This window comes from Serratia sp. H402Y (genome assembly GCF_051172415.1).
GTDB classification, from domain to species: Bacteria; Pseudomonadota; Gammaproteobacteria; order Enterobacterales; family Enterobacteriaceae; genus Serratia; species Serratia ureilytica.
Genome location: NZ_JBPIYZ010000001.1, coordinates 2,075,079 through 2,129,895 on the forward strand (window position 1 = coordinate 2,075,079; position 54,817 = coordinate 2,129,895).

Here is a 54,817-nt window from a genome sequence, read left to right on the forward strand (position 1 = left end):
CACCGAAGGCGTGCTGCCGGGCCCGCTGCGCGTGCCGCGCCGTGCCTCCGCGCTGCGCCGCATGCTGGTGGCGTCGGACAAGCTGTCCAACGATCCGATGAACGTGATCGACTGGGTCAACATGTTCGCGCTGGCGGTTAACGAAGAAAACGCCGCCGGCGGCCGCGTCGTCACCGCGCCGACCAACGGCGCCTGCGGCATCGTGCCTGCCGTGCTGGCTTACTACGATCACTTCATCGAGTCCGTCAGCCCGGACATCTATATCCGCTACTTTATGGCGGCGGGCGCCATCGGCGCGCTGTACAAGATGAACGCCTCCATTTCCGGCGCCGAAGTCGGCTGTCAGGGTGAAGTCGGCGTTGCCTGCTCCATGGCGGCGGCCGGCCTGGCCGAACTGCTGGGCGGCAGCCCTGAGCAGGTATGCGTGGCAGCGGAAATCGGCATGGAACACAACCTGGGTCTGACCTGCGATCCGGTCGCCGGCCAGGTGCAGGTGCCGTGCATCGAGCGCAACGCCATCGCCTCGGTCAAGGCGATCAATGCCGCCCGCATGGCTCTGCGCCGCACCAGCGAACCGCGCGTTTCGCTGGATAAGGTGATCGAGACCATGTATGAAACCGGCAAAGACATGAACGCCAAGTATCGAGAAACATCACGCGGCGGCCTGGCTATCAAGGTGCAATGCGACTGACCGACAACCCCGCCACCCGGCGGGGTTTTTTATGGGTAATCAATTCATTGAGCGTTTTTGTGACAATGTCACCAGAAAAAATCCTGCATTTTTCTCATCGATCCGGCGGTTAGCCTGCAAATTGACCTTCTGTTTTGCCAAATCGAAATAATTTACTGAGTTACCATCAATCTTGTATAACCTCAGGCTAGAATTAGCCGAGCGCAACTTAAGGATCTATGGCCTGACCGTGACTCGGAGCTGGATTACCGAACAAGGATTTACCGGATGTTGATGACCCACCTCGCCGCGTCCCAATATCGTTACTACCGTTGGCTGCTGGCCGGAGCGGTGGGCGCGGCTATTCTGTTGGTATCGCTGTATACCCGTTACTATCAAGAGGTCAAAAGCATCGAGCAGAGCCAGCAAACGTTGGCCACCCGCACCGTCGGCAAGATTGACCAGCTGCTGTCCCCCGCGCAGCTGCAGGCGGAACGCAGTATGGACATGCTGGAACAACCCTGCGAGAACGTCTCATCGACCCTGCGCTTTCGCGCCGCGCAAAATCAGGCGCTGCGCGCCATGCTGCTGGTAAAAAATGGCGTCATCTACTGCTCCAGCCTGTTTGGCGCCCGTCATTATCAGTTGGCCGCCGTGCTGCCGATTTTCGTCAACAGCAACGTCAAGCTGGCGCTGCGCCCTTCGTTGGCGGTGAGCAAAGGACTGCCCACGTTGGTGATGTGGACACCCTCCCCCGGCGATAGAACCAGCGGCGTGCTGCACGTCTTCAATATCGAGCTGTTATCGAACTTTTTACTCGAACCGCAGGAGCCTTATGTTCAGCGAATGGTGCTGAACGTAGCCGACAGCAGCCTGGAATACGGACGCCGTGAAATCCTGCGCCGCGACACTCTGACCAACGATCTGCGTTACACCGCCGGTTCCGAGCGGTACCCGTTCTCGATTTCGCTGTTCGGCCCGCAGGTCGGCATGCTGGCGTTTTCCGCACTGCCGCGCCATATTCCTCTGGCGCTGTTGATCAGCCTGCTGGCGGCCTACGTGGTCTACCTGCTCACCGCTAACCGTATGAGCCTGTCTTATCACATCGGTCATGCCATTACCCACCGGGAGTTCCGCGTTTACTGCCAACCGATCATTCACAGCGATACCGGCCGCTGCGCCGGCGTCGAGATGCTGCTGCGTTGGAAAAAGAAACGGCAGGGGTGGATCTCGCCCGACGTGTTTATCCCGCTGGCCGAGCAGCATGAGCTGATCATTCCGCTGACCCGCTATCTGATGAACACCGTGACGGAAAATCTGCAGCTGTTCCCGCCGCGGCCGTCGTTCTACATCAGCATCAACGTCGCGGCCGAGCATTTTAAAACGCTCAACATCATCGACGATATCCGCCAGATTTGGCTGCCGGCGCACCCAATGCCGTCACTGATGCTGGAGCTGACCGAGCGCACCGCGCTGTCGGCCATCCAGCATGACCAGATCCGGACGCTGAAAGACATGGGTATCATGCTGGCCATCGACGATTTCGGTACCGGCCACAGTTCGCTGAGCTACCTGAAAAACCTCAGCCCGGACGTGTTGAAGATTGACCGCGGGTTTACCGCGGCCATCGGCACCGACGCGGTAAACGCCACGGTGACCGACACCATCATTACGCTGGCGCAGCGGCTGAAGCTGAAGTTGGTGGCTGAAGGGGTAGAAACGGCGGAACAGGCTGACTACCTGCGCTCACGCGAGGTCAATGCCCTGCAGGGGTATTATTTCGCCAAACCGATGCCGATCCACGTTTTCCCGCTGTGGTTGCAGCAGTACGAATCGCGCGTCAGGCATGCGCAAGAGGATCCGCCGGAGGCCTGAGCCTCCGGCGAACGGGTTACGACTGCGTCGGCTCGTCAAAGACGACGCGGGTGACACGCACCAGTTCGATGCGGTATTCGGAGACGTCGACGATATCGAAACGCAGGTGGTTCAGCTCGATAGTATCCCCCACCACCGGCATCTGGCCGTAGTGGGCCAACAGCAGCCCCGCCAGGGTGGCGTAGTCCGCGGTTGGGCTCACCAGGTCATCGCAGGCCAGCGCCTGTTCCAGCGAGTGCAGGTCGGTCCCGCCCTTCACCAGCCAGCCGTCGCCTTCCGCCACAATGTCCGGGGTTTCATCTTCGTCCGGGAATTCACCGGCAATCGCTTCCAGCACGTCCAGCGGCGTCACCAGCCCTTGCACGACGCCGAACTCGTTGGTGACCACCACCAGACGCCCTTTGGCGCGACGCAGCACCGCCAACAGCTTGATGACGTCCATGGTTTCCGGCACCACGATCGGCGGCGTGCGGGCGGCGAACTCGGCGATATCTTCACCCTGCTCCAGCGCCACCAGCAGATCCTTGGCGCGCACCACGCCAACAATCTCATCCACCGAATCGCGGCACACCGGGAACAGGCTGTGCGGCGTGTCCAGCAGCTGTTCGCGCACCTCTTCGCGGGAGCGCTCGCAATCGACCCAGGAAATCTCGGTGCGCGGCGTCATCACGCTGCGCAATGAGCGCGAGGCCAGCGTCAGCACGCCGCTGATCATATAACGCTCTTCCTCCGCAAAGGTTTCATCCCGCGGCAAGGCGACCGCATCGTCCGTCTGCTGCGCGCGCTGCTGCCCCATCAGGCGCATGATCGCTTCCGCAGTGCGCTCGCGCATCGGGCGACGCGCCTGATGCTTGATGAAGTTGCGACGCGCGATCTGGTTGAACAATTCAATCAGGATCGAGAAGCCGATCGCGGCGTACAGATAACCTTTAGGAATATGCAAGCCGAAGCCTTCGGCGATCAGGCTCAGGCCGATCATCAACAGGAAGCTCAGGCACAGCACCACAATGGTCGGGTGCGCGTTAACGAAGTTAGTCAACGGTTTGGACGCCAACAGCATCACCGCCATCGCGATCACCACCGCCGCCATCATCACCGGCAGATCGTTCACCATGCCCACGGCGGTAATCACCGCATCGAGCGAGAACACCGCGTCGAGGATGACGATCTGCACCACCACCGCCCAGAACTTGGCGTAACCGCGGTTGGCGCCGTCCTGGTGCGTCTGCCCTTCCAGCCGTTCATGCAGCTCCATGGTGGCTTTGAACAACAGGAACACCCCGCCGAACAGCAGGATAAGATCGCGGCCCGAGAAGCTGAAATCGCCGACGCTGAACAGCGGCGTGGTCAGCGTCACCATCCAGGAGATCACCGACAACAGGCCCAAACGCATCAGCAGTGCCAGCGACAGGCCGATGATGCGTGCTTTATCACGCTGCTTCGGCGGCAGCTTGTCGGCCAAAATGGCAATGAACACCAGGTTGTCGATGCCCAGCACGATTTCCAGCACCACCAGCGTAAGCAACCCCGCCCAAATAGAGGGGTCCATTAAAAATTCCATATCAGACTCCAGAGAAAAGTGGGAATGAGCGCAGGAGGCTCAGACGTGACGATGCCGCCGCTGCATGGGCGCAGTCGACAATAGCAAGGTGACGGGATGGGATTACCGGGTGGTGGCCGAGCGGCCGAACAGCATATGTAACGCCAGCAGGTGGCGGGTGAAACCTGGAAAAACAGTAACTTCGGTGACAGTCCATAGGGAGGGCTGAGGCCCTTCACTCCTTAGTGATGAAAGAGGAAATTACTGTATCAGGATTTTTCTGGCGGACAAAGCGGCTTTTTCAACGGCGGTTTAAGGTTGCGCCCTGTCATCTCGCCCACGACCGCTAAGATTTATCCGAGCATTCAATAGCGGAGCAACGTCACAAAAAATATTTTTTCACTCACTAAAATAAATGACGCGTTCGTGAAGTATCGCGCACAGGCATTTGAAACTGCGTGAGAAATGTTAGGCGTGCGTTTCTTTTTTTCTACCATAATGTATCTGAACCGCGGAAGTGACTGCCAAGACGGCACGGAAGAACGATATACACCGTGCCTGGAGTTCAACGAGGAGGTAGCGAGTGGCAATAGCTATTATCATCGGCACACACGGGGCTGCAGCGGAACAACTGCTGAAAACGGCGGAGATGCTATTGGGCGAGCAGGACAACGTCGCCTTTATAGACTTCGTTCCCGGTGAGAATGCCGAAACGTTAATCGTCAAGTACAACGAAAAAATCAGTGGATTGGATACCAGCGGCGGCGTGCTGTTCCTGGTGGATACCTGGGGCGGTAGCCCGTTCAACGCCGCCAGCCGCATTGCGGTCGATAAAGACAACTATGAGGTCGTCACCGGGGTCAACATTCCGATGCTGGTGGAAACCTTCATGGCGCGGGACGATAACCCCGCTTTCGATGAACTGGTGGCGCTGGCATTGGAAACCGGCCGTGAAGGCGTGAAAGCGCTGAAAAAACCGCAGGAAGAACCCGCAAAACCCGCAGCACCCGCCCCGAAAGCCGCTGCTCCTCAGGCGCCGTTGGGGCCGAACGATCACATGAAAATCGGCCTGGCGCGTATCGACGATCGCTTAATCCACGGCCAGGTCGCCACCCGCTGGACCAAAGAGACCAACGTCAGCCGCATCATCGTCGTCAGCGATGAGGTCGCCGCCGACCATGTGCGCAAGACCTTGTTGACCCAGGTTGCCCCGCCGGGCGTCACCGCCCACGTGGTGGACGTGGCGAAGGCCATCCGCGTCTGGAACAACCCGAAATACGCCAACGATCGCGTGATGCTGTTATTCACCAACCCGACCGACGTTTGGCGTCTGGTGGAAGGCGGCGTGGAGATTACATCCGTCAATATCGGCGGCATGGCGTTCCGTCAGGGGAAAACCCAGGTGAACAACGCCGTTTCCGTCGATGAAAAAGATATCGAAGCGTTTAAGAAGCTGAACGACCGCGGTATCGAGCTGGAGGTGCGTAAGGTCTCGTCCGACAGCCGGCTAAAAATGATGGACCTGATTAACAAACTCAATTAGTGGCGCCAGCCGCTGATTATTTTACTCAGAGCTTTTTTGGTCATAGGAGAAGTGCAATGGAGATCACCACTCTTCAGATTGTGCTGATATTTATCGTTGCCTGTATCGCCGGGATGGGTTCCGTCCTCGACGAGTTCCAGTTCCACCGCCCGCTGGTCGCCTGTACCCTGATCGGCTTCATCCTCGGCGACATGAAAACCGGCATCATCATCGGCGGTACGCTGGAAATGATCGCCCTCGGCTGGATGAACATCGGTGCGGCGGTCGCGCCGGATGCCGCCCTGGCGTCCATCATCTCGACCATTCTGGTCATCGCCGGTGGGCAGAGCGTCGGCGCCGGTATCGCGCTGGCCATTCCGCTGGCGGCGGCCGGCCAGGTGCTGACCATCATCGTGCGTACCCTCACCGTGGCCTTCCAGCACGCGGCGGACAGCGCGGCGGAGCGCGGCAGCCTGCGCGCCATCACCTGGATCCATATCGGCGCCCTGCTGCTGCAGGCGATGCGTATCGCCATCCCTGCGGTCATCGTCGCCATTTCGGTCGGCACCGCCGGGGTACACGCCCTGCTCAACTCGATCCCGGAAGTGGTCACCAGCGGCCTGAACATCGCCGGCGGCATGATCGTCGTGGTCGGTTACGCAATGGTGATTAACATGATGCGCGCCGGCTACCTGATGCCGTTCTTCTATCTCGGTTTCGTTACCGCCGCCTTCACCAACTTCAACCTGGTGGCGCTCGGCGTCATCGGCGTGGTGATGGCCGTGCTGTATATCCAGCTCAGCCCGAAATACAACAAATCTCAGGTTGTCCAGGCCGGCCCGGCTAACGCGAACGATCTCGATAACGAACTCGACTAGGAATAGGTGAGAGAAATGGTTGATACAACTGCTCAAAAGAAACTCACGCCGGCCGACATTCGCGGCGTATTCCTGCGCTCTAACCTGTTCCAGGGGTCATGGAACTTCGAACGCATGCAGGCGCTGGGTTTTTGCTTCTCGATGGTGCCGGTGATCCGTCGCCTGTATCCGGAAAACAATGACGATCGCAAACAGGCGATCAAACGCCACCTCGAGTTCTTCAACACGCACCCTTACGTGGCGGCGCCGGTGCTCGGCGTGACCATGGCGATGGAAGAGCAACGCGCCAACGGCGCGCCGATCGACGACGGCGCGATCAACGGCATCAAGGTCGGTTTGATGGGGCCGTTGGCAGGCGTCGGTGACCCGATCTTCTGGGGCACCGTGCGGCCGGTGTTCGCCGCGCTCGGCGCCGGCATCGCCATGAGCGGCAGCCTGCTCGGACCGATCCTGTTCTTCGTGCTGTTCAACCTGGTGCGCCTGCTGACCCGCTACTACGGCGTGGCCTACGGTTACCGTAAAGGGGTGGATATCGTCAACGACATGGGCGGCGGTTTCCTGCAAAAACTGACGGAAGGAGCGTCCATTCTCGGCCTGTTTGTGATGGGGGCGCTGGTCAACAAGTGGACGCACGTGAATATCCCGCTGGTGGTGTCCAAGATAACCGACCAGACCGGGCATACCAACGTCACCACGGTGCAGACTATCCTCGACCAGCTGATGCCGGGCCTGGTGCCGTTGCTGCTGACCTTCGCCTGCATGTGGCTGCTGCGCAAGAAAGTCAACGCGCTGTGGATCATCATCGGCTTCTTCGTCATCGGTATCTTTGGCTATTGGATTGGCCTGCTGGGCCTGTAATCGTTCGAAACGGCCGGGGGGCAACCCCCGGCTTTTTTATGTGTGGAGCAAGAGATGTCACTGACCGACGCCGTACTGATGCTGTTCATCGCCCTGCTGTTGCTGTATTCGCTGTACGACGAATTCGGCATGGATCTGCTGAAAGGCAAAACGCGGCTCAAAGTGCCGCTCAAACGCCGCAACCGGCTCGACAGCCTGATTTTCGTCGGCCTGATCGCCATTCTGATTTACCGCAACGTCACCACCAACGGCGCGGCATTAACCACTTACCTGCTTATTTCTTTGGCGCTGCTCGCCATCTATATCGCTTATATTCGCTCGCCCAAGATGGTGTTTAAAGCGCACGGTTTTTTCTTCGCCAATGTGTTTGTCGAATATAACCGCATTAAAGCCATGAATTTATCGGAGGATGGCATTCTGGCCATCGACCTGGAACAGCGCCGGCTGTTGGTTCAGGTAACTCACCTGGACGACCTGGAGAAGATTTATCACTTTTTCGTTGATAATCAATAAATAAAAATAAATCCATTCCGTTATCGCCCAAACCCCGCGCTGCTTGTGGACAATTAATCGGCAGCGCCATTTCTTTTCTGACTATTATTTCCGCAACATTGTTACCCCCGGCTACATTATATTCCCCCATGAACTCAGATTAATGAAAACGAGTCTCAATTAATAGCCAATATTGCCAAAGAATAAGGTTGTCGATGGCTGAAATAATATGGTATGGTTGCGCCGTCATTGGGGAGTAGCCGGTTTCTGGAGAATAAAAACCAGAAACGCCCGTATCAACATACTCGTTTCGCCGTATGAAACGTGGTGCGGGCAGCCAGGTAAGGTTGGCGAGACCATAGACACGTAACTCCGTCGTTTGGTTGGGGGTGGGTTACGTGTATATGGAGCCACCCGGCCGAGGCTATTTCACATGAACCTTTCAGCAACGCTTATTCTCGCTTTCGGCATGTCCATGGATGCTTTCGCCGCTTCAATTGGCAAAGGCGCCAGCCTGCATCAACCCCGTTTTCGCGAAGCGATCCGCACCGGCCTGATCTTCGGCGTAGTGGAAGCGATCACCCCGCTCATCGGTTGGGCCATCGGCCTGTTCGCCAGCCAATACATCATGGAATGGGACCACTGGGTCGCCTTCTCGCTGCTGTTCATTCTCGGCATGCGCATGATCGTCGAAGGGGTGCGCAACAGGCCCGACGAAGAAGAGAAGGTCAAACGCCATGGTTTCTGGTTATTGGTCGCCACCGCCATCGCCACCAGCCTCGACGCCATGGCGATCGGCGTCGGCCTGGCCTTCCTGCAGGTGAATATCGTGCACACCGCGATGGCCATCGGCTGCGCCACCATGATCATGGCGACGCTGGGCATGATGATCGGCCGCTTTATCGGCCCGCTGCTCGGCAAACGCGCCGAGATCCTCGGCGGCGTGGTGCTGATAGGTATCGGCGTCAACATCCTGCTGGAACACCTCGGCTACCTGGCCTGAGGCGACCGAACTGCAAAAAAAACCTGCCGCGGCAGGTTTTTTTGTTTCTGGACGCGCGCCTTTTAAGCGCGACGTCGGTACAGCGCCAGGACGAAATCCGTCTCGCACACAAACTCCCCGCCCTCGGCCAACCGCTGTTGCACCTCCGGCGTGGCGCGCCAGGCGAACGGCGTCATCTGCAGCAGGTTGGCGGCCTGCGCGCCCGGCAAGGTCATCGTATAGGCCAGCGCCTCTTTGCGCTCGCAGTCGAACCCATCGAACTGTTCGTCCTGTTCGGCATGCAGCTGCACCTGCTGGTACACCCGCTCTTTCAGCTGGTACAGATGACGCGGGCCCGGCGAAACCGTCACTACCACGCCGCCCGGCTTCACCACCCGCGCCAGCTCCTGCGCCTTGCAAGGGGCGTAGATGCGCAAGACCGCATCCAGCGCCCCGTCGGCGAACGGCAAACGGTGGCTGGAGGCGACGCAGAACGAGACCGCCGGATAACGTTTGGCGGCATAGCGGATCGCCACCTTCGCGACGTCCAGCCCGTAGACCGCCATATTGCGCCCCTGGGCCATCCGTGAGGCCACGGCGGCGGTGTAATACCCTTCCCCACAGCCTATGTCCAATAACGCGCCAGCATCGGCCGCCAGCGCCACATCCAGCCACTCGGCCACCTGCGCTTGCAGCGGCTGATAATACCCACCGTCGAGAAACGCGCGCCGCGCCTGCATCATTTCCGCGCTGTCTCCCGGCTGTTTCGATCGCTTGTGCTGTACCGGCAGCAGATTGACGTAGCCCTCTTTGGCCTGATCGAACTGATGATTGCTGTCGCAACGCCATTGTTGAGACGAAAAATGCAGCGGCTGATGACACAGGGGACATTGATAAGACATGAATGGGCTTCCAGAGAGACAGGGCGCGGCTAGTCTAAAGAAGGCGCCGGTTTGATGCAAGGCGCATCCCCGCTCGCTTTCATCGCCAACAACACCTGGCCAAGCGGGGAAAAAGCTGGCTACACTGAGAGTCTGTTTTCTCACGCAGGTGAAAATAATTTATGAGCGATCGTTCCGCGCTGCTCGATGCGGTGCCCCACATTCAGCACGGCTTCGGCAGCAAACTCGCGCTGCTGCCGGGGCATCTGCTGCCCTACAGCGCCACATTGCCGGAAAAGAAGCAGGTGCATGGCACCCGCATCGTCGATGTGCTGCAACCGGCGCAGACGTGCGGTGAGGCCGATGGCTTCTACACGCGCCAGCCCGGCATTCTGCTCAGCGTGCTGACGGCGGATTGCCTGCCGGTGCTGTTCAGCCGTCGTGACGGCGGCGCCATCGCGGCGGTGCACGCCGGCTGGCGCGGGTTGCTGGACGGTATTCTGGAACAGATGGCGGCCCGCATTCGCCAGGACGGCGACACCGCCGATTGGGTGGCCTCCATCGGTCCCGCCGCCGGCCCGTGCTGTTACGAAGTTGACGAAGCGCTGGTGGAAAACTTTAAACAGCGTCTGCCGCTGCCCGCTACGCTGATCAGCCCGCACTATCGGCATCTGGATCTGGCCGCGATCGCCGAATACAAGCTGACGGCACTCGGCTTCGCCGCCGTTGACCGCTCAGGCAGTTGCACTATCTGCACGCCGGACGTCGATCCGCAGCGGCCGCAGCGCTTCAAATACACCAGCTATCGCCGCAACAGCCATCGGCGCGCGCAGGATCCGACGCATCCGGGCATTAAAGGCCGCAACCAGTACGCCGGCATCGTCATCGTCGCCGAATGACGGAAACGAAAAAGCCCGCGCGAAGGCGGGCTTTTTGTACAGCTGACGCTGATTAGATAGCAGTAACGTTTACTGCAGATGGGCCTTTCTGGCCATCTTGGATTTCGAACTCAACGTTCTGGCCTTCAGCCAGGGTTTTGAAGCCGTTACCCTGGATTGCAGAGAAGTGTACGAACACGTCTTTGCTGCCGTCAGCCGGGGTGATGAAACCGAAACCTTTAGACTCGTTGAACCACTTAACTTGACCTTTGATCTTTGCCATCTTGAGTATTTCCTTTGGATTGTTTAAACCGCCCGTAGGCGTTACATAGACAAACTAGAGTCGTTACTGCTTGAGGCACTAAGATAAGGATCGGCAGAGAAGCGGTATTCAACGCTAACGTCTTTACTCAGAACTTCTTTACTGAAAATGCCACACATATACAGAACTGTACCTCGTTTTACCCAGATGCGTTATCACATACTCTGTATGCGATGGCAAGCCATTTTTAATCACTGAACGACATGTCGCACATATTTGAAACGGTCGAGAGCCACATTTGCTTAAATAGGCCAAAAGATGTTGAAGCATCGGCTATTTTCTGCTTGCCAAAATCACTGCGCCAGACCCCGCATTCTGCTGGCGTTTTAACAAAACTTTCATCGTATTGACGCCTATCTGTCTCATCATTTCCGCTTTTTTGCCGCTTATAGCGTTAAAAAATTTGAATCTTTATGGAATTTGATATGCAACATTTGAATATCGATGAACGGGGGCCAATTTATTCATCGCTCCTCCGACCATTTACCGCCGGAAAGCCCATTCATCATCGGCTTTCAGCCCTGCCGCCAAACGGCGCGGGCGAGCACGGCGCACGGGCCAGCGGTGACGCATCCGCCCTGCACAACGGATGCATAAACATGCAAAGCGCCGACACCTCTCCCGCTTGCCGGTGGGTTCATCATAAATAATCCGAATATCATTAACCTCAATAGCCGGAATAGTCTTATCAATAACGAAAGTTCAACGTTGAATTAAATCCTGAAAACAAGGGGGTTATTTGAATCACCACCCGCGCTTATCAATTCGGCTAATTACAGCCGCGCTTTCAAACCGTTGGTTTTATTCATCCCGCAGCGCCGCCGGGTGATGAGGTAACGCAGACGGTGAGTCCTGCAACGCGATGCGCTCACCAATCTTCAGCGGATGGAATTGATGCTGCTCCAGCCCCGCTTCACTCAACGCCAGGTTCAACTGCTGCGGCGGCTCGTCCAGCGATTCATCCGCCAATTCGAACACCCCCCAATGAATGGGAATGGCGCGCGGCTGATTCAGTTGACGGTACAGCGTCACCGACTGCTGCGGATCCATATGCTGCTCCTGCATAAACCAGCGCGGCGCATAGGCGCCGATGGGCAGCGCCGCCACGTCGAACGGCCCCAGCCGTTGACCGATCTCCGCCAGCCGTTCCGAATAGCCGCTGTCGCCGGAAAAATAAAACCGCAGCGCCGGATGGTGGATCACCCAGCCGCACCACAGCGAGCGATTGCGATCCCACAGCGTGCGCATGCTCCAGTGCCGCGCCGGCGTGGCGTAGACCGTCAGCTCGCCCAACGGCAGACTCTGCCACCAGTCCAGCTCATGCACCTTCAGCCGATAACGGCGGAACCAGCGCTTCAAGCCGAGCGGCACGATGAACTCGGCCTGAGGGAAACGCCGCGCCAATTGCCGCACCGTGCGCCTGTCAAGGTGGTCATAATGGTTATGGGAGATCAGCACCGCATCCACCGCCGGCAGTTGCTCCACCGTCAGCGGCGGCGGCGTTCTGCGCTTCGGGCCGTAAAAGCTCAGCGGCGATGCGCGTTCGGACAACACCGGATCGATCAGGATATAGCGCCCGCTCAACCGCAGCAGCATCGAGGCATGCCCCAACCACCAGACGCTGTCGCCACTGCCGCTGAGATCGGCCGGCTGCCACCAGCGTTCGGTAAATTGCGCGTAGCCCTGCTGCGGCGGCTTGGGCAACCCCTGGCGCTTGCGCTCATCTTGCCAACGTTGAAGATCCCCCTCCTGACGCCGCGAAGGTTCCGGGTTGCGAAATCCCTCCGGCGTGTGATGCGCCTTGGCCGCGTCGTAATAACGGTTGATTCTTTTCATCCAGCGTCTTCTCCCGACCCTCAGCGCCCTGCACGGGCATGACTTTCAGTGTAACAAACCCGATGAAGCTCGCACTTCGTCAGCCGTGCGCTGCATTGAGGGAGCTTTTGCCGTATGCTGTTGTCTCACTTCGGTGAGACAGCCAGGGCCGCCAAGAGCCCGTTAAGACTCTCTTAAGAACTTTGTGATTGACTTGTAGGGCATACAGAAAAGGAGAAGTTATGAGTCGTTCGACATCCCGCAAATCAGGCGCAGGCCTGGGGCGCCGTATTCGCAGCGCGCTGCTGGCGCAGAAGCAATACTGGAAAATGTATTTCGCCATGAAGCTGCGCCGCGTGCGCGTGCCTGCACCGCTGGTGCTGCTTGGCGGTTCGCTGCTCGGGTTCTTCATGCTGACCCTGCTGATGCTCAGCGTGGTGACCATCGACGTCATCAGCACCCTGCTGCTGCTGTGCCGGAAACTGCTGGGACGGGGTGACGGAGAGGGGCGCGCCTTTATGCCGCGCAGCTGACGAGAAGAGCGCGGAGGCGCAATACGCCTCCGCGCGCAGATTAACGCTTGGCGCCTTTGCGGCGCGTCAGCATGAACCCGCCCCACAGCACTGCAACCCACACCGGCATCAACAGCACCGAAATGCGGATCCCTTCGCTGAAATACATAATCACTAAAATCAGGCCGAGGAACGCCAGGCACAGATAGTTGCCGAACGGATACCACAGCGCCTTAAAGCTCGGAATGACGCCCTGACGGTTCTTCGCCGCACGGAATTTCAGGTGCGCCAGGCAGATCATCACCCAGTTGATCACCAGGGTGGACACCACCAGCGCCATCAGCAGCTCAAACGCCTTGCCGGGCATCAGATAGTTGATCAGCACGCCGATCGAGGTAATCAGCGCCGACAGCGCGATGGACAGCACCGGCACGCCGCGCTTGTTGACGCGCGTCAGCGCTTTCGGCGCATTGCCCTGGCTGGCCAGCCCGAACAACATGCGGCTGTTGGCGTAAACGCCGCTGTTGTAGACCGACAATGCGGCGGTCAGCACCACCACGTTGAGCACCGTCGCCACCAGATTGCTGTTCAGCGCATGGAAGATCAGCACGAACGGGCTGCCGCCCTCCACCACTTGCCCCCACGGATAAAGCGAGAGCAGTACGGTCAGCGAACCGATATAGAAAATCAGAATGCGGTACACCACCTGATTGGTCGCTTTAGGAATGCTGCGACGCGGATCGGCGGCTTCCGCCGCGGTGATGCCCACCATCTCCAGCCCGCCGAACGAGAACATGATCACCGCCATCGCCATCACCAGCCCCGAGAAGCCGTGCGGCATAAAGCCACCCTGCTGCCACAGGTTGGTGATGCTGGCCTGTGGCCCGCCGTTGCCGCTGGCCAACAGCCAGGCGCCAAACACGATCATGCCGACAATCGCCACCACCTTGATGATGGCGAACCAAAACTCGGTTTCGCCGTACAGGCGCACGTTCACCAGGTTGATCAGATTGATCAACACAAAGAACAGCGCGGCGGACGCCCAGGTGGGGATCTCTGGCCACCAGTACTGAATGTAGATGCCGACGGCGGTCAATTCCGCCATGCCGACCAGAATGAACATCGCCCAGTAGTTCCAGCCGGAAAGGAAACCGGCGAAATCACCCCAATATTTATAGGCAAAGTGACTGAAAGATCCGGCGACCGGCTCCTCCACCACCATTTCGCCCAGCTGGCGCATGATCAAAAACGCGATAAAACCGCCGATGGCGTAGCCCAACAGCACGGCGGGGCCGGCCATTTTAATGGTTTGCGCAATGCCGAGAAATAAACCGGTGCCGATGGCGCCCCCGAGGGCAATAAGCTGTATGTGTCTGTTTTTTAATCCGCGTTTTAGCGGGGTATCCTGATGCTGACCGCCCATCTTATCCTCATATGGCGTACCTCCTTGCCGTTATCGGCCAAGATTTCACCAATCAATAAATGTATCTGCGGGCGGCTTTTTAACACTTAACCCCGTGAGCATCAAGGAGTAGCGCCCCGAGACGGCAGACCGGAGCGCGATTTTTTAACCGAGGGAGAGCGGGTAACGGCGGCGTCAGCCAGGCATACCGCACAGTTTGGTCAGGTTGCGCGCGCCGATCATCAGCGTGGCGACATAAGATTGGCGACGCGTAACCACTTCCACCGCCACGCGATCGTTTTGATATTTTATCAGATAGGTCGAGGGCCAGCCCTGACGGCGCTGGCCGAAGCTTTCGGCATGACGATCGATCGCCGCATGGGCAATCACCAGATGAGACAAGTTTTTATCACCTTTGATAATGCGCTTCATAAACAGCCTCCGCCAACGACAGCTCTGTTATTAGAAAAAGGAGAAACTCTTACCAATCACCGGTATTTTTGCGAATCAGTTAGCCTGTCGGCTCATCAGAAAACAGATCATCGCCGCGCGCAGCGGGCTGGCGCTGTCGGCCTGCCATTCACCGCCCTGGGTGCTCATGCGCGCCTGCCACTGTGGGCTGTCGCTGTGGTTGTCGGGGTTCAGACTGATTTTGTTGGCGCAAATGATCGGCCAGGCGTCGGAGGGATTCTTGCAGTAATCTTTACCTTTCACGCCGCCGTAGGGATACCACTTGTCCGGGTTCTCCCCGGTCAGCAGCGCAATGCTGCGGTTCACTTCGGCATCGCTTTCTTCGTACCATTTAATCATCGGCTTTATCCATCTTTTGTAAGGTTCGCGCTACATTACGATGTCTGTAAGACAGTTTTATGACAGCGTCGCCGGTTTTCACATTATCTGCACTAATGTTTCGCCCCCTTTAACTTTTCTCCCCTTCTGCGTACACTTTTCGTCTGTTTAGCGCCCAGGAAACGCACGCATGTTGACCGGCCTCAACCACCTGACGCTCGCCGTCAGCGATCTCGATCGCAGCTTCGATTTTTACCGTCATCTGTTGGGGTTTACCCCTCACGCCCGCTGGCAAGGCGGCGCCTATCTGTCGTTGGGGGCGTTGTGGCTGTGCCTGTCATTGGATGAGGCCCGCACGCAACCACGGGCGCGTGATTACACCCATTACGCCTTCAGCGTCGCGCCGGAACACATTGAACGGGTCAGCGAGCGGCTGCGCCAGAGCGGCGCAGAAGAGTGGAAAAGCAATCGCAGCGAGGGCGAGTCGCTCTATTTTCTCGATCCTGATGGGCATCAGTTGGAGATCCATGCCGGCGATCTGGCCAGCCGCCTGGCGGCATGCCGGGAAAAACCGTATCAGGGCATGGTATTTTACTGAAGCGCCCCGGCGGCGCAGCGCCGGCCGGAGCAGGGTGTTCAACGTTCGGGGATAAAACCTTTAAAATCCAGCGCGGGGCTGAGATCGTCGTCATCAGCATCGCCGCCGTCGGCGCGAGCGCTGTGCGCCAAACGCTTCAACAGCGCCGTTTGTTGACGTTGCTGCTCGGCAATTTCCTGCAGCAGGCGAATCTGCTCGTTGGCGCGCACGCTGGCGCGGTTCACCAGGAACCAAACCCAGAGCCCCACCAGCAACGCCACGGCGGCGAGAGCCAACGACAACAGGCCGTTCTGGCCAAAACCTAAATCGTACATGGACAACCCTATCTACTGCGAAATTCAGGCCGCCATCTTAACACTCGCGGCGGCCGGGCGAACATCCCTGCCAAAAATTGCTTACCAGGGTACGAAGCGCGTCACCGAACAGATGCCCAGCGCAAAATTTCCACCATCGTCGCAATAACTGTCCAGCGCCAACAGGTAGAAAAACAGGCAGGCAGCGACGGCCGTCATTATCACGAGGATTTTTTTTCGCAACAAATTTAGCAGCCTCATTGTTATCAGGATGGTCTATCGCGCATGTTATCACAGCAAAGTTAAACGAAGTTTAACTTGTCGTTTAGATTTCTGGCTATCGTCCGGTTTTCAGACTGTTACCCTTGCCCTCGCGCTGGCGCCGTGGCTAGATGAACCCTCAGGGATAACGAGGAAACGCAATGAGCAGACTGATTAAGTGGGTACTGGTATTGGCGGTCATTTACGGCGGCTTTTTGATCTCGGGCTACGGCGTGCTGATCGGCAGCAACAAGAACGTCGGCGGATTGGGATTGCAGTGCAAATACCTGACGGCGCGCAACGTGGCGATCGCCCAGTACGTCAATGGCGACAACGGTTTCATCGGCGTGACCGACTGCCCGCTGTTCAAGAAAATCGAAACGGTGGTGGATTAACCGCCACCGCCCGACGCCGTCGCTCCGCGGCGGCTCCGCCTCAATCGCGGGTAAACTTCAACTCGATCAGCGCAATCGCCTTGTCAATCGCTCTGCGGGTCACCGGATCGGCGCCAGCGGGATGCGTGGAGAAATCGATGCTTTTGAGCTGGCCCGCCATCTTGTCGCGCACTTCGGTCGGCGCAATCACGTCGATAACGTCCAGAATCTGTTTAATGACCAGTTGGCAAGCGACCAGATCGGAAGCCAATTCCTGCTCGTTGCTCAGCATGTCAGACATAATAACTTTCCCTCTTGATTCAAACGCCGCACAGAATAGCATGCCGCCTGCGCCATTGCCCGCCCTCCCCGCCTTTTTCCCCATTCTGCGCACCGCCGGGCAAAAGCCCGCGGCAGATTAGCCTATACTTGCAGCATGACGGTGATAAAAACATCCGTAACCTAAGCCACAACCAACAGGAGATAGTTATGGCGAATCACAATGTGAAATCCTGGGCAACAGTGCGTGAAACTTCGGTGGAAATTGCCGAAGCTATTTTTGAACTGGCAGGGAACGATGAAGTGTTGGCGCAGAAGATCTGGGAAGAAGGCAGCGATGAAGCGCTGGAAAAGGCTTTTGCCAAAACCACCGCAGACCAGCTTTATTGGGGAGAGGAAACCGTCGAGCGTAAAAACGTTTAAGCCGCCAGGCAACAAAAAGCCCGGGTTTCTGGCCCAGGCTTTCCCGATTAGCGCTCACCCCGCTCAGCGGCGTGCATCTCTGCTTGCTCTCACGGTTCTTCACCTCCCACACCTTCCGCATTTTTCATGCTCATCACCGGCGTCGCCATAAAAGCGCCGACGCCCACGATTACAACCAGAGTAATAATCACTGTCATTAACATGCGATCACCCCATCAACGTTGAGTTGTTACGGCTGACTCTGTTTTGGCGGTTCTTGCTGCGGTCTGCTCCGCGTCACCCACCGCGGCGGCGACAGTCTCAGATTAGCCGTTTTTCCTTTCGGCTGACAAGCGGCGGTTCAACGGTTTTTCCGAATCATGCCCCGTCATCGGCGGCGTTTTTTGTCCGCGGCGGCAAGTTGTGTATACTTCACCGCTATGTAGATCTCACACTGACGCACTGATGATACAAGAACACCATCTCTCATTGGTCTGCGCCCTCAGCAAATGGGTCGAAACTCACCTCGGACGAGTGATCCATCTCGAAGAGCTGGCCGAGTACTCCGGCTACTCGCTGTGGCACATGCAGAAGCTGTTCAAAGAAGCGACAGGGATTTCGCTGGGCAAATACATTCGTGAACGCCGTCTGGCCGGCGCGGTCTATCAACTGCGCAGCAGTGAAGCGTCGATTTTCGATATCGCCCTGGACTTTGGCTTCGGCTCACAGTCCCACTTCACCTACATGTTCAGAAAGCGTTTTAATATCACGCCTTACGATTTCCGCCAGGATCTGAGCGTCGATCTGCATATCGATCCGCCGCTGCACGTCATTCATCAAAAATCCGCCTGATTTTCGCCCGCCGCCAACCGGCGGGTTAACGCGCGCCCCAGACCGCCAGCAGCGCGATCGCGGCCGGCAACGCCTGCACCCACAGGATCTTGCGGCTGGCGGTCAGCCCGCCGAACACGCCGGCCGCCAGCACGCAGCCGAGAAAGAACAGCTGCAGCGCCACATCTTCACGCCAATAGCCCCATACCAGGCCCAGCGCCAGAAAACCGTTGTACAGTCCCTGGTTGGCGGCCAAGACCCGCGTGGCTGCGGCGAACTCCGCCGTCGTCCCGAATGCTCGCCTGCCGATCGGCGCGCGCCACAGGAACATTTCCAATACCAGGATATAAAGGTGGAGCGCCGCGATAAGCAGCAGAACAATGTCGGCAATGAGCTTCATGATTATCCAAATAGCGAAATGGGGATGCCGTCAAGTATAAGTGATGGGTGAATATCGCTCACCATCCAAGATAAAAAAACCCGCCGAAGCGGGTTTATGCAGGAGTCATTTTTTGAGGTTAGTGTAATACGGCAACCAACAATGCCGCGACAGAGACCCAAAACAGCGCCGTGGCAACCACGACATGGGACAGTCTTGCACGATAAAGAACTTGGCTCATAATGACCTCACTGACATCAGACTAACGGGAGACAACCTGACTTCCTGAGGATTATCCTAATCTTCTTCCGTTTATCATTATATGCGTCAGATCACTATTTCGTTGAGAAACTTTATATTGTCGTGAAGCTGGAGCCGCGATCACATTTATTGCGCGTTATTAGAGCGAAATAAGTCGAATAATCTCGGCGATTATATCCTAACGCTATCAAACTTCGCTCCACGGCAGGCGTGGCGCGACCATGCGCTCACCGGAATAACCGCTGACCGCCGGAAAACGATCCGTTTCCTGCTCCCAATCGCGCTGAGCCTGAATAATTTCCGCTTTAGTATGGCCAACGAAGTTCCACCAGATAAGGATCTCTTCATTTAACGGCGCTCCACCGATTAATAATCCCCGGCTGCCCTTCTCTGCATTTAACTCAATAGAGTTATTACCCATGCCTAAATAGGCGAATGCGTCAGGTGAAAATGTTTCACCATTAAGTTCAAATGCACCAATAAGGGGCAAAAAGCCGATTTCATAATCATCGCGCAGCGGCAATTGCGCTGTCGCCGCCTCTTGCCATTCCATATCAATGGCGATTAATGGCGAAAGAGTAAACACCGGTGAACGATAAGCGCCAAATTCCCCGACCAGCAAACGGTGATTCACGCCGTTATTCCGCCACTGCGGCAAATCGGGATAATGATCGAATCGCGGCGCCATGTCGGCATATTCGGCCGGCAACGCAATCCACAATTGTGCGGCGTGCAGTCGTCGGTCCTCGCCCACCGACTGTTCCGTATGCGCGATGCCGTGCCCTGCGGTCATCAGATTGACCTGCCCCGGACGGATCAACTGTTCGCTGCCGAGGCTATCGCGGTGCAGCACCTCACCCTCGATCATCCAGGTAAAGGTTTGCAGACCGGTGTGCGGATGCGGCCCTACGTCCATGCCGGGCGCGGTGCCGTTGAATACCGTCGGGCCGGCGTGATCGAGAAAACACCAGGCGCCGACGGTGCGCCGCTCCCGGGTTGGCAACGCGCGGTTGATAGGAATGCCGCCCACTTCGGCATTGCGCACGGCAATGCGCTGGATCTGACGCGCGCCGTCAACGACAGGGCACTCGCGTGAGGGTGAAAAGCGCGCAGGACGGGACTGACTCATCGCAAAGACCTCCTGAATGGCGCCGATTCGCCAAGGATAATCGCCCCAGCTTAGCACAGGACAACGACCCCTGGAGAGCGACGACGCTCAGCCGCGCTCACGCGGATTAAGGTGTTTTGATGTAGCAGCTTTTAATATCGATATCGTCGTGGGCATGCCTGAGATCGGAGAAATAAGTCACTCCGAAGAGAATCGACACGACCAGCAGTACAGAAACCAACAGGCCGATAATCGCCAACAGTTTGGTTTCATCGTGGAGATTGGGCTCCATTTTCTCTCCCCTAGTTAATGACGTCAGGTCAGCCACAGCGTAACCGCCAACGTAAAAATGATCAGTGAGCAGGACGCAATCGCCAAAACGACGATCGCAAATTGCGCATCACCCAAGGTTTCTCTGTAGTTTTTATCCGTCAAGGCGTTACGCTGCTGTTTCACTAAATCGGCTTTCACTCGTTCAACTGCTGCATTGCTGTTTGATGGGGCAAGACACCCCCTCAGAATGGGGGAGCGAAATCCCCCTTCGGCTGCTCAGTCCGCAACCGGGCCATGACGCTACCAACTTTCCCCCCCAGGGTCAACACCGCCGCCGCGGGCCGGCGAGCGCAGGCACACGGTATGTGTAACTTTTATTTAGAGGGAAGGGAAATAAGAGATGCTTATAGCGGAGGCAAAAAAAAGCCCGGCACATCGCCGGGCCAGGGGAGACAGAGGCGTTATTGCGGGATACGCAGCACCTGTCCCGGATAGATCTTGTCCGGGCTCGACAGCATCGGCTTGTTGGCTTCGAAAATTTTGTTGTAGAGATTGGCGTTACCGTACATCTCTTTGGAGATTGCGCTCAGCGTATCGCCCTTCTTCACGGTATAGAAGCGGCTCTCGGCGTCGGATTGCGCTACCGCCACCTTGTCTTCCACACCGCTGATGCCCGCTACGTTGCCAATCGCCACCAGAATCTTCTCTTTCAGCTCCTGGCTGACGGCATCGCCGGTCACCACCGCTTTCCCATCGACCACCTGCACATCGACTTTGTCGGTGCCCGGCAGGCCGCTCTTATCGAGATGCTCCTTGAGTTTGGCGCTTTGATCTTCGGCGGAGGCATTGCCGGTGACTGTGTCCCACAGTTTTTCGCCCGCTTCTTTGACAAAGTTAAACAAGCCCATATTCACTCCTTTTGATGGTTGCACTAATGCGTTGATGTAAGGCTTGTTAAGCTTAGCATCGTCAAAAGGATCTGCCATCCGCTCTCGCCCCCAGAAACGGCTGGAGAATTCCGAAAGTGCCGTCTGCGGCGCCTCATTGGCGTTTTATCGCGCAATGATGCTGAAAAATCGCGCTTTTTTACCTACACTGTTGCAGACAAGGCGGCTCGACGAAGGAGGCTGCAAGATGTACGCATTGGTGATGTTTGTCTGTTATCTGGATGGCGGCTGCAGTGAAATGGTGGTGGACATATTGCGCGACGAACCGCAATGCCTGGTGGCAATGAAGGAACAGAACCTGCGTCACGCCGGCTGTTATCCCATGGAAGAATTTATTGACGGTTTCTGGTTGCCGGCCAGCGAATACTCGGATTTTTGATCCCCTCCCCGCCTGATGCTGAGGAATTTCTGATTTCATCGGAAACTGCATCTTCCTCCGAGGCATAAGGCCGCTGTTTTGTTAAATTGCGGCTCCCGAAGAAGAAAGACAGAGAAAGGTCATGTCAGCATCGGCTCATTCCAACGAGCAATATGAAATTCTGCTGCGCAACGTCAGCCTGGCGTTAGGCGACGCAGTGTTGCAGTTAATCAAAAACCATAAAAAGGTATCCGGCGGCAATATTCTTTCGCAGCTGGTGACAGAGATAGAGCGAGAGCAGGATCAGCAGCGGTTTGCCGCGCTGCGTTCGGCCATCGAGCTGGTGGGGTTGGCGCCAAAAGGCTGAGCGCGCGATACAAACGAAGGCAGGGCTTGCGCCCTGCCTGATTACCGATCCCGACACAGGATGAGGGTAATGGAATTGCAGCTTAGAAGCGGTAGGTCAGGTTGACGGCAACGATGTCGTCAGTGCTCAGCTTCAGTTTGTTGTCGTCGTTCAACTGGTTGATCTTGTAGTCGACGTAGGTGTACATGTTTTTGTTGAAGTAGTAAGTCGCGCCCACTTCCACGTATTTCACCAGATCGACGTCGCCAATCCCTTCAATATCCTTGCCTTTTGACTGCACGTAGGCCAGAGACGGACGCAGACCGTTTTCGAACTGGTACTGGGCCACAACTTCGAAGTTCTGCGTTTTGTTGGCGAAGCCGGAGACGCCATTGCCGCTGATCGGCGTCATGTTGCGGGTATCGGCATACATGGCCGCCAGATAGACCTGGTTGGCGTCATATTTGATTGCGGTGGTCCAGGCGGTGGCCTTATCCCCTTTACCATACTTCAGCGCTTTCTGGTCGCTAGTACGGTTGGAATCAGAGAACGCCGCCGCGACGCCGATGCCGGTGCCGCCGATGTCCTGATAGTCCAGAGACATGCCGTAACCGTCGCCGTTTTGCTTGGTCACGCTGCGGCCGTCACCGTCGTTTTTACCCTGGTACTGCAACGCCAGGTTCAGGCCTTCCACCAAACCGAAGAAGTCACGGTTGCGGTAGGTCGCCAGGCCGTTGGAGCGCGCGGTCATGTAGTTGTCGGTGTAGCTGTAGGAGTCGCCGCCGAATTCCGGCAGCATGTCGGTATAAGCTTCGGCGTCGTACACCACGCCGTAGTTACGGCCGTAGTCGAACGAGCCATAGTTGGCGAACTTCAGGCCGGCGAAGCCCAGACGGGTTTTGGTGCCGGTGGTGCCCTGCGCTTCATCGTGGTTGGCCTGAACGTTGTATTCCCACTGGCCGTAACCGGTCAACTGATCGTTGATCTGGGTTTCGCCTTTAAAGCCCAGACGAACGTACGTTTTATCTCCGTCTTCACTTTTATCTTTACTGAAAACGTGTTTGGCCGAAACGCGGCCGTACAGGTCGAGTTTATTGCCATCTTTATTGTAGATTTCAGCCGCGTTGGCGAAGGAGGTGACCGCCCCGAGGGCGACAGCTAAGGCTAATACACTGCGTTTCATCATTTATTTTCCTAGATATTATAATTAGAACCCTGCCCGTCACGCCCAATTTATAATTTGGGCTGTGATTTTATCTTTTGGTATTTTATGAGCTCCCCTAATGCTGGGGTGATGTGACATTAGCATCATGAATCAAAACTTAAAATCAAAAAGTTCATGAAACAACGAGGAGAAAGCATGTTTATTTGTAACCATATATTTCAAAAAAGAGAATGCATAACTCATTGAATATAAGAAATTTTTATCACATAACTTATAACCAAAACGGTGCAACGCACCAATTTAGTGCATTTTGGTTTCGTTTTGCGTGCTTTCTGCGCGATTCAAAAGTAACAACAATATTAGCATGGTTATTAAAAACGTTACTTATTTCACATTTTTATCTTAACAAAGTCACCAGGCAATTAAGGCTTTCCGATAACGGCTGAATACGGCATTTATTCATTCACGTAAAGAAATCCCTATATGACGAATAAAATTCGATTTATGGCCATTTAAATAGCGGGAAATAGCAGATTAAAATAATGAAAGGAATAAACGGCAGCGCGCTAACGGCGCCGCCGAGGATAAATCAATACAACGTAGAACGGGAAACTTCGCTCAACAGCATGCCGGCGCGCAGGCCCAGCGCCACAGTGGGGTTAGGAAACAGTATCCACGCGCCCTCTTCGCCAACGCGATACTCCTCCTGCGGCTGCTCGCACAGCAACATCCCCGGTTTCAACTCGGTGAAGTTGGCGGTGTCATCATCCAGATGCAGCTTGAAATCCTCGCTGTGTTTGATCAACGAGTGCATCACACGGAATACCCGGATCGCCTCGCCCGCGCGCTCCGGCAACGGCCCCTCGCTGACCGCCGCCCGCAGAGCGCGATCGATGGCGGCGAACTGCTGCAGATCGTTGCTGCCGAACGGCCGCGCCTTGCCCAGCTCGAGCGTACAGCTCGCCGCATTGAGATGCTCGCTGGAATAGTGGCTGAAAGTCCCGCCCGGCGCGCTGTGTACCACCAGCGCATCCAGATCGGCGGCATCCAGCAGCTTTAGCATCGGTTCGCTGTACGGGCGCTTCTGGAAGGGCAAAATGCCAAAGCGCGGCAAATGCGACTCGCGAATGGCGGTGTGCAGATCGTAATGGAAGCGCGCCGCCTGTTCGCCATCAAAAAAGGCGGCGAGCGTGCGCTCCAACTGCTGGGCGCGCGCGGTTTCCCCGCTGGCGGCGAAGTTGCGGTAGCGGCCGCCGAACATGCGGTTCATGTCGCTGTGCAGATAGCGCTTGCCCGCCCGCATCGCCGCCGGGTTGCCCAGCACCACCAACAGCCGCACCGCCAGCGGCAAGCGGCCGCTCAACAGATCGCCGATTAACTGATTGAGCAGTTCAATCGGCGCGGTTTCGTTGCCGTGTACGCCCGCCGACACCACCAACGCCTGGCGATAACGCTGCCGCGGCGTGAGCTCCAACACCCCTTCCCCCAGCCAACGCCAGCGCAGCTGCGGCGTTTCGCCCTGCCATTCGGCGGGCTCTTTCCCCTCCAGCGTCAGGGGCAGTAGATCGATCATGCAGCCTCCCTTATCGTTGGAACGGATAGATGGACCCGAGTCCGAGGATCGACGTCAGCGAATCCAACGCCTCGCGCCCTTCGCGCAGCAGCAGCGGATCGGCCAGGTCATCCTGCGTCAGGCGATCGCGGTAATGACGATCCACCCACTCGTTCAGCGTCGCGAACAGCCGATCGTTCATCATGACGCGCGGGTTCACCGCCCGCAGCTCTTGATCGTTGAGCGCCACCCGCAGCCTCAGGCAGGCCGGGCCGCCGCCGTTGCGCATGCTTTCGCGCAGATCGAACACGCGGATTTCATCGATCGGGCCGCCGCTGCCGACCATCTCGTTCAGATAACGCCACACGCCGACATGCTGGCGCGACTCTTCCGGCACCACGATCATCATCTTGCCGTTCGGCTTGGTGAGAATTTGGCTGTTGAACAGATAAGTCGCCACCGCGTCCGCCACCGAGACGCGCTCCGTCGGCACTTCGATCGCCACCAGCTCGCTGTCCAGCGTCGCCATCTTGCGGCGCACTTCATCCAGCGCCTGTTGCTGGCGGTAAAACGCCTGCTGGTGGTGGAACAGCACGTTCTGGTTGCTGACCGCAATCACGTCGTTATGGAACACGCCCTGGTCGATCACCGCCGGGTTTTGCTGCACGAAGACCGTATGCTGCTCGTCCAATTGGTGCAGGCGAGCGATCGCCTCACCGGCTTCGCGCGTCTGGCGCGCAGGATAACGCGCCGGTGCCGTTTCGCCGCCAAACTCCTGGCGACCGTAAACGAACACCTGCACGCTGCGCCTGGCATAATCGCCGCCCAGCCGGTTATGGTTGGCCGCCCCTTCGTCCCCGAACAACGCCACCTGCGGCAGCGCTTCATGGTGGGCGAAATGCCGGTCGTCGTTAAACATCGCCCGCAAAACGTCGGTGGTCGTTTCCGCTTCAATGGCGCGGTGGAATTTATTGTTCAGGTTGGCGGCGGTGAAATGCACCTTGCCGTCTGCGCTGTCCGCCGAGGGGGACACCGTGGCCGCATTGGCGGTCCACATGCAGGACGCCGAGCTGAGCGCCGACAGCAAACGCGGCGATTGACGCATCGCCTGCGCCAGCACCGCCTCATCGCTGCCGCTGAAACCCAGGCGACGCAGCATCGGCAAATGCGGCCGCTCCTGCGGCGGCAATACCCCTTGCTGGAAACCGAGATCGGCCAGCGTCTTCATTTTCAGCAGCCCCTGCTTCGCCGCCAGCTGCGGGTTCGATACGCTGTTTTGATGCTGCGTAGAGGCCTCGTTACCGAACGACAGCCCGGCATAGTGGTGCGTCGGCCCCACCAAACCGTCGAAATTGACTTCATATCCTGACATGGCTATCCCCTGGGGATGGCCTGCGGCGACGCCATGACGCCGCCGCAGACGATTAACGGAACGACAAGCCCGGCGAGAGCGTCGCCGGCAGCGACAGGCTTTCGCTTTCCAGCGACGCCATCGGCCAGGCGCAATAGTCCGCCGCATAGAAGGCGCTTGGGCGATGGTTGCCGGAAGCCCCCACGCCGCCGAACGGCGCCGCGCTGGACGCCCCGGTCAACGGCTTGTTCCAGTTGACGATGCCGGCGCGCGCTTCCAGCAGCAGCCTCTCGAACAGCTCGCGCTGCGGCGAGACCAATCCCACCGACAGGCCGTAGCGCGTCTGGTTGGCGAGCCGCAGGGCCTCGTCGAAATCGCGGTAACGCACGATCGTGGTCAACGGCCCGAAGTACTCTTCATCCGGCACGCCCGCCACGCCGGTCAGCTCGATGATGCCCGGGCTGAGCAGCGAACTGCCCGGCTCCAGCAGACGCATGGCCAGCAGCGATTTGCCGCCCAGCGCCAGCAAGCGCTGCTGCGCTTTCAGCATGTTTTCCGCCGCAGCCGCCGACACTACGCCGCCCATGAACGGCTGCGGTTCGGCATCCCAACGGCCAACGCGCAGCTCGCCCGCCACCTGAACCAAACGCGCGATAAAGGCGTCGCCTTCCGCCCCCTGCTTAACCAAAATGCGGCGTGAACAGGTGCAGCGTTGGCCGGCGGAGATAAACGCCGACTGGATAGCCAGGTTGACCGCCGCGTCGCGATCCTCGAAACCATCGACGATCAGCGCGTTGTTGCCGCCCATCTCCAGCGCCAGGATCTTCTCCGGCTGCCCCGCCAATTGGCGATGCAGGTGGTAACCGGTGCCGGCGCTGCCGGTGAACAACAGGCCGTCGATATCCGCACTGGCCGCCAGCGCCTCGCCGGTTTCCCGGCCGCCCTGCACCAGATTGATCACCCCGTCCGGCAGACCGGCCTTCAGCCACAGCTTCAGGGTCTCCTCGGCGGTCAGCGGCGTCAGTTCGCTCGGCTTGAACACCACGCAGTTTCCGGCCAGCAGCGCCGGCACGATATGGCCGTTCGGCAGATGGCCGGGGAAGTTGTAAGGCCCGAACACCGCCAGCACGCCGTGCGGGCGATGGCGCAGCACCGAAGCGCCGTCGGCCATCGCCGTCTGGCTAAAACCGGTGCGCGCCTGATAGGCCTGCAGTGAAATGCCCACCTTGCCGATCATCGCCTGAATTTCGGTCAGGGTTTCCCAGCGCGGTTTGCCGGTCTCGCGGCTGATGGTTTCCGCCAGCGACTGTTTATGTTCTTCCAGCAAAGCGGCGAAGCGTTTCACCAGCTGTTCACGCTGCTCGAACGGCGTACGCGCCCAGCCGGGGAATGCGGCGCGCGCGGCTTCGCAGGCGGCGGCGACGTCATCGGCGTCGGCGGCGTTGGCGCGCCACAGCGGCTGATTGCCGACCGGATCGGCCTTGCCGAACTCCGCGCCGCGGCCCAGCCGCCAGACGCCGTTAATCAACAGTGCAGGATGGGACATCATGCTTTCTCCTGTGCAATAAGGGGGAGCACCCGCACCGGGCTGCCCTGTTCGACGCCCAGCGCCGCAGCGGTGGCGGCGTTGATATGCAGGCGGTCGTCATACAGATCGGCATTGACCAACAGTGCGCGGTAATTCTGATAGTTGTCGTTGGCGACCAGATGAACCGGCGCATCGGCGCGCATCGGCGTGTCATCCAGCACCACTTTGACCAAGCGGCTCTGCTTCACCGCACGGATGTGGTCGATTTCGGCTTCCAGCGTCGGGCCGCCGTCGAAGATATCGACGTAGCCCTGATAGCTCAGGCCTTCCGCCTCCAGCAGGCGGCGCGCCGGCAGGGTTTGCGGGTGCACTTCACCGATCACCTTCTGCGCGTCTTCGGCCAGGAAATCGACATACAGCGGATGTTTCGGCATCAGTTCGGCGATAAACGCTTTTTGTCCGGTGCCGCTCAGGTAGTCCGCCTTGGCGAACTCGATGGAGAAGAAACGGTGGCCGACGCTCTCCCAGAACGGCGAACGGCCGTTTTCATCGGAGAAACCGCGCATCTCGGCGATCAGACGGCGGGAGAAGCGTTCACGGAACGCGGCGATAAACAGGAAACGCACCTTCGACAGCAGCTTGCCGTTCTCGCCGTGACGATAGTCCGGATCGAGGAACAGCGTGCACAGTTCCGAATGCCCGGTATGGTCGTTGCTGAGGAACAGCGTCGGCACCGATTTATAGACGTTCAGCTGTTTGGAAGCGTGCACCTGCGTGCCGACGCGGAAGCTGTACCAGGGTTCCGCCAGGCCGACGGCCACTTCGATCGCGCAGACCCCCACCGCCTGCCGGCGCTCGCTGTCTTCCAACACGAACAAATAACACTGGTCACTTTGCGGAAGTTCGCCTTGCCAGGTTTTTAACGCCCGCTCAATGCGTGCCGACAGGGTATCTTCATTTTGCGGCAGCGACGTGAGACCGATACCGGATTTGCCGGCAAGCGTCAGCAAATCCGCCAAATCGCGGCGCTCTATAGGGCGAATAATCATCATAATGCGAACCTCTTCTGAATCAGGCTGCGCCGATAAAGGCGCAGCCCGCTGATTAGCTGCAAATGCGCGCCACGGCGCGCGCGAATCGCGCCAGCCCCTCTTTCACATCCTGCTCAGGGATGATCAGCGACGGCGTGAAACGCACCACGTCCGGGCCGGCGATCAGCGCGATAACGCCTTCTTCGTTGGCCAGTTGGGTGATCTGCTTCGCTTTGCCGGCATAGTCTTTCTTCAGTTGGCAGCCGATCAGCAAACCGCCGCCGCGAATCTCGGCGAAGATCGGATACTGACGGTTGATGTCGTTCAACCCGTCGATGAACCACTGGTGGCGCTGCTTAACGCCTTCCAGCACTTCCGGGGTATTGATGATGGAGAACACTTCCCCCGCCACCGCCGTCGCCAGCGGGTTGCCGCCGTAGGTGGTGCCGTGAGTGCCGACACCCAGCGTTTTCGCCAGCGCATCGGTGGTCAGCATGGCGCCGATCGGGAAGCCGCCGCCCAGCGCTTTCGCGGTGGTCAGCACGTCCGGCACCACGCCGTACTGCATATAGGCATACAGGTGGCCGGTGCGGCCGACGCCGGTCTGCACTTCGTCGAAGATCAGCAGCGCGTTATGGCGATCGCACAGTTCACGCAGCCCCTGCAGGAAACTGGCTTCCGCCGGCAGCACGCCGCCTTCGCCCTGGATAGGCTCGACGATCACCGCGCAGGTGCGATCGTTGATAAGCTCGGCCGCCGCGGCCAGATCGTTATACGGCGTATGGGTGATACCGCCCGGCAGCGGCGCAAAGTCCTGCGAATATTTTGGCTGGCCGCCGGCGGACACGGTAAACAGCGTACGGCCGTGGAACGCGTTGTTGAACGCCACAATCTGATCTTTACCGGCGCCGTGCTGGTCGTGCGCATGTTTGCGCGCCAGTTTCAGCGCCGCTTCGTTGGCTTCTGCCCCCGAGTTACAGAAAAACACCTTGTCGGCGAACGTGGCGTCGATCAGTTTCTTGGCCAGGCGCAGCACCGGTTCGTTGGTATAGCCATTGCCCAGATGCCACAGTTTGCCCGCCTGCTCCACCAGCGCCGCCTTGACCGCCGGGTGCGCATGGCCCAACGCGTTAACCGCGATGCCGCCGGCGAAATCGATGTAAGACTTACCCTGTTGATCCCACACCTGCGATCCTTCACCCCGCACCAGAATAAAATCGGCAGGGGCATAAACCGGGACCATCCAGTCATCGAAAGACTGGCGGGTAACTGCGATTGGCTGTTCCATAGTGACCTCATAATCTCAGCAAAGGCTGAATTTTGACTGTAAGGACCGCGCAAGGCCGGCTAGGCCGCCACAATGCAAAAAAACCGCTGTTCAAAACCGACTTTCCCGGCGGAGAAAATGCTGTCTCTCACCGCTGATTTAGAAACAAATCTGTTACATAAAATCGGTTTTTCACTATTTATGGCGCTTATCCGGTCCCTGAGCGGGGAGTAAATGTTAACGAGCAGTTAAAATACATGTCGTTTGATAAAGAGTGTAGAGCAGCTATCGTGCCAAAACGGGATTTTTGCCGGATTTTGCTATTTTTTACGTTAAAACAACGGCTTATAATGCATATTTATTCATTTTATATGCATTTGCAATGCATAATTTAAAAAATAAGGCCTAAAATCATCATTGCTCGCGAAATCCTATTCAATTGCGAAAAACTTCAGGATTTCTGATCGCGCTCGCAAAAATAATTTCATCCGATTTGCTCGCCATCACACTTTTTGCCCCAACCCGGTGCAGCGCTGCGCCAGGATCGGGCAATGCGGCGACGAAGCGCCTATTCCATCGGCAGCACCCCGGAAAACGAACCGCGCCGATCGCCGCCGGCCGCGGCTCCCGCTTTATGCGCCAACGACTACACTGTGATTCTGACCGCACTTTTTCTTCTGCGCACAAGGAGTCACCATGCCCAAACGAACCGTCGATCTCAGCCGGCCTCTCCTCCAGCACGACATCCGCGCGTTTCTCGAGACGCTGAATGCCGCTGGCGGTAAACCTATGGAACAAATGAAGCCCAAAGAGGCGCGCAGAGTTTTGGAAGCGGCGCAGCGCAGCGTAGACGTGCCGCTGCGCGAGGTGGAGATCAGCGAGAAAACCATTCACGTAGAAGGCCAGGATATTCTGCTGCAGCTGGTGCGGCCGGCCAGGGTCAAGGAGACATTGCCGGTATTCATGTTCTTTCACGGCGGCGGCTGGGTGCTGGGCGATTTTCCCACCCATGAACGGCTGGTGCGCGATCTGGTTTACAGCTCCGGCGCGGCGGCGGTGTTCGTCAACTACCCCCGCTCACCGGAAGCGCACTATCCGCAGGCGATCAATCTGGCTTACGCCGCCACGGAATGGGTGGCCGAATATGGCGAAAAAATCAATGTTGACGGTTCACGGCTGGCGGTGGTCGGCAACAGCGTCGGCGGCAATATGGCGGCGGTGGTCAGCCTGATGGCCAAAGAGAAAGGCCTACCGGCATTGCGTTGCCAGATCCTGCTGTGGCCCGTTACGCACGCCCATTTTGATACCGATTCCTATCATCAGTTCGCCGAAGGCCATTTCCTGACCCGCAATATGATGAAGTGGTTTTGGGACAGCTATGCGCCCGATAAGGCGCAGCGCAAAGACATCTACGCCTCGCCGCTCAACGCTACGCCGGAACAGCTGCGGGGCTTGCCGCCGGCGCTGGTGCAAACCGCCGAGCTGGACGTGCTGCGCGATGAGGGCGAAGCCTACGCGCGTCTGCTCGACGCCGCCGGCGTCGAGGTCACCTCTACCCGCTACAACGGGCTAATCCACGACTACGGCCTGTTGAACCCGCTCGCCCACGTCCCGGCGGTGCATTCGGCGATCCACCAGGCCGGGCGCGCGTTGAAACACTACCTGTCCTGACGCTAACCGACCAGGTGGCAAGCCACCTGATGACCGGGCGCCACGCTGCGCAGCTGCGGCGCCTGTTCGCGGCACTGCGCCGTGGCCAGCGGGCAGCGGGGATGGAAACGGCAGCCGCGCGGCGGGTTGGCGGGGTTCGGCGGCTCGCCGCCGGCCACCCACGCCGGCGCGCGTTGCGCATCCAGCGTCGGCACCGCCGCCAACAAGGCCTGCGTGTAGGGATGCAGCGGTTGGCGGAACAGCGCATCGCGATCGGCGCTCTCAACGATCTGCCCCAGATACATCACCGCCACATCCTGGCACAGATGCTCCACCACGCCGAGATCGTGCGAGATAAACAGCAGCGTCACCCCCTGCCGCTCCTGTAAATCGGAAAACAGATTGATGATCTGCGCCTGAATCGACACGTCGAGCGCCGATATCGGCTCATCGGCGACGATAAATTCCGGTTGCAGGATCAACGCGCGCGCAATGCCGATACGCTGCCGCTGACCGCCGGAAAACTCATGCGGAAACCGCCCGTAATGCTGTGAGGACAACCCGCAGATCGCCAGGGTATCGAGCACCCGTTCGCGCAGTTCCGCCTTGCTCGCCAGGCCGTGTTGCAACAGCGCTTCCCCAATGGCGTCGCCCACGCGCAGACGCGGATTCAGCGAGCTGTAAGGATCCTGAAACACCAGCTGCATTTTCGGCCGCAGGGCGCGCAACGCGTCCTTGCTCAGGCCGTCCAACGCCTGCCCTTTGAACAGCACCTCGCCGGCGGTTTTGTCGTGCAGGCCGAGCAGCGTGCGGCCAACGGTGGTTTTGCCGCTGCCGGACTCGCCCACCAGCCCGAAAACGCGCCCCTTGCGGATGCTGAAGCTGACATCATCCACCGCCTTCAGTTGGCCGGTGGTGCGCCCGAACAGCCCGTCGCGCAGCGGAAAATATTTCTTTAACCCCTTTACCTCCACCAAAGGTTCAGTCGACATACGGATGCCCTCCGGCATTGAGAAAACAGGCAGACTGACGCTGACGGGAGCCGTACAGCGGCGGAATGCCGTCGCGGCAGCGAGCGGAGGCCTGCGCGCAGCGCTCGGCGAAAGCGCAATGCTCCGGCAGCCGCGCCAGATCCGGCACCTGACCGGGAATGGAGTACAAGCGGCGTCGCCGCTGCCCCGGCACCGGCCGCGAGGCGATCAGCCCCTGCGTATAGGGATGTCGCGGCTCGTCCAGCACTTCCCGGGTCGTTCCCTGCTCGACGACGCGCCCGGCGTACATCACCGCCAGCCGATCGGCCATCTGGGCGATCACCCCGAGATCGTGGGTGATCAAGATCATCGCCATGTTGTGTCGCCGGCTCTGCTCGCGCAGCAACGCCAGGATCTGCGCCTGCACCGTAACGTCGAGCGCCGTAGTCGGTTCGTCGGCGATCAGCAGCGCCGGGCGGCACCCGATCGCCATGGCGATCATCACGCGCTGCAGCATGCCGCCGGAAAGCTGATGCGGGTAGCAGCGCATCAGCGCCTCCGCGCGCGCCAACCCCACTTCCGTCAAGAGTTGAATCGCCTGACGCCAGGCCGTTTTCGGCGACAGAAGCAAGTGCCTGATCAGCGGCTCCACCAGCTGTTCGCCGAGGGTCAACACCGGATTCAGCGCGCTCATCGGCTCCTGAAAGATCATCGCCAGCCGGTTGCCGCGCAGATCCGCCATCTTGGATGCCCGTAGCGACAGCAGGTTTTGCCCTTCAAAGCGAATCTCACCGCCGTCTACCTGCGCCAGCGGCTGCGGCAACAGCCCCATCAGCGCCATGGCGGTCACGCTTTTGCCGCAGCCCGATTCGCCGACGATCCCCAGCGTTTGCCCGGCCTGCAGTTCAAGGCTGACCTGCTGCACCGCCCGCACCGGCCCCTGCTCGCCATGAAACGACACCGACAATCGGTCGAACGCCACCAGCGGTTGACTCATCGTTTTACCCCGCTCATTTTCGGATCGAGCGCGTCCCGCAGGCCGTCGCCCAAGATGTTGATCGCCACCACGGTGACGAAGATCGCCAGCCCCGGCGGCATCCACAGCCAGGGGCGGCGCTGAAAGTCGATCAGGCTATTGGCGGCGTCCATCATGTTGCCCCACGACGGCGTCGGCGGCACCACGCCCAGCCCAAGGTAGCTCAACGCCGACTCGCTGAGGATGGCGTTGGCCACCGCCATGGTGGCGACCACCACCAAAATCGGCACGGTATTGGGCAACAGATGGCCGAAGAGGCGCCGCCGAGTGGAGAGCCCCAGCACTTCGGTGGCCAACATGAAATCCCGCTCGCGCAGCGACAGGATCTGGCCGCGCACCAGCCGCGCCAGCGACGGCCAGCCCAGCAGGCTCAGCATGATCATCACCATGTAGATACGGTAGTCCGGCGACACGTCGAGTTCGGTCAGCATCGCCCCCATGATGATCAGCAGCGGCAGGCCGGGAATGGTCATCAACAGATCGGCGAAGCGCATGATCAGCCGATCCGCCACGCCCCCCAGATAACCGGCGAACGCCCCCAGCACATAGCCCAGCGTCACCGACAGCAGCATCGACACCAGGCCGATGGTCAGCGATATTCGCCCCGCCAGCAGCAGCCGGGTGCAAATATCGCGGCCGAGAAAGTCGGTGCCCAACCAATGCGCGCCGCTCGGCGCCTGATTGATGTTCAGCACATCGCCGGCGTCGTCAGGCCACGGCGACAGCGACGGCCCAATCAGGCACAGCAGCGCCAACAGCACCAGCAGCGCCAGCGAGATCATCGCCGGTCGATGGCGGCGCAGACGGCGCCAGGCCTGCGCGGCGGGCGGCGGAGACAGCTGCGCCAGCGCCGGCAACTGCGCCTGGCGCCAGCGGCGACGGCGCCCGAAAAACAGCGTTACCCACATCGTATTACCTCAAGCGAATGCGTGGATCGGCGTAGGCGTACAGAATGTCCGCCAGCAGATTGCCGAGAATGGTCAGCGCCGCCAGAAACAGCGTGAACCCCATCAATACCGGATAATCGCGCGCCGCCAGCGAATCGATATGGATATGCCCGGCGCCCGGCCAGTTGAAGATTTTTTCGGTGATCAGCGCGCCGGAGAACAATCCCGGCAGCTCGAACCCCAGCAGGGTGATGATCGGCAACAGCGCATTGCGCAGCGCGTGTTTGAGGATCACCGTTTTCTCCCTGAGCCCTTTGGCGCGCGCGGTGCGGATATAGTCCATGCGGATCACCTCCAGCATGCTGGCGCGAAAATAGCGCGTCAGGCTGCCGGCCTGCAGCATCACCAGCGCCAGCACCGGCAACAGCAGGTGCGCCGCCACCTCCAGCGCCCAGGCCAGCCCGCTCGCTTCGCTGCCGGTGCGCAACATGCCGCCCGCCGGCAACCAGTGCAGATCGACGGCGAACCATTTGATCAGCAATAGGCAAAGGAAAAACGTCGGAAACGACATGGCGGCGAACACCGCCACGGTGATCAGATGATCGAACAGCGAATAGGGCTTCATTGCCGAGATCACTCCCACCGCCAGCGCGATGCCCCAATACAGCACCATCGCCACCGCCGCCAGCAGGAACGAGTTCCAGATGTATTGATTCAGCAGCGTGCTGACCGGGATCTGATACTGCAGCGAGAAGCCGAGATCGCCCTGCAACAGCCGGCCAAGCCAATGCAGGTAACGGCTGAACAAGGGCTGATCCAACCCATACAGCGCCCGCAGCTCGGCGGCGCGTTGCGCGGTCAGGTTGATATTGCCGTCGATAAAGTCGCCGGGCGCCAGGGCGAAGATGCAAAAAATCAGCAATGAAGCCAGCAACAGCATCGGGATAGTCTGCAACAAACGGCGCAGGATAAAATTTCTCATCGCGAATTCCATCGCCGCCGCCCGGAATGGCGCGGCGGCATCGGGGCGTTACGGCGCCGGTTTGACGTTCGGCAGGCTGCCGACCAGTCCGTTGTAGATATCCGGTTTAAAGCCGGTGATGCGCGCGCTGCTGGCGCTCAAGATTTCGCGGTTGCCGAGCAGGATCACCGGCGGATCGTCCGCCAGCACCTGATACAGCTGATGGTACAGCGGCTTACGCTGCGCGATATCCAGCGTGGCATTGGCTTTGGCGATCAGCGCGTCCACCTGCGGGTTGTGATAGCCGGTCTCGCTCTCGCGGCTGATGAAGTCGCGTACGCCGTCGTGCGGATCGTTCAGCGTGCTGGTGCTGAGAGACGCCAGGTCGTAATTGCCCGCCTTGCGCTGCGCCAGCAGCGCGTTGAAATCCAATACCTGCGGTTTCAGCACCACGCCGAGCCGGCGGTAGTTATCCTTGGCGATCGGCACCAGCGCGTCGTTGATCAGCTTTTTGGTCACCAGCAGCGTCAGCTCCAGCTTTTTACCGTCTTTCTGCCGGATGCCGTCAGCGCCCACCTGCCAACCCGCCTCGTCCAACAGCTTTTTGGCCTTATCGAGATCGTAAGCGTAAGGATTGATGCCGTTGGCGTCGTAAGCCCAGGAGATCGGCGAAATCGGCTGGTTGGCGACCTTGCCATACCCCTGGTACACCACGGCGATCAGTTTTTGCCGATCGAGGCCGTAGATCAGCGCCTGACGCACCCGCTTGTCCTGCAGCGCCGGGCGTCTGAGGTTGAAATCAACCCGGCTGTAATCGCTCGAGCTGTAAAGGTTGATATTGGCGAAGCCGAGCAGTTTGAGCTGTTCGATATCGTCCGGCTTGGCGGTAAAGGCGTCGTAGTCGGTCTCACCGGTCTGGAACAGCTGGAAGTTGGTGGCCGGGTTGGTGACGCGATAGATAAAGCGCGCCATCGGCGGCGGGCCGAGGTAGAAGTTCGGGTTGGCGTGGAAGCGGATTTCCTGCCCCGGCACGTACTTGTCGTAAATGTAGGGGCCGTTGCCGAGCGGCTTGCCGTTCAAGGCGCGCACGCCGTCGAGCTTGCCGCGCTGATAGTCTTTGCCGTAGTAAGCCCGTGACAAGACCGGCCCGCCAATCAGTTGCAACGTGGTCGCGCCCGGTTGGGTGGTGACGATCTGAATGGTGCGATCGTCGATCACCTTCAGTCCGCTGATGCCGGCCGCGGTGCCGTTTTTATACTCGGCGCCGCCCTGAATGTGCGCCGGCGTGATATCGGTATCGCCGTCATAGGCCGGGTCATGCAGCAGCGTCAGGGTAAAGGCGATATCGTCGGCCTTCAGCGGCGAGCCGTCGCTGTAGACCAGATTCGGCCGCAGCTTGATGGTGTAGGTCAGATTATCGGGGCTGACCTGCCAGGACTCCGCCAGGCGCCCTTCCGGTTTGCCCTGGCTGTCCAGGCCGATCAGCCGGCTGAAGATCACGTCGGTCACGTTCTCGTCCCAGCCGTTGGTGAACAGATACGGATTGAAAATCCCCTGCGGCTCCGAGATGCCCGCCACGACGGTATCTTTGCGCAGTTTGGCGGCGGCCGGCACCCGAGCGGCGTCGCTGGCCGGCGTAATGCCTTCGGCCAGCGTTTCCGCCTGCGCGGCGGCGCTCAATCCCAGCGCGCAGACCAACGCCAGCGGCGTCAGCCGATAGCGCAACAGTTTGTTTAGCTTATTTTTTATTCCACTCACCCACTGCCCCTCGTCTACCCGTTGATAAAAATGTGACAAAATTTATCGCAGAGTAATGGGCGGCCGGAGGGCTGTCTAACAACGAAACCGGCATTCCATTGCCGAAAAAAGCATTATGAATTTTTCTGGGGCGAAGCGGCGGAAAAAACGCGGTTCAGCCGGCCGCCGCCAGCCCCCGGATAAGTTTGGCTAAGGTTTTTATCGCCTCTTCAAAGCGGTCATTCCATTCAAATGAGGCGTTGAGACGGAAGCAGTGGTTGAAATGGTCGCCGGTGGTGAACATGCGCCCCGGCGCGATGCTGATGCCCCGTGCGAGTGCGCGCCGATACAACTCCATCGACGACAGCGCCGGATCGAGTTCCAGCCACAGGAAATACCCGCCGTCGGGCTGACTGACTTTCACCGTCGGCGGGAAATGGTGGGCGATCGCCTGACGCATTGCGCTTTGGCGCTGGGCCAGCAGGCGGCGCAGCCGCCGCAGATGGGTGTCGTAGCCGCCGTGCAGCAGATAATCCGCCAGCGCCATCTGGGTCGGCACGCTGGTGGAAACGGTGCTCATCAGCTGCAAACGCTGGATCTGTTGCGCATAACGCCCCGCCGCCACCCAGCCGACGCGAAAGCCCGGCGCCAGACATTTGGAAAATGACGAGCAGTGCAGGATCTGGCCGCCGCTGTCGAGCGCCTTCGCCGGCAGCGGCCGTTCGGCGCTGAAGTACAGCTCACCGTAGACGTCGTCTTCGATCAGCGAGATCTGCCGTTCGCGCAGCAGCGCCACCAGACGCTGCTTGTTGGCCTCCGGCAGGGTGGCGCCCTGCGGGTTCTGGAAGTGGGTCATCAGCCAGCAGGCTTTGATCGGATACTGCTCCACCGCCTGCTGCAACGCGTCCAGATCGATACCGTCCTGCGGATGCGTGGCGATCGCCACCGCCTTCAGCCGCAGCCGTTCCAGCGCCTGCAGCGCGCCGTAAAACGCCGGCGACTCGATCGCCACATAGTCGCCCGGTTGGGTCACCGCCTGCAGGCTGAGGCTGAGCGACTCCATCGCCCCGGCGGTGATGACGATCTCGTCCGGCGCGACCTGCATGCCGCTCAGCGCATAGCGTTGGGCAATGTGCCGCCGCAGCGCGTCGTTGCCCGGCGGCAGGTTGACCAGCGAACTGTGCGGCGTGAACTTGCGCGCTACGCTGCTCAGCGCCCGCGCCAGCTTCGGCTGGGCGAACAGCGTGGCGTCGGGAAACGCCGAACCGAAAGGCACGATGTCCGGATCCTTGCAGGCCTGCAGCACGTCGAAAATAAAGGCGTTGATGTCCACCTGCTCGCTCAGCAGCAGTTTCTCGCCGCGCGAAGGCTGCGGCAGCGGCTGCGGACGCGCCGCCACATAGTAGCCCGACTGCGGCCGGGCGACGATCCACCCCTGGCTCTCCAGCAGTTGATAAGACTGCACCACCGTCATCAGGCTCAATCCGGCGCGTTTGCCGCTCTCGCGCAGCGAAGGCAGCTTGTCGCCCGCCCGCCACACCCGGTTCTGGATCTGTTCTCTAATCTGCTGCGCAAGCTGCTCGTATCGGGTCATAACCATTAACTGTTATATGAAAAAGTAAAATAACTGTCACTATTATAGGCACTGTACTCCGTGCTTAACTTAACGCCAAGCATTTCACATAAAAATGACAGCTATACTCAAGAGGTTAATTTATGTTCAACCCTAGGAGGCGCCATGCTGGGTCTTGATGCACTGGAACTTGCCAGAATACAGTTCGCCTTCACCGTGTCTTTCCATATCATTTTCCCCGCCATCACCATCGGTTTAGCCAGCTATCTGGCGGTGCTGGAAGGATTATGGTTGAAAACGCACAATGAAGCCTATCGTGAGCTTTATCACTTCTGGTCAAAGATTTTCGCCGTTAACTTCGGCATGGGCGTGGTATCCGGGCTGGTGATGGCTTACCAGTTCGGCACCAACTGGAGCTTCTTCTCCGAGTTCGCCGGCAGCATTACCGGGCCGCTGCTGACTTATGAAGTGCTGACCGCCTTCTTCCTCGAAGCCGGTTTCCTCGGCGTGATGCTGTTCGGCTGGAACCGCGTCGGCCCCGGCCTGCACTTCTTCGCCACCTGCATGGTGGCGCTCGGCACGCTGATCTCCACCTTCTGGATCCTGGCCTCCAACAGCTGGATGCAGACCCCGCAAGGGCATGAAATCATCAATGGCCAGGTGGTGCCGGTTGACTGGCTGAAGGTCATCTTCAACCCGTCCTTCCCGTACCGCCTGCTGCACATGTCCACCGCCGCCTTCCTCTCCTCGGCGTTCTTCGTCGGCGCGTCCGCCGCCTGGCATCTGCTGCGCGGCCGCGACACGCCGGCGATGCGCAAGATGCTGTCGATGGCGATGTGGATGGCGCTGATCGTCGCGCCGGTGCAGGCGCTGATCGGCGATGCGCACGGCCTGAATACGCTGAAACATCAGCCGGCGAAGATCGCCGCCATCGAAGGCCACTGGGAAAACCCGCCGGGCGAAGCCACGCCGCTGATCCTGGTCGGTTGGCCGGACATGCAGCGTGAAGAGACCCGCTTCAAGCTGGAAGTGCCCTATCTCGGCAGCCTGATTCTGACGCACAGCCTGACCGAGCAGGTGCCGGCGCTCAAATCGTTCCCGCCGGAAGATCGCCCCAACTCCACCGTGGTGTTCTGGTCGTTCCGCATCATGGTCGGGCTGGGCATGCTGATGATCCTGGCCGGGGTGTGGAGCCTGTGGCTGCGCTGGCGCGGCGGGCTCTATCAGTCGCGTCCGTTCCTGTATTTCATCCTGTGGATGGGCCCTTCCGGGCTGCTGGCGCTGCTGGCGGGCTGGTTCACCACCGAGATAGGCCGCCAGCCGTGGGTGGTGTACGGCCTGCTGCGCACCAAGGATGCGGTGTCCGCGCACGGCGATCTGCACATGAGCATCAGCCTGCTGGCGTTCATCATCGTCTACTGCTCGGTGTTCGGCGTGGGCTACTCCTACATGATGCGCCTGATCCGCAAAGGGCCGCAGCCGCATGAACACCAAGAAGACAATACCGAGGGCCGCCCGGCGCGTCCGCTGTCCGCGGTCAACGACACTCTGGACGACAGGAGCTGAACATGGGTATCGATCTTCCGCTGATTTGGTTTGTCATCATCGTGTTCAGCACCATGATGTACGTGGTGATGGACGGTTTCGATTTGGGCATCGGCATTCTGTTTCCGTGGGTGAAGGCGAGCGGCGACCGCGATCTGATGATGAACACCGTCGCCCCGGTGTGGGACGGCAATGAAACCTGGCTGGTGCTGGGCGGCGCGGCGCTGTTCGGCGCCTTCCCGCTGGCCTACTCGGTGATCCTCGACGCGCTGGCGATCCCGCTGACGCTGATGCTGATCGGGCTGATTTTCCGCGGCGTGGCCTTCGAGTTTCGCTTCAAGGCGACGCCGGAGAAGCGCCATATCTGGGATAAAGCGTTCATCTGGGGCTCTCTCTTCGCCACCTTCAGCCAGGGTGTGGTGGTGGGCGCCGTGATCAACGGCTTCCCGGTAGAAGGCCGCACCTACGCCGGCGGCGCACTGGACTGGCTGACGCCGTTCGCGCTGTTCTGCGGGCTGGGGCTGGTGGTGACCTACGCCCTGCTCGGCTGTACCTGGCTGGTGATGAAAACCGCCGGTGACCTGCAGGCGCGCATGTATCACCTGGCGACGCCGCTGCTGGCGATCCTGCTGCTGGTGCTGGCTGCGGTCAGCATCTGGACGCCGATCGCGCATCCCGAAATCGCCGCGCGCTGGTTTACGCTGCCGAACCTGTTCTGGCTGCTGCCGGTGCCGATACTGGTGCTGCTCAGCGCCTGGGGGATCCGGCATGGGGTGAAACGCGGCGCGCACTACTCGCCGTTCATGCTGACGCTGCTGCTGGTGTTCCTCGGCCTGAGCGGGCTTGGCATCAGCATCTGGCCGCACCTGATCCCGCCGGCCATCAGCCTGTGGGACGCCGCCGCGCCGCCGCAGAGCCTCGGCTTTATGCTGGTCGGCGCGCTGTTCATCATCCCAATCATTCTGGTCTACACCTTCTGGAGCTACTACGTGTTCCGCGGCAAGATCAGCCATGAACACGGCTATCATTGAGAAGGGAGGACGCTATGCAAGATAAAACGGCAACCGCCGCTCCGGCGCCCTGGTGGAAACGCATCGGTTGGCTGGTGATCATCTGGAGCGCCAGCGTGCTGGGGCTGTTCGTGGTTGCCTCGCTGTTCCGCCTGCTGATGACTGCGGCGGGCATGAAGTCGCATTGACGTGACGCCTTATCTGGATGCGCTGTTGGGAAAGTAAAAAGAGACCACCAGCGTGACCAGCGGCAAGGCGCCGATCTTCACCAGCTCAAACACCTGATTCAGCGCTTCGTTTTTCTCCCAATACGCGTGGGCGGCGAATACGCCCACGCTGACCGCGAATATCCCGCACAGCACCTGGCGTGCCAGGCGCAGCCGCTCCATTTCGTCGAAGACCAACGACGGATCCAAATACAACCTTTCAGCATCGAGCTGCGGGCGCTCATTTTGCGGCTTCATGGAAAGATCCCCACCACCACGGCGACTGCCTCCAGCCCCTCGTCGCTTTCACGCACGATACCGAGGCGGGAACCATCCTGTTTCATCCACTCACGGTCGGCAATCGTCATTAAAGCAAACGCCAGGCGTATGACGTCGGTTTTGGCCATCCCGTGACGCCGGGCGATATCGTTCAGACTGTCGTCGATTTCATTGGATAACCGAATCGGCAAGCTGCGCATACTCCACCTCCTGTGGTCGTTGATTCACCGAGGGAAAGTCTACTGGAACGCCAAATGTCGTTCAATTAGTGAACTGCGTAACGCCTCGCACAACTCGTATGCAACGCTAGTGCGGCTTGCGGCCCATCGCGCTGAGGAAGCGTTGCTGCAGACGCAACAGCTCCTCCAGCTCCAGCAGGCGGTAGTCGATGCCGAAGCGCGGCGCCACCTCGCCGATGATGCGGCTGAGCGCCGGGTAATGGCGGTGGCTCCAGTGCGGAAACAGATGATGCGTCAAATGCAGGTTCGCCCCGCCCAGCCAATAACCCAGCCAGCGCGGCCGGGTCTGCCAGTCGAACGTGGTGGCGAACACGTGGTGATACCAACCGTGCGGCATCGCGCCCTGCGCCGGCGCCTGATAAAAGTTGGCCTTGGCCCAGTGGGTGCCGATGATCAACATCACGAACAGCAATGAAGAAAGCATCTGGCTCAGCAAATAGACCAGCAGAATTTGCCCGATGCCGATAGCCGGCGGCAACAGCCAACATGGGATCGCCAGCGCCAGCAGCAGGTGCGCCGCCTTCCCCGCCAGAAACCCGCTCCAGCCGCGTACGCCCTGCTGCGCCATGCGCGCCGCCACGCGGGTGCGGCCCGCCCTGTCCAACCAATCGAACAGCCAGATGTAGTACGGAAAAGTCAGCGCCGCCACCAACGGCCAATAGTAACGCTGCGCGCGCATAAAGGGCCGCCAACGCTGGAACGGCGTTTGCCGCAGCACGCCATTGGCGTCGATGTCGGGGTCGTAATGTTCGATGTTGTTATGGGCATGGTGGAACAACACATGCCGCACGCGCCAACAGTCGGGATCCAGCCCCAGCGGCACGCTCACCAGTGCGTTCAGCCAGCGGTTGGCCCAGGGGCGGCGGAAAAACGCGTTGTGCGAGGCGTCGTGCACCACGTTCACCGTCAGGAACATGCCGATAAAGATAAAGCCGAAATAACAAGCGAAAAACGCCCAGCCGTTATGCTGCTGCAGGCTCAGCCCGTAACACAGGCCGCACAGCGCCAGCAGCAGCGCGACCTTCGCCAGCATGCCGCCGTCGGCGAAACGGTGATCGCCGTGGGTCGCCAGATAATGCTGGGCGGCCTGCATCAGCGCGCGGTGCAACCCGTTGTCGTCGCGCCGATAGGCTAACGGACGCAGCGGTTTCATGGCTGTCCCATCCGGCGTAAGAAGCGCTGTTGTTGCGCCAACAGTTCGCGATAGCCGATGCAGCGGTACGCCATGCCGTGCCGCTGCGCGACCTCCGCCACCGCGGCGGCCAGGGCCGGATAGTGGCGATGATTCCAGCCGGGAAACAGGTGATGGGTCAGGTGATAGTTCAGCCCGCCGGTCAGATGCTCCAACCAGCGCGGTTCGGGCTGCCAGTCGCAGGCGGTGGCGAAATTGTGCCGATACCAGCCTTGCGGCATGCTGTCGCCCGTCGGCGCCGGGTAAAACTCGGCCTGCGCCCAATGGGTGCCCAGCAGCAAGAACACCACCAGCAGCGAGGCGCACATCTGGCTGAGCGCGTAAGCCAGCAACACCCAGCCCCAGCCGATGCCGTGCAAGTGGCCCACGACCAGCGGCACCACCAGCACCAGCGCCAGATGCGCGAGCTTGCACAGCACGAACAGCGCCCAACCGCCGCGCCCCGCCAGCACGCGTTTTTCCCGCAGCGGCGTTTTATCGAGCCGATCGGACCAATCGAAAATCCAGGCGATATAGGGCAGCGAGAGCGCGGCGATCAGCGGCCAGTACAGATGCTGATAGCGCATATGGGGCCGCCAGCGCTGGAACGGTGTCTGGCGGAAAAAGCCGTTCTCTTCGGTATCCAGATCGTAATGTTCGACGTTGGCGTAAACATGGTGGTAATCCACATGCCGCGTGCGCCAGTAGTCCGGATCGACGCCCAGCGGCAGCGTCACCAACCGCCCCACCAGCCGATTGGCCCAGGGCGCACGCAGGAAAGCGTTATGCGAAGCATCGTGGTTGACGTTGACATTGAGCAGCATGCCCATGGTCACGAACAGGAAATAGCAGAGGAAAAACGCCCAGGGCTGATGCTGCAGCAGGCTCAGCGCGTAAAACCCGACGCACAGCGCCAGCAACAGCGCGGCCTTGGCCAATCGCGCGGCATCGGCATAGCGATGATCGCCCGCCAGAGAGGCGTGTGCCGCGCGCTTAAGATCGCGGTGGAAGGCCTGTTCGCCATCGGCGGGAAAACGCAGCGGCGGCAATGATTCAGCCATGCGGTTCCTCCACGGCGGCCGGTGCGGCTACTCTTCCCCAGCCCAACGCGACGCACAGGGCATGCAACGCCACGGCGGCCATGGCGATATGCCAATAGCGCTGCGGCCAACCGAGATAGCCGATAAACAGCAGCGGCATGCCCAGCGCGATCAGCAGCCAGACGGCGCTCGCCCACCGCCGCCCTTCCGTCATGCCGCCCAGCGCCACCGATCCCAACGCCAGCAGCGCCAACAGCGCCATTTGCGGCCAGCTGATGTCGCTATAGCCGTAACCGTATTGGTAGACGTAACCGACCACCAGCGAGAACAACAGCATGGCGCCGCTGAAAACGCTGAGCGCCGAACGGCGGTCGCGTGGCCGGCCCGGCGCCGGGCGCCATGCCAGGCGCAAATAGCGCAGGAACGGCAGATTGCTCGCCCAGAACGGGTTGGCGGACGGCCTGTCGCCGCCGACGCCATAGCTGAACGGCGTGCTCGGCAATGCCGGGCAAAAGGTGCCGAACAGCTTGTCCCAGAAGATAAAGCTGCCGCCGAAGTTCTTATTGGAATACGCCATGTCCTTGACGTGATGCACCCGGTGATGCGCCGGCGTGACCAGGATTTTTTCCAGCACGCCGAGCTTCGGCGTCAGCGCATTGTGGTTAAACAGCTGAATGCTGTAATGAAAAATAGAGACCGCAACGAACACCGACAGCGGCACCCCCGCCAGCGCCAGCAGCAAAAAGAACGGGATCGACGTCAGCGACGAATACCAGGAGTTGCGCACTCCCAGCGACAGATTAAAGTGCTCGCCCTGATGGTGCACCACGTGCACCGCCCACAGCAGGCGGAAACGATGGTGCAGACGGTGCAGCCAGTAGAAACCGAAGTCCCATGCCAGCAGGGCGAACAGCCACATCAGCAGTGGCGGCCAGGCATCCAGCAACCCCAGGCTGAAATGCGCGGCCACATAACCGTAGCAGGTGATCTCCAACCCGCGGAACAGCCACAGCATGATATGGCCGGAATTCAGGTTGAACACCAGATCGTGCCAGTTGACCGGCTCGCGACGCCCCCACTGCAGCGCCACCGCCTCGGCCACCACGATGAACAGCATGAACACTATCGGCAATGCCAGATCGCTCATCCCATTTCTCCTTTAACGACGCGCCTGCGCAGGGTTTTCATGCGCAGGGCCAGCCAGCCGGCGAACAGCGCCAGCAGCGCGCCGCCGGCCAAATCGACAAACAAATGCCGACGCAGTTGCAGAATCGAGAACGCGATCGCCACGCCCCACAGCATCCACAGCGCCGTGCGCACTTTGCGCTCGCCGTCGCTCAGCGCCCACACCGCCAGCACCGTCAGCGCCATATGCAACGAAGGCAGGCAGTTTTGCGGCGAGTCCACCCGGGTTAACGCCGCCAGCAGTTGCGCGCTGATCCCGACGCCATCGTTCTGCGGATAGGCCATGGTGGTCGGCCACAGCAGATAAACCGCCCCGGCGCCCAGCGCGGTCAGCTGCATCGCCAGCGTCAGCCATTTGATCCGCGGCAGCGGCGCCAGCAGATAGCCCGCCGGGACGATGAGGAAGAACGACAGATAGAGCCAGATGGCCGTGGGGCTGAACGGGATCGCCCGATCAAGCGCCGACGGCGGCAACAGGGTTCCCGCCCCCTGCAGGCGATCGGTCAGGCTATACACCACGCCGACCGTGCCCCATCCCAGCAGCATGTGCCATAGCCTGAACAGTGCGCTTTTCATGCCTCCTCCGCCCGGCGCACGATTCGCCGCCGCTTGCGATCGAACTGCGGCAGCACCGCTTGCGCCGTCAACCGCCATTCGAGGCGGTCGGTGGCGATGCCCTGACGAGCGAACAGCGCCATCAGCTGCGCCTGACAGTGCGCCAACGCCGCCGGGCTGCAATCGGCAATCAGCTCCAACCGCCGTTCGCCATGCTGGACCAGGCGGTAATCGCTGGTCAGCGGCAACGCATTGGCGATCGTTCGGCTACAGGCATCGGCGAACACCGCCTGCGGTTGCCGCTGCGCATCGGGCAACATCAGCTGATCGTCGCGCCGCCCCTCGATACGGGCGATCGCCCGCGTCGGTTGCCCGCATGGGCAGGGTTCCTTGCGCAGCACCAATACATCGTCCAGCCGATAGCGCACGATCGGCTGCGTACTGCGGGTAAAATCGGTGATCAGCGGCGTGAAGCGCAGTTCGTCGATCCACTGCGGCTCGATATGCAAAAACTCCTCGTTCAGGTGCAAGGTGCCGTGCGCGCAGGTGGCGGCGAGGAACCCCTCGGTAGCCTGATACACTTCGCCGACCGCCGGAAACACCTGCTGCAGCAGGCGGCGATCCTGTTCTTCAAGCACCTCGGCGACCGAGATCACTTTTTTGACCGACAGCGTCACCTGCCCGGCCAGCACCGCCAACGCCAATGCGCGCAGCACCTGCGCCGGGGCTACGATGATGCTGGGCGCCTGCCGTTCCAATGCCGGCAAATGGCCGCTGAACGGCGCGAGCAAATCGTAAAACGCCAGGCTCAGCCAACGGTTGTTCACGCTGTGATAGAGATTATTGTCCGCGCGCAGAAACAGTGCGACGCGCTCGCCCGCCGACAGCCCGTCCGGCAGCATTTTCGCCAGCATGCCGCCGGCCCACACCTGCTGTTCCCGCGGGCTGACGACAAACACGCCGCGCTGCCCGGAAGTGCCGGACGACAATCCGACGCTGTAGCGCCCGATCTTCGGCGTGAAATCGCGATCCGCCTCGCTGCGCTGCGCGCAGGCCAGCACCGCATCGCACCGCAGCCCGGCGGTGTTCATGCGGTCGAACTGCGCCATCATCAGCGCCTTGTCCATCTGCGGCCATTCGGCGAACGGCCGGCGGCTGAAGCCTTGAAAATAGGGACTCTTGCTCAGCACCCGGCGGGCAAACCCCTCAAGCTGTCGGGCCTGATGCGCCTCCAGCGCCGCACGATCGCCAAAGCGCAGGCGCCGGGCGCGGAAATAGTGCCAAAGGGTCATGAAGGGGATCACAGGTCCCCCTCGTGGCACAGCAAAATGTTGACCTGGCCGCCCGCCCACAGCTGGTTGAGCCGCTCCAGGGTGCGGGTGTAAGCCGCCGCGTCGTCCATCACCAGATTGGCCAGGCGCGAAGGCCCGCGCAGCGTCTGGTAACTCTGCGGCGACCAGGCGGCGTCGCTGGCCAGCAGTGTCCAGCCGGCGTCGGTGAGAATAAAGGCGCCGATATGGCCGGCCGCATGCCCCGGCAACGGCACCAGCACGATCTGCCCTTCACTGCCCGGCAGCGCGTAACCGCGATCGAACGGCGCCAACAGCGCGGGCAACGCCACCGCAGGAAAAGACTCCATAAACTGCAGACGGCTCTCGAAATCCGCCGGGATCAGGCCGGGAATAAAGGCGCGCTTCAGCGCCGCGAAACCGCGCAGCCCACGGGTTTGCTGCCAGCCCTCGCCGGAGCAAATAAAGTCGAGTTGGCTGAAATCCTGCAGCCCGGCGATGTGATCGGCGTGAAAATGCGAGACGATCAGCGCCTGAATATCCCCCTCGGCATAACCGGCTTCGCGCAGCTGATGCGCCAACGACTCGGCCGGATCGAAATAGACCGGCGTCATGCGGCGGTAAAGGCTGAACAGCCCCGACTGCGTGTGCTGCTGAAAATAACGCGCGTAGCCGGTATCCCACAGCCAGCGGCGCTCCCCCACCTCCAGCAGATAGGCGCGCGCCGGGAATTTGCACACCCGGAATCCGGCGCCGCGCAGCGCCATGCAGCCGATATGCGTGCAATAGCCCACTTCAAACACGGTGACCTTAGCCATGCTGTCCGCCTCCTTGCCGCCGCAGCCACTCGCCGGTCAGACGAATGCCCTCTTCCATCGAATAACGCGGCCGGTAACCCAGCTCTTCGATCGCACGGGTCTGGCTCAGCGTCATGTCAAAATGCACCGCCGCCACGCTGTAGCGCGTCAACAGCGGTTCCTTGCCGCTCAGCGCCGCCCACAGCTCCATGCCGCCGGCCAGCGTATGCAGCAGCGGATAGGACACGGCCTGCAGCCGGTAACTCAGCCCCAGTTCCTGACGCAGCAACGCATCCAGCATCTCCGCCAGCCGCTGCGGTTGGTGGTTGGTGATGTTGTACACGGCGCCGGACGGCAATCCGCGCTGCCGGCTGGCCAGATCCATCGCGTGCACCACGTTGGGGGCGAAGGTCAGATCCAGCAGCGCTTGTCCGCCGCCGGGCAATCGCAATACCCCGCGGTCGCGTTCGAGCTGCTGCAACAGCCGCGGCACGATCACCCGATCGTGCGGGCCAAACAGGCCGCGCGGCCGCAGCATAATATAGGTGGTTTGTGGATAGATCTTCGCCTGCGCCAACAGGCGCTGCTCGGCCGCATACTTGCTGGCGGCATAGTGATTGGCGAAGCGCCGGGCGCGGTAACCCTCGTCAAGATCGTAATGCGGCTGAAAATCGAAGTAGATTGCCGGCGTGGAGATATGCACGAAGCGCCGCACGCCGCAGCGCCCGGCCGCCTCCGCCAGCTTCTCCGTCGCCGTGGCGTTGATGCGGTGAAACTCCGCTTTGCCGCCCCAGGGCGAAGACTTGGCCGCGCAGTGCCAGACCCATTCGCAGTCGGTCACCAGCTCCCGACACTGCTGCGGCGTGGCCTGCGCCAGATCGAGCGCGCAAAACTCGGCGCCCAGCTGACGCAGCGTTGCGCCGACCCGTTCATCGCGGCCGGTGGCGCGCACCTGATGTCCGGCCTCCAGCAACCACTGCGCCGCGTTGCGTCCCAGCCCGCTGGTCGCCCCGGTGAGCAGCACCCTCATGGCAGCAACACCATGCCGGCCAGCGCCAGCCCGGCGGCGGTGCCGATCAGCATCACCGGCTGACCGGGATTGAAGCGCCCGGTGGTCACGGCGGCATGCAGCGCCGTCGGGATAGACGCCGCCACCTGATTACCATGATGGCGGTAGATATCGACCAGCGCCTCGCTGGAGACGTGCAGCCGTTTGCGCATATGTTCGAGCGACAGATGGCTGGCCTGATGCGGCACCACGGTGGCGATCTGCGCCAGGGTCAGGCCGCTGGCGCTCAACAGCCGATCGAGGTAACCCTCAATCAGCGCCGAGGCCTGGCGGAACAGCGGCTTGCCCTGCATATGAAACAGGAAGTCTTGCTCACACATGCCGGCGCGCGGGTTGCGACGCGTGCCGCCGGCGCGGATCTCGCACAGTTCGCTGCCGGCGGGGTAGGTTTCCACCAGGCTGGCGAGGATGCCGCTGGCGCCGTCGCCGCGCTCCACAATGGCGCAGGCCGCGCCGTCGCCGAAGATCAGCGACGACTCTTCGTGCTGCCAGTCGATGCCGCGTGAAGCGAGATCCGCCGAGACGATGGCGATGCGTCGATACGTCCCGGCGTTCAGCAGCCCCGCCGCCACTTGCAGCGCAGAGATAAAGCTGACGCAACTGCTGTTGATGTCGAAGCCCGGCGTGCCCGGCGCCAGCCCCGCCACCTTGAGAATGTGCGCGGCGGTGCACGGCAGCGCCTGCACCGAAATCGCCGAGGCGGAGATCAGCAGATCGATCGAGTCCGCCGGAATGGCGCGGCGAACCAGCGCATCTTGCAGCGCGGCGGCGGCGAGTTCGGCCTGGCTGGCATCGTCGGCGGCGTGATAGCGGTAAACGATGCCCGAGCGTTTTTCAACGTAGCCGGCCGGTTTCCCCAGCCGAGCGTCGAGCGCAGAGGACGCCACGCGGTTAGGCGGCAACGCGGCCCCGGTGGCGATGATTTTCAGAGGCAGCAGCTCGGGTGAACGTAATTGTGTGGTCATTATTGTTATTGATTAACCTGACTATCCATAAAGCGATTCTCCCGTACGGCGCGAAGGCCACACGGATCATCCCCGGTTTTTATGTCCCAAAATGCCTTTCATCAAGGCGGTATCTCTTGTTATCGGCTACCACAGGCCGACGTCCGTCGGCGGAAGCATAAACGTAACATAACTGAGATAGTGAGTTTACGACAAGGCGACGAGAATGGGCAGACGGCGGGGGAATTATCGGAATAGCGCCGCCGCTGGCGATCGGCGGCGGCGGCGGGGTCAGGCTCAGCGGCGGTTGCGCACCAGCTGGTAACGGCGGGTCAGGTACTCTACCGGCGCACTCCAGATATGCACCAGGCGGCAGAACGGGAACAGCACGAACAGCGTCATGCCCAGCACCATATGCAGCTTGAAGATCAGCGCCACGCCTTCCAGGTGCGCAGAGGCGCCGGCGTGGAAGGTCACGACCGCCTGCGCCCAGGCCACCAGCTTCATCATTTCGCTGCCGTCCATATGCTGGGCGGAGAACGGAATGGTCAGCAACCCCAGGCACACCTGCACCACCAGCAATGTCAGGATCAGGATGTCGGCGACGCTGCTGGTGGCGCGCACCCGCGGGTTGGTCAACCGGCGCTTCAACAGCAGCGCGCCGCCGATCAGCGTCATCAGGCCGCAGGCGCCGCCGGCGATCATCGCCAGCTTCTGCTTCACGTCGATCGGCAGGAAGGCCTCATACATCCAGTGCGGCGTCAGCATGCCGAGGAAGTGGCCCGCGAAGATGCCGATAATGCCGATGTGGAACAGGTTGGACGCCAGCCGCATGCCCTTTTTATCCAGCATCTGGCTGGAGCCGGCGCGCCAGCTGTACTGCCCGTAGTCGTAGCGCAGCCAGCTGCCGATCAGGAACACCGCGCCGGCCAGATAAGGGTAGATGTCGAAGAAGAACTGATTCAAAAATTGCATGATTAGCGTCCTTTGGTTCCGGTTAACGCATCCGTCAGGTCCAGATACTGTGGCGCCACCGCGCCGGCGAAGCGCCGCTGGTGCGCCGTCTGCTGGGCGGAGGCGCAGCCCTGCTCGCCGAGAAATTTGACCTGCTCCTCTTCCCATACCGCATCCAGCGCATGCGGCGTATCGTCGCGCGCCTCTTGCGCCACCTGCGTCTTCAGCGCCTGGGCCTGCGCATCGCTGCCGGACAGCGCCAACAGCAGATCGAACAGCACCGCGTACGGGCTTTCGCGCTGCTGCAAGCGCGCGCCCAGCAGCGCCAGGATCGGCGCAATGTCCTGCAGCCCTTCCCGCGCCTGTGCCGCGCTGCGGCTGGCTAAATACTCCAGGTACAGCGGCAGGAAATCAGGCAGCTCGCGGCTGTCGATCTCCAGCCCGGCGGCGCGGTACTGCGCCATCAGGTCAACCATCGCCTGGCCGCGATCGCGCGACTCGCCGTGCACGTGCTCAAACAGCAGCAGCGAGGTGGCGCGGCCGCGATCGAACAGCTCGCAATAGTCGGCCTGCGCGTCCAGCAACTGGCGCGCGCACAGGCGGCGGATAAACAGAATCAGCAACGCGCTATGGTGCAGATCCAGCTCGCTGGCCGGTTCCAGCGCTTCAATCAGCGCCTGCTGATGGTCAAACAGCGCCTGCTCCGGGTAATCCAGCAGGCGGGCGATCACTTTCAGGCTGATCATGAGGCATCCTCCGACCGCGCGGTTTTCGCGGTCACGTCGATGGCGTCGATACGACGGCTGTTGAACAGATTGAACTTGCCGTCGCTGCCGTGGCAGCCGTCGCCGAAGCTGAAACCGCAGCCTTTGCTTTCGGGGAAGGCTTCGCGCGCCAGCTCGCGGTGGCTCGACGGCACCACGAAGCGATCTTCATAGTTGGCGATCGCCAGGTAGCGATACATCTCCTGCGCCTGCGCTTCGCTCAGACCGACCTGCTCCAGCGCGCTGATGTCCACCACGCCGTCGACGGTTTCCGCCCGTTTGTAGTGGCGCATCGCCAGCATGCGTTTCAGCGCCAGCAGCACCGGCTCGGTATCGCCGGCGGTCAGCAGGTTCGCCAGATACTGCACCGGAATGCGCAGGCTCTCGACGTCCGGCAATACGCCGCTGTGCGCCAGCTCGCCGGCGTCGGCGGCCGACTGAATCGGCGACAACGGCGGCACGTACCACACCATCGGCAGCGTGCGGTATTCCGGGTGCAGCGGCAGCGCCAGTTTCCAGTCCATCGCCATTTTGTACACCGGCGACTGCTGAGCGGCTTCAATGACGCCCTGCGGCACGCCGTCCGCCAGCGCCTGAGCAATCACCTTCGGGTCATGCGGATCGAGGAAGATATCGAGCTGGCTCTGGTACAGATCCTTGTCGTTTTCCACCGCCGCCGCCTGTTCGATGCGATCGGCGTCGTACAGCAGCACGCCGAGGTAGCGGATGCGGCCGACGCAGGTTTCCGAACAGACCGTCGGCTGCCCGGCTTCGATGCGCGGGTAGCAGAAGATGCACTTCTCGGACTTGCCGCTCTTCCAGTTGAAGTAGATTTTCTTGTACGGGCAGCCGGTCAGACACATGCGCCAACCGCGACACTTGTCCTGATCGATCAGCACGATGCCGTCTTCGCCGCGCTTGTAGATCGCCCCGCTCGGGCAGGTGGCGACGCAGGCCGGGTTGAGGCAGTGCTCGCACAGGCGCGGCAAATACATCATGAAGGTGTTTTCGAACTGGCCGTACATCGCCTTCTGCAGGTTGTCGAAGTTCTTGTCCTGCGAACGTTTTTCGAACTCTCCGCCGAGGATCTCTTCCCAGTTCGGGCCGTTTTCGATCTTGTTCATGCGCCGGCCGGTGATCACCGAGCGCGGGCGCGCCACCGGCTGGTGTTTGCCCTGTTTGGCGGTGTGCAGGTGCTGGTAGTCGTAATCGAACGGCTCGTAGTAGTCATCCAGCGCCGGCACGTCCGGGTTGGCGAAGATTTTCGCCAGCACGCCGACGCGGTTGCCCATGCGCGGCTCCAGCTTGCCGTTGATTTTACGGATCCAGCCGCCCTTCCACTTCTCCTGATCTTCCCAGGCGTGCGGATACCCGACGCCGGGCTTGCTTTCCACGTTGTTGAACCAGGCGTATTCCATCCCCTCGCGGCTGGTCCAGACGTTCTTGCAGGTGACCGAACAGGTGTGGCAACCGATGCACTTGTCCAGATTCAGCACCATGCCGACTTGCGAACGAATTTTCATTTGTTGTTCTCCTGCTGACTGCCCTGCGCGTAGTCGTTGCCTTCATCGTCCAACCAATCAATACGGTTCATTTTGCGCACCACCACGAACTCGTCGCGGTTGGAGCCGACGGTGCCGTAGTAGTTGAAGCCGTAGGCCAGCTGCGCATAGCCGCCGATCATGTGGGTCGGTTTCGGGCAAGCGCGGGTCACCGAGTTATGGATGCCGCCGCGTTGGCGAGTGATCTCCGAGCCGGGCAGATTCACGATGCGCTCCTGCGCGTGGTACATCATGGTCATCCCCGCCGGGATACGCTGGCTGACCACCGCGCGCGCCGTCAGCGCGCCGTTGGCGTTGAAGGCCTCGATCCAGTCGTTGTCCGCGATGCCCAGATCTTTGGCGTCGTCTTCGCTCAGCCAGACGATCGGGCCGCCGCGCGACAGCGTCAGCATCAGCAGGTTGTCGCTGTAGGTGGAGTGGATGCCCCACTTCTGGTGCGGCGTCAGGAAGTTCAGCGCCTTCTCCTTGTTGCCGTTCGGTTTGCTGTTGAGCAGCGGCTGCGCGGCGCGGGTGTCGATCGGCGGCCTATACGCCAGCAGGCTTTCGCCGAAGGCGCGCATCCACTCGTGATCCTGATACAGCTGCTGACGGCCGCTGAGGGTGCGCCACGGGATCAGCTCGTGCACGTTGGTGTAGCAGGCGTTATAGGAGACGTGCTCGTCTTCCAGGCCGGACCAGGTTGGGCTGGAGATGATTTTGCGCGGCTGCGCCTGAATGTCGCGGAAGCGAATTTTCTCGTCTTCCTTGTTCAGCGCCAGATGCCGGTGATCGCGTCCGGTGACGTTGCTCAGCGCTTCCCAGGCTTTCACCGCCACCTGGCCGTTGGTTTCCGGCGCCAGCGACAGGATCACTTCCGCCGCGTCTATCGCGCTCTCGATCTTCGGCCGCCCCGCCGCCGGGCCGTCGGCCTTGACGTAGTTAAGCTGCTTGAGGAAATCGACCTCGGTCTGGGTGTTCCAGTTGATGCCCTTGCCGCCGTTGCCCAGTTTGTCCATCAACGGCCCCAAGGCGGTAAAACGCTCGTAGGTGGCCGGATAATCGCGCTCCACCGCGATGATGTGCGGCGCGGTTTTGCCGGGGATCAGTTCGCACTCGCCTTTCTTCCAGTCCTGCACGCCGTAAGGCTGCGCCAGCTCGGCGGCGGAGTCGTGCTGAATAGGCAAGGTCACCACGTCGGTTTCCTGGCCCAGATGGCCGACGCACACCTCGGAGAAGGCTTTGGCGATGCCCTTGTAGATTTCCCAGTCGCTCTTCGAATCCCAGGCCGGATCGACCGCCGCCGACAGCGGATGAATGAACGGGTGCATGTCGGAGGTGTTCATGTCGTCTTTTTCGTACCAGGTGGCGGTCGGCAGCACCACGTCGGAATACAG

General features: G+C 60.2%; 61 protein-coding genes and 1 riboswitch (2 of these 62 only partly in view). Of the genes, 19 read left to right on the forward strand and 42 right to left on the reverse strand.

From position 1 onward, the window contains the following. Together sdaA and ACSBQS_RS10180 are read left to right on the forward strand one after the other, a co-directional pair. Positions 1–691 carry the 3' portion of an L-serine ammonia-lyase gene (gene sdaA, locus ACSBQS_RS10175; protein ID WP_025159820.1) on the forward strand. It extends 674 nt beyond the left edge of the window, so 691 of the gene's 1,365 nt are visible here — the last part of the coding sequence; the start codon falls outside the window, past its left edge; it ends in the stop codon at positions 689–691. A 267-nt stretch (positions 692–958) separates the two neighbouring features. Further along, complete coding sequence (locus ACSBQS_RS10180; protein WP_033643382.1) at positions 959–2,545, forward strand: EAL domain-containing protein; 1,587 nt, start codon at positions 959–961, stop codon at positions 2,543–2,545. 16 nt (positions 2,546–2,561) lie between these two features. Here the strand turns inward: ACSBQS_RS10180 and ACSBQS_RS10185 are convergent, their stop codons facing one another. Continuing rightward, positions 2,562–4,106, reverse strand: coding sequence for a TerC family protein (locus ACSBQS_RS10185; RefSeq protein WP_033643383.1), 1,545 nt, complete (start codon positions 4,104–4,106; stop codon positions 2,562–2,564). 562 nt (positions 4,107–4,668) lie between these two features. On the opposite strand from ACSBQS_RS10185, the gene manX reads away from it, so the two are divergent. From manX to mntP, 5 genes are all read left to right on the forward strand, one after another. Continuing rightward, a complete protein-coding gene (gene manX, locus ACSBQS_RS10190; protein ID WP_042784756.1) occupies positions 4,669–5,628 on the forward strand; it encodes a PTS mannose transporter subunit IIAB in 960 nt (319 codons plus the stop codon). A gap of 56 nt (positions 5,629–5,684) precedes the next feature. Continuing rightward, on the forward strand, positions 5,685–6,485 hold the full coding sequence (locus ACSBQS_RS10195; RefSeq protein ID WP_033634888.1) for a PTS mannose/fructose/sorbose transporter subunit IIC: 801 nt from the start codon (positions 5,685–5,687) through the stop codon (positions 6,483–6,485). Between the two features lie 15 nt (positions 6,486–6,500). Continuing rightward, complete coding sequence (locus tag ACSBQS_RS10200; RefSeq protein ID WP_033634889.1) at positions 6,501–7,343, forward strand: PTS mannose transporter subunit IID; 843 nt, start codon at positions 6,501–6,503, stop codon at positions 7,341–7,343. Between the two features lie 54 nt (positions 7,344–7,397). Beyond that, entirely contained in the window at positions 7,398–7,856 is a 459-nt protein-coding gene (locus ACSBQS_RS10205) for a DUF986 family protein (RefSeq protein ID WP_033643385.1), read from the forward strand. Between the two features lie 218 nt (positions 7,857–8,074). Continuing rightward, a riboswitch (yybP-ykoY riboswitch) is annotated at positions 8,075–8,257 on the forward strand. A gap of 11 nt (positions 8,258–8,268) precedes the next feature. Then, the gene (gene mntP / locus ACSBQS_RS10210; protein ID WP_025159822.1) at positions 8,269–8,838 is read left to right on the forward strand and encodes a manganese efflux pump MntP; all 570 of its coding nucleotides are present in this window, start codon (positions 8,269–8,271) and stop codon (positions 8,836–8,838) included. 62 nt (positions 8,839–8,900) lie between these two features. On the opposite strand, the gene rlmA is transcribed toward mntP, so the two are convergent. Next, positions 8,901–9,719: a 23S rRNA (guanine(745)-N(1))-methyltransferase gene (gene rlmA / locus ACSBQS_RS10215; RefSeq protein ID WP_197666119.1), complete on the reverse strand. Its 819-nt coding sequence runs from the start codon at positions 9,717–9,719 to the stop codon at positions 8,901–8,903. Between the two features lie 161 nt (positions 9,720–9,880). On the opposite strand from rlmA, the gene pgeF reads away from it, so the two are divergent. After that, positions 9,881–10,597 (forward strand): peptidoglycan editing factor PgeF, encoded by a 717-nt coding sequence (gene pgeF, locus ACSBQS_RS10220; RefSeq protein WP_033643387.1) that lies wholly within the window; start codon positions 9,881–9,883, stop codon positions 10,595–10,597. A gap of 52 nt (positions 10,598–10,649) precedes the next feature. On the opposite strand, the gene cspE is transcribed toward pgeF, so the two are convergent. The 3 genes from cspE to ACSBQS_RS10235 form a co-directional block, all read right to left on the reverse strand. Beyond that, positions 10,650–10,859, reverse strand: coding sequence for a transcription antiterminator/RNA stability regulator CspE (gene cspE, locus ACSBQS_RS10225; protein WP_002221949.1), 210 nt, complete (start codon positions 10,857–10,859; stop codon positions 10,650–10,652). 41 nt (positions 10,860–10,900) lie between these two features. Next, positions 10,901–11,017, reverse strand: coding sequence for a DUF2627 domain-containing protein (locus ACSBQS_RS10230; RefSeq protein WP_002211058.1), 117 nt, complete (start codon positions 11,015–11,017; stop codon positions 10,901–10,903). Positions 11,018–11,699: 682 nt separating this feature from the next. Beyond that, complete coding sequence (locus tag ACSBQS_RS10235; RefSeq protein ID WP_033650928.1) at positions 11,700–12,734, reverse strand: MBL fold metallo-hydrolase; 1,035 nt, start codon at positions 12,732–12,734, stop codon at positions 11,700–11,702. Positions 12,735–12,955: 221 nt separating this feature from the next. On the opposite strand from ACSBQS_RS10235, the gene ACSBQS_RS10240 reads away from it, so the two are divergent. Then, a complete protein-coding gene (locus ACSBQS_RS10240) occupies positions 12,956–13,246 on the forward strand; it encodes a hypothetical protein (protein ID WP_033643389.1) in 291 nt (96 codons plus the stop codon). Between the two features lie 40 nt (positions 13,247–13,286). On the opposite strand, the gene ACSBQS_RS10245 is transcribed toward ACSBQS_RS10240, so the two are convergent. From ACSBQS_RS10245 to ACSBQS_RS10255, 3 genes are all read right to left on the reverse strand, one after another. Further along, positions 13,287–14,648 (reverse strand): amino acid permease, encoded by a 1,362-nt coding sequence (locus ACSBQS_RS10245; protein WP_033643390.1) that lies wholly within the window; start codon positions 14,646–14,648, stop codon positions 13,287–13,289. Positions 14,649–14,822: 174 nt separating this feature from the next. Next, positions 14,823–15,059 (reverse strand): DUF4060 family protein, encoded by a 237-nt coding sequence (locus ACSBQS_RS10250; protein WP_025303167.1) that lies wholly within the window; start codon positions 15,057–15,059, stop codon positions 14,823–14,825. Between the two features lie 75 nt (positions 15,060–15,134). After that, on the reverse strand, positions 15,135–15,437 hold the full coding sequence (locus ACSBQS_RS10255; protein ID WP_033643391.1) for a phage protein NinX family protein: 303 nt from the start codon (positions 15,435–15,437) through the stop codon (positions 15,135–15,137). A 169-nt stretch (positions 15,438–15,606) separates the two neighbouring features. Here ACSBQS_RS10255 and fos point away from each other — a divergent pair, with 169 nt between their 5' ends. Then, a complete protein-coding gene (gene fos / locus ACSBQS_RS10260; RefSeq protein WP_033643393.1) occupies positions 15,607–16,014 on the forward strand; it encodes a fosfomycin resistance glutathione transferase in 408 nt (135 codons plus the stop codon). Between the two features lie 38 nt (positions 16,015–16,052). Here fos and ACSBQS_RS10265 read toward each other — a convergent pair whose 3' ends face one another. After that, positions 16,053–16,328 carry a YebO family protein gene (locus ACSBQS_RS10265; RefSeq protein WP_033643394.1) on the reverse strand — a complete coding sequence of 92 codons (276 nt, stop codon included), beginning with the start codon at positions 16,326–16,328 and terminating at the stop codon, positions 16,053–16,055. Positions 16,329–16,409: 81 nt separating this feature from the next. Beyond that, complete coding sequence (locus ACSBQS_RS10270) at positions 16,410–16,568, reverse strand: PhoP/PhoQ regulator MgrB (protein WP_004927688.1); 159 nt, start codon at positions 16,566–16,568, stop codon at positions 16,410–16,412. A gap of 161 nt (positions 16,569–16,729) precedes the next feature. Between ACSBQS_RS10270 and ACSBQS_RS10275 the strand changes: the two genes are divergently transcribed. After that, on the forward strand, positions 16,730–16,963 hold the full coding sequence (locus ACSBQS_RS10275; RefSeq protein ID WP_033643398.1) for a YobH family protein: 234 nt from the start codon (positions 16,730–16,732) through the stop codon (positions 16,961–16,963). Positions 16,964–17,003: 40 nt separating this feature from the next. On the opposite strand, the gene ACSBQS_RS10280 is transcribed toward ACSBQS_RS10275, so the two are convergent. Further along, on the reverse strand, positions 17,004–17,243 hold the full coding sequence (locus ACSBQS_RS10280; protein WP_033643399.1) for a DUF2766 family protein: 240 nt from the start codon (positions 17,241–17,243) through the stop codon (positions 17,004–17,006). A 188-nt stretch (positions 17,244–17,431) separates the two neighbouring features. On the opposite strand from ACSBQS_RS10280, the gene ACSBQS_RS10285 reads away from it, so the two are divergent. Together ACSBQS_RS10285 and ACSBQS_RS10290 are read left to right on the forward strand one after the other, a co-directional pair. Further along, positions 17,432–17,644 carry a YccJ family protein gene (locus ACSBQS_RS10285; protein ID WP_004927694.1) on the forward strand — a complete coding sequence of 71 codons (213 nt, stop codon included), beginning with the start codon at positions 17,432–17,434 and terminating at the stop codon, positions 17,642–17,644. Positions 17,645–18,088: 444 nt separating this feature from the next. Beyond that, complete coding sequence (locus tag ACSBQS_RS10290) at positions 18,089–18,475, forward strand: helix-turn-helix domain-containing protein (protein WP_004927697.1); 387 nt, start codon at positions 18,089–18,091, stop codon at positions 18,473–18,475. 25 nt (positions 18,476–18,500) lie between these two features. Here ACSBQS_RS10290 and ACSBQS_RS10295 read toward each other — a convergent pair whose 3' ends face one another. The 5 genes from ACSBQS_RS10295 to lysM form a co-directional block, all read right to left on the reverse strand. Beyond that, positions 18,501–18,854: a DUF1304 domain-containing protein gene (locus tag ACSBQS_RS10295; protein ID WP_046687262.1), complete on the reverse strand. Its 354-nt coding sequence runs from the start codon at positions 18,852–18,854 to the stop codon at positions 18,501–18,503. Positions 18,855–19,281: 427 nt separating this feature from the next. Then, positions 19,282–20,223, reverse strand: a complete 942-nt coding sequence (locus ACSBQS_RS10300; RefSeq protein ID WP_122003909.1) for a pirin family protein — start codon at positions 20,221–20,223, stop codon at positions 19,282–19,284. Positions 20,224–20,329: 106 nt separating this feature from the next. After that, complete coding sequence (locus ACSBQS_RS10305; RefSeq protein WP_162837199.1) at positions 20,330–20,494, reverse strand: hypothetical protein; 165 nt, start codon at positions 20,492–20,494, stop codon at positions 20,330–20,332. A 23-nt stretch (positions 20,495–20,517) separates the two neighbouring features. Continuing rightward, positions 20,518–20,673 carry a hypothetical protein gene (locus tag ACSBQS_RS10310; protein ID WP_162882310.1) on the reverse strand — a complete coding sequence of 52 codons (156 nt, stop codon included), beginning with the start codon at positions 20,671–20,673 and terminating at the stop codon, positions 20,518–20,520. Positions 20,674–20,936: 263 nt separating this feature from the next. Then, entirely contained in the window at positions 20,937–21,383 is a 447-nt protein-coding gene (gene lysM / locus ACSBQS_RS10315) for a peptidoglycan-binding protein LysM (protein WP_016927389.1), read from the reverse strand. A gap of 226 nt (positions 21,384–21,609) precedes the next feature. Between lysM and ACSBQS_RS10320 the strand changes: the two genes are divergently transcribed. Both ACSBQS_RS10320 and ACSBQS_RS10325 read left to right on the forward strand, forming a co-directional pair. Then, on the forward strand, positions 21,610–21,801 hold the full coding sequence (locus ACSBQS_RS10320; protein WP_004934567.1) for a YebW family protein: 192 nt from the start codon (positions 21,610–21,612) through the stop codon (positions 21,799–21,801). 121 nt (positions 21,802–21,922) lie between these two features. Then, positions 21,923–22,147, forward strand: coding sequence for a biofilm development regulator YmgB/AriR family protein (locus ACSBQS_RS10325; RefSeq protein ID WP_033643403.1), 225 nt, complete (start codon positions 21,923–21,925; stop codon positions 22,145–22,147). An 82-nt stretch (positions 22,148–22,229) separates the two neighbouring features. Here ACSBQS_RS10325 and ompC read toward each other — a convergent pair whose 3' ends face one another. From ompC to ACSBQS_RS10355, 6 genes are all read right to left on the reverse strand, one after another. After that, positions 22,230–23,312, reverse strand: coding sequence for a porin OmpC (gene ompC / locus ACSBQS_RS10330; protein WP_069100978.1), 1,083 nt, complete (start codon positions 23,310–23,312; stop codon positions 22,230–22,232). 568 nt (positions 23,313–23,880) lie between these two features. Then, entirely contained in the window at positions 23,881–24,864 is a 984-nt protein-coding gene (gene astE, locus ACSBQS_RS10335) for a succinylglutamate desuccinylase (RefSeq protein ID WP_042784763.1), read from the reverse strand. 10 nt (positions 24,865–24,874) lie between these two features. Continuing rightward, positions 24,875–26,215, reverse strand: a complete 1,341-nt coding sequence (astB, locus tag ACSBQS_RS10340) for an N-succinylarginine dihydrolase (RefSeq protein WP_434990434.1) — start codon at positions 26,213–26,215, stop codon at positions 24,875–24,877. Positions 26,216–26,267: 52 nt separating this feature from the next. Next, complete coding sequence (astD, locus tag ACSBQS_RS10345; RefSeq protein ID WP_108682318.1) at positions 26,268–27,740, reverse strand: succinylglutamate-semialdehyde dehydrogenase; 1,473 nt, start codon at positions 27,738–27,740, stop codon at positions 26,268–26,270. Beyond that, positions 27,740–28,774 carry an arginine N-succinyltransferase gene (astA, locus tag ACSBQS_RS10350; RefSeq protein WP_004934585.1) on the reverse strand — a complete coding sequence of 345 codons (1,035 nt, stop codon included), beginning with the start codon at positions 28,772–28,774 and terminating at the stop codon, positions 27,740–27,742. The genes astD and astA overlap by 1 nt, the downstream gene beginning before the upstream one ends. A 52-nt stretch (positions 28,775–28,826) precedes the next feature. Continuing rightward, positions 28,827–30,041 carry an aspartate aminotransferase family protein gene (locus ACSBQS_RS10355; protein ID WP_015378175.1) on the reverse strand — a complete coding sequence of 405 codons (1,215 nt, stop codon included), beginning with the start codon at positions 30,039–30,041 and terminating at the stop codon, positions 28,827–28,829. A 675-nt stretch (positions 30,042–30,716) separates the two neighbouring features. Between ACSBQS_RS10355 and ACSBQS_RS10360 the strand changes: the two genes are divergently transcribed. Further along, positions 30,717–31,691, forward strand: a complete 975-nt coding sequence (locus tag ACSBQS_RS10360; protein ID WP_033643407.1) for an alpha/beta hydrolase — start codon at positions 30,717–30,719, stop codon at positions 31,689–31,691. 2 nt (positions 31,692–31,693) lie between these two features. Here ACSBQS_RS10360 and ACSBQS_RS10365 read toward each other — a convergent pair whose 3' ends face one another. The 6 genes from ACSBQS_RS10365 to ACSBQS_RS10390 all read right to left on the reverse strand — a co-directional run bounded on the left by ACSBQS_RS10365 (position 31,694) and on the right by ACSBQS_RS10390 (position 38,856). Continuing rightward, positions 31,694–32,662, reverse strand: coding sequence for an ABC transporter ATP-binding protein (locus tag ACSBQS_RS10365; protein ID WP_033650921.1), 969 nt, complete (start codon positions 32,660–32,662; stop codon positions 31,694–31,696). Continuing rightward, the gene (locus ACSBQS_RS10370) at positions 32,652–33,638 is read right to left on the reverse strand and encodes an ABC transporter ATP-binding protein (RefSeq protein WP_047574833.1); all 987 of its coding nucleotides are present in this window, start codon (positions 33,636–33,638) and stop codon (positions 32,652–32,654) included. Before ACSBQS_RS10370 ends, ACSBQS_RS10365 begins: the two co-directional genes overlap by 11 nt. Next, positions 33,635–34,585: an oligopeptide ABC transporter permease gene (gene opp4C / locus ACSBQS_RS10375; RefSeq protein ID WP_046687269.1), complete on the reverse strand. Its 951-nt coding sequence runs from the start codon at positions 34,583–34,585 to the stop codon at positions 33,635–33,637. Before opp4C ends, ACSBQS_RS10370 begins: the two co-directional genes overlap by 4 nt. Before the next feature lie 4 nt (positions 34,586–34,589). After that, a complete protein-coding gene (locus ACSBQS_RS10380; RefSeq protein ID WP_004934604.1) occupies positions 34,590–35,546 on the reverse strand; it encodes an ABC transporter permease in 957 nt (318 codons plus the stop codon). A 48-nt stretch (positions 35,547–35,594) separates the two neighbouring features. After that, entirely contained in the window at positions 35,595–37,283 is a 1,689-nt protein-coding gene (locus tag ACSBQS_RS10385; protein ID WP_434990438.1) for an ABC transporter substrate-binding protein, read from the reverse strand. A gap of 154 nt (positions 37,284–37,437) precedes the next feature. After that, the gene (locus tag ACSBQS_RS10390) at positions 37,438–38,856 is read right to left on the reverse strand and encodes a PLP-dependent aminotransferase family protein (protein WP_042784770.1); all 1,419 of its coding nucleotides are present in this window, start codon (positions 38,854–38,856) and stop codon (positions 37,438–37,440) included. Between the two features lie 144 nt (positions 38,857–39,000). Between ACSBQS_RS10390 and ACSBQS_RS10395 the strand changes: the two genes are divergently transcribed. From ACSBQS_RS10395 to ACSBQS_RS10405, 3 genes are read left to right on the forward strand one after another with little or no spacing between them, the layout of a single operon-like run. Next, complete coding sequence (locus ACSBQS_RS10395; RefSeq protein WP_004934615.1) at positions 39,001–40,401, forward strand: cytochrome ubiquinol oxidase subunit I; 1,401 nt, start codon at positions 39,001–39,003, stop codon at positions 40,399–40,401. 2 nt (positions 40,402–40,403) lie between these two features. Beyond that, entirely contained in the window at positions 40,404–41,411 is a 1,008-nt protein-coding gene (gene cydB / locus ACSBQS_RS10400; RefSeq protein WP_197666117.1) for a cytochrome d ubiquinol oxidase subunit II, read from the forward strand. A 14-nt stretch (positions 41,412–41,425) separates the two neighbouring features. After that, positions 41,426–41,578, forward strand: coding sequence for a DUF2474 domain-containing protein (locus ACSBQS_RS10405; protein WP_071605360.1), 153 nt, complete (start codon positions 41,426–41,428; stop codon positions 41,576–41,578). A gap of 9 nt (positions 41,579–41,587) precedes the next feature. Here the strand turns inward: ACSBQS_RS10405 and ACSBQS_RS10410 are convergent, their stop codons facing one another. The 14 genes from ACSBQS_RS10410 to ACSBQS_RS10475 all read right to left on the reverse strand — a co-directional run. Next, a complete protein-coding gene (locus ACSBQS_RS10410) occupies positions 41,588–41,854 on the reverse strand; it encodes a hypothetical protein (RefSeq protein ID WP_060660607.1) in 267 nt (88 codons plus the stop codon). After that, positions 41,851–42,075, reverse strand: a complete 225-nt coding sequence (locus ACSBQS_RS10415) for a hypothetical protein (protein WP_004934623.1) — start codon at positions 42,073–42,075, stop codon at positions 41,851–41,853. The genes ACSBQS_RS10410 and ACSBQS_RS10415 overlap by 4 nt, the downstream gene beginning before the upstream one ends. A gap of 106 nt (positions 42,076–42,181) precedes the next feature. Then, a complete protein-coding gene (locus ACSBQS_RS10420; RefSeq protein ID WP_033643417.1) occupies positions 42,182–43,267 on the reverse strand; it encodes an acyl-CoA desaturase in 1,086 nt (361 codons plus the stop codon). Next, positions 43,264–44,346, reverse strand: coding sequence for a fatty acid desaturase family protein (locus tag ACSBQS_RS10425; RefSeq protein WP_197666116.1), 1,083 nt, complete (start codon positions 44,344–44,346; stop codon positions 43,264–43,266). Before ACSBQS_RS10425 ends, ACSBQS_RS10420 begins: the two co-directional genes overlap by 4 nt. Further along, entirely contained in the window at positions 44,339–45,472 is a 1,134-nt protein-coding gene (locus ACSBQS_RS10430) for a sterol desaturase family protein (protein ID WP_042784774.1), read from the reverse strand. Before ACSBQS_RS10430 ends, ACSBQS_RS10425 begins: the two co-directional genes overlap by 8 nt. Continuing rightward, positions 45,469–46,086, reverse strand: coding sequence for a phosphatase PAP2 family protein (locus ACSBQS_RS10435; RefSeq protein WP_033650909.1), 618 nt, complete (start codon positions 46,084–46,086; stop codon positions 45,469–45,471). The genes ACSBQS_RS10430 and ACSBQS_RS10435 overlap by 4 nt, the downstream gene beginning before the upstream one ends. Next, complete coding sequence (locus tag ACSBQS_RS10440; protein ID WP_197666115.1) at positions 46,083–47,369, reverse strand: F390 synthetase-related protein; 1,287 nt, start codon at positions 47,367–47,369, stop codon at positions 46,083–46,085. The genes ACSBQS_RS10435 and ACSBQS_RS10440 overlap by 4 nt, the downstream gene beginning before the upstream one ends. Next, complete coding sequence (locus tag ACSBQS_RS10445; RefSeq protein WP_033643422.1) at positions 47,366–48,172, reverse strand: MBL fold metallo-hydrolase; 807 nt, start codon at positions 48,170–48,172, stop codon at positions 47,366–47,368. Before ACSBQS_RS10445 ends, ACSBQS_RS10440 begins: the two co-directional genes overlap by 4 nt. Next, positions 48,165–49,181 (reverse strand): NAD-dependent epimerase/dehydratase family protein, encoded by a 1,017-nt coding sequence (locus ACSBQS_RS10450; protein ID WP_197666114.1) that lies wholly within the window; start codon positions 49,179–49,181, stop codon positions 48,165–48,167. Before ACSBQS_RS10450 ends, ACSBQS_RS10445 begins: the two co-directional genes overlap by 8 nt. Continuing rightward, complete coding sequence (locus ACSBQS_RS10455) at positions 49,178–50,185, reverse strand: 3-oxoacyl-[acyl-carrier-protein] synthase III C-terminal domain-containing protein (RefSeq protein WP_197749566.1); 1,008 nt, start codon at positions 50,183–50,185, stop codon at positions 49,178–49,180. Before ACSBQS_RS10455 ends, ACSBQS_RS10450 begins: the two co-directional genes overlap by 4 nt. 276 nt (positions 50,186–50,461) lie before the next feature. Continuing rightward, positions 50,462–51,139, reverse strand: coding sequence for a respiratory nitrate reductase subunit gamma (gene narI, locus ACSBQS_RS10460; protein WP_033643426.1), 678 nt, complete (start codon positions 51,137–51,139; stop codon positions 50,462–50,464). A 2-nt stretch (positions 51,140–51,141) separates the two neighbouring features. Further along, positions 51,142–51,864: a nitrate reductase molybdenum cofactor assembly chaperone gene (gene narJ / locus ACSBQS_RS10465; protein WP_434990445.1), complete on the reverse strand. Its 723-nt coding sequence runs from the start codon at positions 51,862–51,864 to the stop codon at positions 51,142–51,144. Continuing rightward, positions 51,861–53,405 carry a nitrate reductase subunit beta gene (narH, locus tag ACSBQS_RS10470; protein WP_164057345.1) on the reverse strand — a complete coding sequence of 515 codons (1,545 nt, stop codon included), beginning with the start codon at positions 53,403–53,405 and terminating at the stop codon, positions 51,861–51,863. The genes narJ and narH overlap by 4 nt, the downstream gene beginning before the upstream one ends. Continuing rightward, positions 53,402–54,817 carry the 3' portion of a nitrate reductase subunit alpha gene (locus ACSBQS_RS10475; protein WP_123061763.1) on the reverse strand. It continues 2,346 nt past the right edge of the window, so the window shows 1,416 of its 3,762 coding nt (coding positions 2,347–3,762); its start codon lies beyond the right edge, outside the window; it ends in the stop codon at positions 53,402–53,404. The genes narH and ACSBQS_RS10475 overlap by 4 nt, the downstream gene beginning before the upstream one ends.

Bases quoted from the DNA above. Each gene is read 5' to 3' on its own strand.
- ACSBQS_RS10285 (WP_004927694.1), top strand. From the start codon at position 17,432: ATGGCGAATCACAATGTGAAATCCTGGGCAACAGTGCGTGAAACTTCG.
- ACSBQS_RS10415 (WP_004934623.1), bottom strand. From the start codon at position 42,075: ATGCGCAGCTTGCCGATTCGGTTATCCAATGAAATCGACGACAGTCTG.
- ACSBQS_RS10420 (WP_033643417.1), bottom strand. From the start codon at position 43,267: ATGAAACCGCTGCGTCCGTTAGCCTATCGGCGCGACGACAACGGGTTG.
- pgeF (WP_033643387.1), top strand. From the start codon at position 9,881: ATGAGCGATCGTTCCGCGCTGCTCGATGCGGTGCCCCACATTCAGCAC.
- ACSBQS_RS10360 (WP_033643407.1), top strand. From the start codon at position 30,717: ATGCCCAAACGAACCGTCGATCTCAGCCGGCCTCTCCTCCAGCACGAC.
- ACSBQS_RS10185 (WP_033643383.1), bottom strand. From the start codon at position 4,106: ATGGAATTTTTAATGGACCCCTCTATTTGGGCGGGGTTGCTTACGCTG.
- ACSBQS_RS10235 (WP_033650928.1), bottom strand. From the start codon at position 12,734: ATGAAAAGAATCAACCGTTATTACGACGCGGCCAAGGCGCATCACACG.
- ACSBQS_RS10180 (WP_033643382.1), top strand. From the start codon at position 959: ATGTTGATGACCCACCTCGCCGCGTCCCAATATCGTTACTACCGTTGG.
- ACSBQS_RS10435 (WP_033650909.1), bottom strand. From the start codon at position 46,086: ATGAAAAGCGCACTGTTCAGGCTATGGCACATGCTGCTGGGATGGGGC.
- ACSBQS_RS10305 (WP_162837199.1), bottom strand. From the start codon at position 20,494: ATGGAGCCCAATCTCCACGATGAAACCAAACTGTTGGCGATTATCGGC.
- mntP (WP_025159822.1), top strand. From the start codon at position 8,269: ATGAACCTTTCAGCAACGCTTATTCTCGCTTTCGGCATGTCCATGGAT.
- astD (WP_108682318.1), bottom strand. From the start codon at position 27,740: ATGTCCCATCCTGCACTGTTGATTAACGGCGTCTGGCGGCTGGGCCGC.
- ACSBQS_RS10195 (WP_033634888.1), top strand. From the start codon at position 5,685: ATGGAGATCACCACTCTTCAGATTGTGCTGATATTTATCGTTGCCTGT.
- ACSBQS_RS10265 (WP_033643394.1), bottom strand. From the start codon at position 16,328: ATGTACGATTTAGGTTTTGGCCAGAACGGCCTGTTGTCGTTGGCTCTC.
- ACSBQS_RS10245 (WP_033643390.1), bottom strand. From the start codon at position 14,648: ATGGGCGGTCAGCATCAGGATACCCCGCTAAAACGCGGATTAAAAAAC.
- ACSBQS_RS10320 (WP_004934567.1), top strand. From the start codon at position 21,610: ATGTACGCATTGGTGATGTTTGTCTGTTATCTGGATGGCGGCTGCAGT.
- ACSBQS_RS10405 (WP_071605360.1), top strand. From the start codon at position 41,426: ATGCAAGATAAAACGGCAACCGCCGCTCCGGCGCCCTGGTGGAAACGC.
- ACSBQS_RS10325 (WP_033643403.1), top strand. From the start codon at position 21,923: ATGTCAGCATCGGCTCATTCCAACGAGCAATATGAAATTCTGCTGCGC.
- ACSBQS_RS10275 (WP_033643398.1), top strand. From the start codon at position 16,730: ATGAGCAGACTGATTAAGTGGGTACTGGTATTGGCGGTCATTTACGGC.
- ACSBQS_RS10270 (WP_004927688.1), bottom strand. From the start codon at position 16,568: ATGAGGCTGCTAAATTTGTTGCGAAAAAAAATCCTCGTGATAATGACG.
- ACSBQS_RS10230 (WP_002211058.1), bottom strand. From the start codon at position 11,017: ATGTGTGGCATTTTCAGTAAAGAAGTTCTGAGTAAAGACGTTAGCGTT.
- ACSBQS_RS10240 (WP_033643389.1), top strand. From the start codon at position 12,956: ATGAGTCGTTCGACATCCCGCAAATCAGGCGCAGGCCTGGGGCGCCGT.
- ACSBQS_RS10450 (WP_197666114.1), bottom strand. From the start codon at position 49,181: ATGAGGGTGCTGCTCACCGGGGCGACCAGCGGGCTGGGACGCAACGCG.
- ACSBQS_RS10295 (WP_046687262.1), bottom strand. From the start codon at position 18,854: ATGAAGCTCATTGCCGACATTGTTCTGCTGCTTATCGCGGCGCTCCAC.
- astB (WP_434990434.1), bottom strand. From the start codon at position 26,215: ATGTCAGGATATGAAGTCAATTTCGACGGTTTGGTGGGGCCGACGCAC.
- ACSBQS_RS10365 (WP_033650921.1), bottom strand. From the start codon at position 32,662: ATGTCGACTGAACCTTTGGTGGAGGTAAAGGGGTTAAAGAAATATTTT.
- ACSBQS_RS10445 (WP_033643422.1), bottom strand. From the start codon at position 48,172: ATGGCTAAGGTCACCGTGTTTGAAGTGGGCTATTGCACGCATATCGGC.
- ACSBQS_RS10425 (WP_197666116.1), bottom strand. From the start codon at position 44,346: ATGGCTGAATCATTGCCGCCGCTGCGTTTTCCCGCCGATGGCGAACAG.
- rlmA (WP_197666119.1), bottom strand. From the start codon at position 9,719: ATGTCTTATCAATGTCCCCTGTGTCATCAGCCGCTGCATTTTTCGTCT.
- ACSBQS_RS10380 (WP_004934604.1), bottom strand. From the start codon at position 35,546: ATGAGAAATTTTATCCTGCGCCGTTTGTTGCAGACTATCCCGATGCTG.
- ACSBQS_RS10300 (WP_122003909.1), bottom strand. From the start codon at position 20,223: ATGAGTCAGTCCCGTCCTGCGCGCTTTTCACCCTCACGCGAGTGCCCT.
- ACSBQS_RS10455 (WP_197749566.1), bottom strand. From the start codon at position 50,185: ATGACCACACAATTACGTTCACCCGAGCTGCTGCCTCTGAAAATCATC.
- lysM (WP_016927389.1), bottom strand. From the start codon at position 21,383: ATGGGCTTGTTTAACTTTGTCAAAGAAGCGGGCGAAAAACTGTGGGAC.
- cydB (WP_197666117.1), top strand. From the start codon at position 40,404: ATGGGTATCGATCTTCCGCTGATTTGGTTTGTCATCATCGTGTTCAGC.
- narJ (WP_434990445.1), bottom strand. From the start codon at position 51,864: ATGATCAGCCTGAAAGTGATCGCCCGCCTGCTGGATTACCCGGAGCAG.
- ACSBQS_RS10355 (WP_015378175.1), bottom strand. From the start codon at position 30,041: ATGGAACAGCCAATCGCAGTTACCCGCCAGTCTTTCGATGACTGGATG.
- narI (WP_033643426.1), bottom strand. From the start codon at position 51,139: ATGCAATTTTTGAATCAGTTCTTCTTCGACATCTACCCTTATCTGGCC.
- ACSBQS_RS10255 (WP_033643391.1), bottom strand. From the start codon at position 15,437: ATGATTAAATGGTACGAAGAAAGCGATGCCGAAGTGAACCGCAGCATT.
- ACSBQS_RS10200 (WP_033634889.1), top strand. From the start codon at position 6,501: ATGGTTGATACAACTGCTCAAAAGAAACTCACGCCGGCCGACATTCGC.
- ACSBQS_RS10395 (WP_004934615.1), top strand. From the start codon at position 39,001: ATGCTGGGTCTTGATGCACTGGAACTTGCCAGAATACAGTTCGCCTTC.
- cspE (WP_002221949.1), bottom strand. From the start codon at position 10,859: ATGGCAAAGATCAAAGGTCAAGTTAAGTGGTTCAACGAGTCTAAAGGT.
- ompC (WP_069100978.1), bottom strand. From the start codon at position 23,312: ATGATGAAACGCAGTGTATTAGCCTTAGCTGTCGCCCTCGGGGCGGTC.
- opp4C (WP_046687269.1), bottom strand. From the start codon at position 34,585: ATGTGGGTAACGCTGTTTTTCGGGCGCCGTCGCCGCTGGCGCCAGGCG.
- ACSBQS_RS10280 (WP_033643399.1), bottom strand. From the start codon at position 17,243: ATGTCTGACATGCTGAGCAACGAGCAGGAATTGGCTTCCGATCTGGTC.
- ACSBQS_RS10410 (WP_060660607.1), bottom strand. From the start codon at position 41,854: ATGAAGCCGCAAAATGAGCGCCCGCAGCTCGATGCTGAAAGGTTGTAT.
- astA (WP_004934585.1), bottom strand. From the start codon at position 28,774: ATGATGATTATTCGCCCTATAGAGCGCCGCGATTTGGCGGATTTGCTG.
- ACSBQS_RS10390 (WP_042784770.1), bottom strand. From the start codon at position 38,856: ATGACCCGATACGAGCAGCTTGCGCAGCAGATTAGAGAACAGATCCAG.
- fos (WP_033643393.1), top strand. From the start codon at position 15,607: ATGTTGACCGGCCTCAACCACCTGACGCTCGCCGTCAGCGATCTCGAT.
- narH (WP_164057345.1), bottom strand. From the start codon at position 53,405: ATGAAAATTCGTTCGCAAGTCGGCATGGTGCTGAATCTGGACAAGTGC.
- astE (WP_042784763.1), bottom strand. From the start codon at position 24,864: ATGATCGATCTACTGCCCCTGACGCTGGAGGGGAAAGAGCCCGCCGAA.
- ACSBQS_RS10205 (WP_033643385.1), top strand. From the start codon at position 7,398: ATGTCACTGACCGACGCCGTACTGATGCTGTTCATCGCCCTGCTGTTG.
- ACSBQS_RS10430 (WP_042784774.1), bottom strand. From the start codon at position 45,472: ATGAGCGATCTGGCATTGCCGATAGTGTTCATGCTGTTCATCGTGGTG.
- ACSBQS_RS10370 (WP_047574833.1), bottom strand. From the start codon at position 33,638: ATGAGTCAACCGCTGGTGGCGTTCGACCGATTGTCGGTGTCGTTTCAT.
- ACSBQS_RS10290 (WP_004927697.1), top strand. From the start codon at position 18,089: ATGATACAAGAACACCATCTCTCATTGGTCTGCGCCCTCAGCAAATGG.
- ACSBQS_RS10250 (WP_025303167.1), bottom strand. From the start codon at position 15,059: ATGAAGCGCATTATCAAAGGTGATAAAAACTTGTCTCATCTGGTGATT.